Here is a 54,698-nt window from a genome sequence, read left to right as displayed (position 1 = left end):
GGTCATTGGCGTCGAGCCGGATGATTCCAACTGCCTGCAGGCCGCCATGGCCGCAGGTGAGCGTGTGGTGTTGCCGCAGGTTGGGCTGTTTGCCGATGGCGTGGCCGTTGCGCAGATTGGCCAGCACACCTTCGACATCTGCCGGCACTATGTGGATGAGGTGGTAACAGTCAGCACCGATGAAATCTGCGCAGCAATCAAGGATATCTACGACGATACCCGCTCGATCACCGAACCTGCTGGCGCCCTGGGCGTTGCCGGCATCAAGAAGTACGTCGAACTCAAGGGTGTGACCGGCCAGACGCTCGTGGCCATCGACTCGGGTGCCAACGTCAACTTCGACCGCCTGCGCCACGTGGCCGAGCGGGCCGAGCTGGGTGAGAAGCGTGAAGCGATCATCGCCGTGACCATCCCTGAGCGCCCCGGTAGCTTCAAGGCCTTCTGCGAGGCCATCGGCAAGCGCCAGATCACCGAATTCAACTACCGCAAGCACACCTCCGCCGAGGCCCACATCTTCGTCGGCGTGCAGACCCACCCAGAGAACGACCCGCGGGCTGCGCTGGTGCAGCAACTGACCGAGCAGGGGTTCCCTGTCACCGACCTGACCGACAACGAGCTCGCCAAGCTGCACATCCGCCATATGGTCGGCGGCCACTCAGCCGGTGCCAGCGATGAGATCGTGCTGCGCTTCGAATTCCCCGAGCGGCCAGGCGCCTTGTTCAACTTCCTCAACAAGCTGGGTGGGCGCTGGAATATCTCGATGTTCCATTACCGCAACCACGGCGCGGCCGATGGGCGTGTGGTGGCAGGGCTGCAGGTGCCGGAGGACGAGCGGCACCTGGTGCCGGCCGCGTTGGCGAAGATCGGCTACCCGTACTGGGACGAAACCGACAACCCGGCCTATCGGCTGTTCCTGGGCTGAGCGGCTACGCTAGGGTGGATGGCGCTTCGCGGGGTTGCCCGCGAATGAGCCGACGCGAATGGCTTGCTGAAGGACAAGATCGATGGAACATCTGACCACGCTCAAGACCCTGCACATCCTCGCCACCGTGCTGTTGCTGCTAGGCGCGCTGGGTTTGGCGATCTGGACCGTGCGCGCCCGCAGGCAAGGTGACGCCGATGCCTATCGCAAGTTGCTGCGCCGGCCTTTGCTATTCATCTGGCTGGTGATGGGCGTGTGCCTGCTGAGCATGCCGTTTACCGGCTGGTGGCTGGTGCACCTGATTGGCTGGCCGCTGGGGCAGACCTGGGTATTGGCCTCCAGCGTCATCTACACGCTTGGCGCGTTCGCGGTGTGGTGGCTGCTGGTGCGGCTGAACCGTTTGCGCAAGGCCGAGGTGGTGGGCTTGCGCTTTACCTTGGCGCTGGCGGTGTTCAGCGGGGTTTGCTTTCTGTCCATTGCCGGCTTGATGGGCGCCAAGCCGGTCTAGGTGACGTGGGGTGCGCTGCAGCCCAGCACTGCCAAGCCGGCGCCCACAGGGCTGTGCAGCCCTCTGGGTGGCGACTGGCTTGGCGACGCTGGGGCCAAGCGATGTCAATCCCTCAGCGAAATCACCGGCCAACCGCGCCGCTGCGCTTCGGCCTGCAGGTTAGGGTCCGGGTCCACCGCCACCGCGTGCGCAACCCGCTGAAGCAACGGCAGGTCATTCATCGAGTCGCTATAGAAGTAGCTGTCTTGCAGATCGAACCCGTTCTCCAGCATCCACCGCTCCAGCCTCGTCACCTTGCCTTCACGGAAACACGGTATATCGGTACTGCGGCCGGTGTAACGGCCCTCGCGCATTTCGCACTCGGTCGCCAGCAGGGTGCGCACACCCAGGCGGCGGGCAATCGGCGCAGTAACGAAACGGTTGGTGGCGGTGATGATCACCAACTGGTCACCCGCTTCCCGGTGCTGCTGGAGCAAGGCCAGGGCCTTGGGCAGGATCATCGGTTCGATGCAGTCACGCATGAACTCGCGGTGCCACTGGTCGAGCTGTGCAGGCTCGGTGGCTGCGAAGATCTCCATGGAAAAGGCCAGGTAGGCCTGCAGGTCCAAGGTGCCGTTCAGGTAGTCCTGATAGAAGGCATCGTTGCGTTGCTTGTAGGCGACAGGGTCAAGGATGCCCCGCTCGCACAGGTAGTCACCCCAGGCATGGTCGCTGTCGCCACCGAGGAGGGTATTGTCCAGGTCGAATAAAGCCAGGCGCATTGCGGTCACTCGCATCAGCTACAGGGTAGGCCCGCAGAATACGTAGTTTTCAGCTTGCTGCACATAAGCTTGGCAGGCGCGTTGCTGCGCTCGCAGGCTTTGTGGAACAATGCGGTGACATGCGTTTGCGAGGTTGCTGCCGTGATCGACCCGGATGGTTTTCGCCCCAATGTCGGGATCATTCTTACGAATGATGCCGGGCAGGTGCTATGGGCTCGGCGGATCAACCAGGATGCCTGGCAATTCCCGCAGGGTGGTATCAACCCTGACGAGACGCCGGAAGATGCCCTGTACCGCGAGCTGAACGAAGAAGTTGGCCTTGAACGCGACGATGTGGAAATTCTTGCCTGCACCCGCGGCTGGTTGCGTTATCGTTTACCCCAGCGACTGGTACGTACCCACAGCCAACCGCTGTGCATCGGCCAGAAGCAGAAGTGGTTTTTGCTGCGCCTGGTGAGCAATGAACAACGGGTGCGGATGGACCTGACCGGCAAGCCCGAATTCGACGGCTGGCGCTGGGTCAGCTATTGGTACCCGCTGGGCCAGGTGGTGACATTCAAGCGCGAAGTCTACCGCCGCGCCCTGAAAGAGCTAGCACCGCGTCTGCTGACGCGCGACTGACGACGGAGTTCGACCCCGAGCCATGCTCAATACGCTGCGCAAGATCGTCCAGGAAGTGAACTCCGCCAAAGATCTCAAGACGGCGTTGGGGATCATCGTCTTGCGCGTCAAGGAAGCCATGGGCAGCCAGGTCTGCTCGGTCTACCTGCTCGACCCGGAAACCAACCGTTTCGTGCTCATGGCCACCGAAGGCCTGAACAAGCGTTCCATCGGCAAGGTCAGCATGGCCCCCAACGAGGGCCTGGTCGGCCTGGTGGGTACCCGGGAAGAACCGCTCAACCTGGAAAACGCTGCCGATCACCCGCGTTATCGCTATTTCGCCGAAACCGGCGAAGAGAAATTCGCATCATTCCTTGGCGCGCCGATCATCCACCACCGCCGGGTGGTGGGCGTACTGGTCATTCAGCAAAAGGAACGCCGCCAGTTCGACGAGGGAGAAGAAGCCTTCCTGGTGACCATGAGCGCCCAGCTTGCCGGGGTTATCGCCCATGCCGAGGCGACCGGCTCGATCCGGGGCCTGGGCCGCCAGGGCAAAGGTATCCAGGAAGCGCGCTTCGTCGGCGTTCCAGGCTCGCCGGGCGCTGCGGTCGGGCGGGCCGTGGTCATGCTGCCACCGGCCGACCTCGAGGTGGTGCCGGACAAGGCGGTCGATGATATCGACGCCGAACTCAGGTTGTTCCACAACGCCCTCGAAGGTGTGCGCGCCGACATGCGCAAGCTCTCGGCCAAGCTGGCTACCCAGCTGCGCCCGGAAGAGCGCGCGCTGTTCGACGTATACCTGATGATGCTCGAAGACGCGGCCCTGGGCGGCGAGGTGACCGAAGTCATCAAGACCGGGCAGTGGGCTCAGGGCGCCCTGCGCCAGGTGGTTGGCGAGCACGTCAACCGCTTCGAGCTGATGGACGACGATTACCTGCGCGAGCGTGCCTCGGACGTCAAGGACCTGGGCCGGCGTCTGTTGGCCTACCTGCAGCAAGCCCGTTCGCAATCGCTGGTGTACGCCGACAATACGATCCTGGTCAGCGAGGAGCTGACCCCGGCCATGCTCGGCGAGGTGCCGGAAGGCAAGCTAGTGGGGCTGGTCTCGGTGCTGGGTTCGGGCAACTCCCACGTTGCCATCCTGGCCCGCGCCATGGGTATTCCGACGGTGATGGGCCTGGTCGACCTGCCGTATTCCAAGGTCGACGGCATCGAAATGATCGTCGATGGCTATAAGGGCGAGGTGTTCACCAACCCCAGCGAAGTGCTGCGCAAGCAGTACAGCGAGGTGGTGGAAGAGGAACGCCAGCTCGCCCAGGGCCTCGATGCACTGCGCGAACTGCCTTGCGTCACCCCCGATGGCCACCGTATGCCACTGTGGGTCAACACCGGCCTGCTCGCCGATGTGGCCCGTGCCCAGCAGCGTGGCGCCGAAGGTGTTGGCCTGTACCGCACCGAAGTGCCCTTCATGATCAACCAGCGTTTCCCCAGCGAGAAGGAGCAGTTGGCGATCTACCGCGAGCAGTTGGCGGCCTTTCACCCGCTGCCCGTGACCATGCGTACGCTCGACATCGGCGGTGACAAGGCGTTGTCCTACTTCCCGATCAAGGAAGAGAACCCGTTCCTGGGTTGGCGTGGTATCCGCGTGACACTCGACCACCCGGAGATTTTCCTGGTTCAGACCCGCGCCATGCTCAAGGCCAGCGAGGGGCTGAACAACCTGCGTATCCTGTTGCCGATGATTTCTGGCATTCACGAGCTGGAGGAGGCGCTGCACCTGATCCACCGCGCCTGGGGCGAGGTGCGCGACGAAGGCACCGACGTGCCGATGCCGCCGGTTGGCGTGATGGTCGAGATCCCTGCGGCGGTCTACCAAACCAAGGAACTGGCGCGGCAGGTGGACTTCCTGTCGGTCGGCTCCAATGACCTGACCCAGTACCTGCTGGCGGTGGACCGCAACAACCCGCGGGTCGCCGACCTCTACGACTACCTGCATCCGGCGGTGCTGCAGGCCTTGTATACCGTGGTGCGCGACGCCCATGGCGAAGGCAAGCCGGTCAGCATCTGCGGTGAGATGGCCGGCGACCCGGCCGCGGCCATCCTGCTGATGGCGATGGGCTTCGACAGCTTGTCCATGAACGCCACCAACCTGCCCAAGGTGAAATGGATGCTGCGTCAGATCAACATGAGCAAGGCCAAGGATCTGCTGGCCGAGGCCATGACCCATGACAACCCGCAGGTTATCCACAGCTCGTTGCAACTGGCGTTGAAGAACCTCGGCCTGGCGCGGATGATCGGGCCTGGGGCCAACAAGACGCTCTGAGGCCTGCACAGGCCTCTTTGGGGTAACCCCGCCCGGAAGCCCGGCCAGCGACGTCGGCTTTCAGACCACCAGCTCAACTTCCCCCAGATGCCCACCAAACGGCCCGAAGCTGCGCTCGATCAGCCGCCTTGTCCCCTGATCGTCCACAATCAGCACCGTACTGGCCCGGGTCCCGTAGTTCTGGCTGGCAATGAACACGCTCGACAGCAGCTTTTCAGTCGCCAAACCCACGCCGGTTTCGGGCAATTCACTGTCCGGCGCCGGCGCGTCATCTGCCAACAGCGCCAGCAACCGCTGCGGGTCGGCTGAACCCAGCAGGCTCTTCAGGCCATTGCGCGCCTTGACCAGCTTGGGCCACGGCGTGTCCAGGCCGCCATTGGAAAGCCCGTACACTCCGGCCTCAAGCAGGCGCGGTGCTGCATCGCGTGCATGCAGGTAGCCCAACCGTTGGCTGTCACCCACTAGCAGGTTGAACCCCGAATACTGTTCGCTGCGGCTGGCGACCTGGTCCAGGTATGCCTCGACCCCCAACTCACCGTGCAGGTACGCCGCCACCAGTTCACCGCGGCTGCGAGGCCCCAGCGGTTGCCCAGGGTCACGAATGTTGGTCAGTGCGGCGAAGCGCCCTTGCGGCCCCACGCCAAGCCAGGTGCCGCCTGCCTCCAGGTCACGGCCGGCATGTACGCCGGGGGCGTCGTCCCACGCAGCCAGCGGCTGCGTGGGGCGGGCATAGAACTCGTCGCGGTTGGCAGCGACGATCAGCGGCAGGGCATGCCCCGGCCGCCAAGCGAATACGATCAGGCACATAGGTCTGGCCTCTGTGTTTTCCGTCACTCTACCCACTGTGGCGACGGCGATCCATCCTGTCGCAGACTTCACTAGAGCCCTGAGCCCGCCTTCCGTTACCATGCCGGATTGATTTTCTCGGGGACGACGAATGGAGTTCGCACTCTATCTGCTGTTGGGCGCATGCGCCGGCGTGCTGGCCGGGCTGTTCGGCGTGGGCGGCGGCATCATCATCGTGCCCGTGCTGGTGTTCAGCTTCACCTTGCAGGGCTTCGACGCGTCGGTGCTGACCCACCTGGCGGTCGGCACCTCACTGGCTACCATCGTCTTCACCTCGATCAACGCCGTGCTCGAGCACCATCGTAAAGGCGCGGTGCAATGGCCGGTCTTTGCCTGGATGACCCTCGGCATCCTGATTGGCGCAGGTATCGGCGCCAAAACCGCCTCGTTGATCCAGGGACCGCTGCTGCAGAAGATCATCGGCGTGTTCGCCCTGGTCATCGCCGCGCAGATGGCCCTGGACCTCAGGCCCAAGGCCAGCCGGGGCATACCTGGTAAACCCGCGCTGATCGGTGCCGGTGGGGTAATCGGTTGGGCTTCGGCCATCTTCGGCATCGGCGGTGGCTCGCTGACCGTGCCGTTTCTGACCTGGCGCAGCCTGCCGATGCAGCAGGCGGTGGCCACCTCCTCGGCCTGTGGCCTGCCGATCGCACTGGCCAGCGCGCTGAGCTTCATGTGGCTCGGCTGGCACGAAGACCACCTGCCACCCCATAGCGTGGGCTATGTGTACCTGCCAGCGCTGGTCGGCATTGCCGTGACCAGTATGTTTTTTGCCCGCTTCGGCGCACGCCTGGCGCACAAACTATCGCCGCGCCTGCTCAAGCGCCTGTTCGCCGCGCTGCTGTTCTGCGTCGGCTTGAGCTTCCTGATTTGAACCAAGAGGAATATCCATGCTGCCTTACCCGCAGATAGACCCCGTGGCCGTGGCCCTCGGGCCGCTGAAAATCCACTGGTACGGCCTGATGTACCTGATCGGCATCGGCGGCGCCTGGCTGCTTGCCTCACGCCGGCTCAACCGTTTCGACCCTACCTGGTCCCGCGAAAAGCTTTCGGACTTGGTGTTCTGGCTGTCGATGGGGGTCATCGTCGGAGGGCGCCTAGGGTATGTGCTGTTCTACGACCTGCATGCCTACCTGGCCAATCCGACGCTGATCTTCGAGGTGTGGAAGGGCGGCATGTCGTTCCATGGCGGCTTCATCGGGGTGATGCTGGCGGCATTGTGGTTCGGCAAGCGTAACAACAAGTCGTTCTTCGAACTGATGGACTTCGTTGCCCCGCTGGTACCGATCGGCCTGGGTGCCGGGCGTATCGGCAACTTCATCAATGCCGAGCTGTGGGGCAAGCCGACCGACGTGCCGTGGGCGATGGTGTTCCCGCCCTTCAGCGACCCGGCCCAACTGCCGCGCCACCCGTCACAGCTGTACCAGTTCGCCCTGGAAGGCGTGGCGCTGTTCATCATCCTGTGGCTGTTCTCGCGCAAACCACGCCCGACCATGGCGGTATCGGGCATGTTCGCGCTGTTCTACGGCATTTTCCGCTTCATCGTCGAGTTCGTCCGCGTACCAGACGCCCAGTTGGGCTACATTGCCTGGGGCTGGCTGACCATGGGTCAGATACTCTGCGTCCCGATGATTCTGGCCGGCCTCGGATTGATCTGGTGGGCTTATAATCGCAAACCCACGGCGAAACCCGCCATCTGATTCCCGACGGCAGAGGTGATCCCTCTGCCGTTCTTGCTACAGGTAAGCCATGAAACAGTATCTGGACCTGGTCCGCGACGTCATCGAAAACGGCACCCTGCAGGAAAACCGCACCGGCATCCGCACCATCAGCCTGCCCGGTGCCATGCTGCGCTTCGACCTGCAGAAAGGTTTCCCGGCCATCACCACGCGCAGGCTGGCGTTCAAGTCGGCGATCGGCGAGATGGTCGGTTTCCTGCGCGGCGTGAAAAACGCCGGCGAGTTCCGCGAGCTGGGCTGCAAGGTCTGGGACCAGAACGCCAACGAGAACGCCCAGTGGCTGGCCAACCCGTTCCGCCAGGGCCATGACGACCTGGGCGAGATCTACGGCGTGCAGTGGCGCCAGTGGCCGGGCTACAAGCGCATTGCCCTGAGCAACCCGGCGGCCATCGAAATGGCTGAAAAAGCAGGGTTTCGCAAGATCGCCCAGGATGAAGAGGATGGCCAGGCGTTTGTCATCCTGTACAAGGCCATCGACCAGGTGCGTCAGTGCCTGGATACCATTGCCAACGACCCGGGCAGCCGGCGCATCCTGTTCCACGGCTGGAACTGCGCCCAGCTGGATGAAATGGCGCTGCCGCCGTGCCACCTGCTGTACCAGTTCCACCCGAATGTCGAGACCCGGGAAATTTCCTTGACCCTCTACATCCGCTCCAACGACCTGGGCCTGGGGACGCCGTTCAACCTCACCGAAGGCGCGGCGCTGCTGTCGCTGTTCGGCCGCCTGACCGGTTACACCCCGCGCTGGTTCACGTACTTCATTGGCGATGCGCATGTGTACGAAAACCATCTGGACATGCTCAACGAGCAGCTCAAGCGCGAGCCGCTGGAAGCGCCGAAGCTGGTGATCAGCGACCGTGTACCGGCGTTTGCAGAAACCGGCAAGTACGAGCCCGAATGGCTGGAGAAGATCGAACCGGGCGATTTCAGCCTGGAAGGGTATGAGCACCATGCGCCGATGACGGCGCCGATGGCGGTCTGATTCGCGATTGATCGGGGCTGCTTTGCAGCCCATCGCCGGCTTGCCGGCGATGGGGCCACTTCAGAGCGGAATGTTCGGCCCGCGAATGTCATTGGGGGGCGGGATATCCGGCACCCGCGGCAGGTGCGGTGGCGGCACGTCCGGCTTGATGGTCACCGGCGGGAACACCGGCATGATGGTCGCGTCATGGCCGCCAGCGACGAGCTCCAGTTCCTCGCTGCTGAGCGTCCGTGGCGTGTGCAGGTTTGCGCAAGGCATGGTTGTCACTCCTGTGTGGGTCAGAGGTCGCCTGCCGAACCGAACAGTTCGTCAGGCCATTCGGGAAACTGCAACGGTGGGTCGCTGGGGCGATGCTCGCCACCGCCCACCAGGCCGGTTTCGTCTTCTCTGAGTTCGCGAAGCGCCTCGAAGGCAGTATTCATCGGTAGTGCTCCCTGTTGAGAAAAGCCCCCCGATTATCTGCCTAACACCTCCACATGGCCCTAGGGCTGGTGTACTAGCTGCATATTGCCATTAGTGGCCGTGGCTGCGCCCCACGTGCGAAGGCTCAGCCTCAGGGATGGATACCGCCCCGTTCACTTCCAGTTGTTGCAAAATCGCGCACTCCGCCCCCTGGGCATTGCAACGCTGGCGCAGTTCCACCAGTTGCTCCTGCAACGCCACCAGTCCATCGATCCGCGCCTGCACATGCTCGATATGCTCGTCGATCAATGCATTGACGCTGCCGCACGAGCCTTCGGGGCTGTCGCGCAGGCGCAGCAGGCTGCGGATTTCGTCCAGGGTCATGTCCAGGGTGCGGCAGTTGCGGATGAAGGTCAGGCGCTCGACATGGGCCTGGGTATAGAGCCGATAGTTGCCCTCGGTGCGCGCCGGCTCCGGCAGCAATTGCTCGCGCTCGTAATAGCGGATGGTTTCCACGGCGCAATCGGTGGCTTTGGCCAGTTCTCCGATTTTCATCACGAATCTCCCCACGGGTTACTTGACCCTATAGTGGCTACAGGGTGTTCACTTGGCAACAGGCGCACATTAAGGATGACCCCATGAACCAGCCTGTCAGCCACGAACACGACCACGAACATTCCCATGACCACGCGCAGGATGGCCAACGTCAGTGCCACGACGCCCACGCCCACAGCTGTTGCGGCACCGCCGCCGCGCCGGCATTCGTGCAACTGAGCGAAACGGCCAGTGACTCAGCCCGGCTCAGCCGCTTCCGCATCCAGGCCATGGACTGCCCCACCGAACAGACCCTGATCCAGGACAAGCTGGGCAAGCTGGCCGGCATCGAGCAACTGGAGTTCAACCTGATCAACCGTGTGCTCGGCGTGCGCCACACCCTTTCCGGCACCGCCGAGATCGAGCGGGCCATCGACAGCCTGGGCATGAAGGCCGAACCTTTGGCCGAAGAGGATGATGGCGGTGCCATGGCGCCTCAGCCAAGCAAGGCTCATTGGTGGCCCCTGGCGTTGTCGGGCGTTGCTGCGATTGCTGCCGAGATCGTGCATTTCAGCGGGCGAGCGCCTGAATGGGTGGTCGCCGCGCTAGCCCTGGCGGCAATCCTGGGGTGTGGCCTGGGTACCTACAAGAAGGGCTGGATTGCCCTGAAGAACCGCAACCTGAACATCAATGCGCTGATGAGCATCGCCGTGACGGGCGCAGTGCTGATCGGCCAGTGGCCGGAAGCGGCCATGGTGATGGTGCTGTTCACGGTGGCGGAATTGATCGAGGCCCGTTCCCTTGACCGGGCACGCAACGCCATCGGTGGCCTGATGCAGCTCACCCCGGACATGGCCACCGTCCGGCAGGCCGACGGCCAGTGGCATGAGGTCGAGGTGCGGCACGTGGCTATCGGTGCGCAGGTGCGGGTGCGCCCGGGTGAACGCATCGGCCTCGACGGTGAGGTGACCAGTGGGCAATCCAGCGTCGATCAGGCGCCGATCACCGGTGAAAGCCTGCCCGTTGAAAAGGCCGCAGGCGACAAGCTGTTCGCCGGTACCATCAACCAGGCCGGTGCCTTGGAGTACCGTGTGACGGCTGCGGCCGGGCAATCCACCCTGGCGCGCATCATCAAGGCGGTGGAAGAGGCACAGGGCGCTCGTGCCCCCACCCAGCGCTTCGTCGACACGTTCTCGCGCATCTACACCCCGGCGGTATTCGCCTTTGCCCTGGCCGTGGCTGTCATCCCACCGCTGTTCATGGGTGGCGCCTGGTACGACTGGGTGTATCGCGCCTTGGTGCTGCTGGTGGTGGCCTGCCCCTGCGCACTGGTGATTTCTACCCCGGTGACCATCGTCAGCGGCCTGGCAGCCGCCGCGCGCAAAGGCATCCTGATCAAGGGCGGGGTTTACCTCGAAGGGGGCCGCAAGCTGGACTTCCTGGCGTTGGACAAGACCGGCACCATCACTTATGGCAAGCCTGTGCAAACCGATGCCAAGGTGCTCGACCCGCGGTTCGAAGGCCGCGCCCAGGCCTTGGCGGCAAGCTTGGCCCATCGCTCCGACCACCCGGTGTCGGGCGCCGTTGCCCAGTTCGCCAAGGCGCAGAACCTGCCCTTGAGTGAGGTCAGCGAGTTCGCTGCCCTGGCAGGCCGAGGCGTGCGCGGCAACATTGAGGGTGAAACCTACCACCTGGGCAACCATCGTCTGGTCGAAGAACTGGGGCTGTGCTCGCCGCAGCTTGAGGCGCAGCTCGACGTGCTCGAGCGTCAGGGCAAGACCGTGGTGCTGCTGCTCGATCGCTCGGGCCCGTTGGCCCTGTTTGCGGTGGCCGATACGGTGAAGGACACCAGCCGTCAGGCAATCGCCGAGTTGCATGCGCTGGGTATCAAGACCGTCATGCTCACCGGCGACAATCCCCATACCGCGCAGGCCATTGCCGCTGAAGTGGGCATTGACCGCGCTGAAGGCAACCTGCTGCCGGCCGACAAATTGCAGAGCATCGAGCAGCTGTATGCCCAGGGCCACCGAGTCGGCATGGTTGGCGACGGCATCAACGATGCACCGGCACTGGCACGCGCCGAGATCGGTTTTGCCATGGCCGCGGCCGGTACCGACACGGCCATCGAGACCGCCGACGTGGCGCTGATGGATGATGACTTGCGCAAAATCCCGGCGTTCGTCAGGCTGTCGCGCCAAAGTGCGGCGATTCTGACGCAGAACATCGTTCTGGCGTTGGGCATCAAGGCCATTTTCCTGGCGATCACCTTTGCCGGCATGGCGACCATGTGGATGGCAGTGTTCGCCGACATGGGCGTGAGCTTGCTGGTGGTGTTCAACGGGCTGCGTCTGCTACGCAAGTAACAGCTCCAGGCAGCAAGCTGATCGAGGTGGATGTGAGCATCATGAAACGACACAGACCTGTTTTAGCTTGCAGCTTGCGGCCCCGCTACGGAGCCAGGCAATGCTGAGTGCCGAGCTCAAGGCCTTCTACATGGTAGCCCGCCTGGGCAGCATCACCCTGGCGGCAAAGAAGCTTGGGCTCAGCCAGCCCACCGTGACCACGCAGATCCGTAACCTGGAAAGCCAGTACGCCGTGGAGCTGTTCTACCGCGGTGGCCGGCGCCTGGTGCTGAGCGAGGAGGGCGTGCGCCTGCTGCCGATGGTCAAGGCACTGCTGCAGCAGGAGGCCGACATCGAGTTCGAACTGCGCAACAGTGGTCAGGCCCAGGGTAGCCTGCGTATCGCCGCTACCGCCCCGTATTACATCCTCGACCTGGTGAAGATCTTTCGCGAGCGCTTGCCGCAGGTGGGGGTGGCGGTGGAGATCGGCAACTCCCAACAGGTGCTGGAGATGCTTGAGGACTACCGCGTCGATATCGCCGCCTCGTCGCAGTTGGTCGAGGATGCTCGCCTGGTCCGACGCGTGCTGGGCACTGACCCGCTGGTGGTCGCAGTGCATCGCAACCACCCACTGGCCAACCGGCAGGCGATAGCCATCGATGTGGTAGCCGGGCATTGCCTGCTGATGCGCGAAAAGGGCTCGACCACCCGCAAACTCACTGAGCAGATGATGCAGGATGCCGGCGTGAAGGCCGGCGCACTGCTGGAGATCGGCAGCCGTGAGTCGATTCGCGAGGCGGTGCTGCGCAACATCGGCATCAGCGTGATCGCCCGGCACGAGGTGCCGCACAACCCTGAACTGCGGGTGTTGCAGCTGGAGGATGCGCCAGTGATGCATGAGTACCTGTATTGCCTGAAGGAGCGGCGCCAGGCCAGGTTGCCGGCGGCCTTCCTCGGGGTGGCGCAGGAAGTGGTGGGGTCGCAATTCTAGGTCGGCGGCGAACGCTTTGCGGGTGACCCCGAGAAGAAGCCAGCAAGGTCAGTACAAAATCTGCCTATACCACTATCACCTGCTTTTGCCTTAACGCCACAGAACCTTCGCATTGCCTTCCTAGCATGGCCCCATCTGTTCGATGAGGCCTAGCCATGAACCACGCCGCCCCAGGCGCACACATGAAAGTGCGCGGTATTCACAAGCGTTTCGGTGCCTTCACGGCGTTGAACAATGTTTCCCTGGACATTGCCGCTGGCGAACTGGTCTGCCTGCTTGGCCCTTCCGGCTGCGGCAAGACCACCCTGTTGCGCTGCATCGCCGGCCTGGAGCGCCAGGACCGTGGTGAGCTGTACATCGGCGAGCTAAACATCTCCGAGCTGCCACCCCAGGCCCGGGACTACGGCATCCTGTTCCAGTCCTATGCGCTGTTCCCCAACCTCACGGTCGAAGCCAACATTGCCTACGGGCTGGCCGGCAGCGGCCGTGATGCAAGCCGTCAGCGCGTGGCCGAGATGCTCGAGCTGGTGGGCCTGGCCGGGAGCGAAAGGAAATTCCCCGGCCAGCTGTCCGGCGGCCAGCAGCAGCGTGTGGCGCTGGCCCGCGCGTTGGCGCCATCGCCTTCACTGTTATTGCTCGACGAACCCATGTCGGCCCTGGATGCGCGGGTACGGGAGCACCTGTGCACCGAGCTGCGCCAATTGCAGCGCCAGTTGGGCATCACCACCTTGATGGTTACCCACAACCAGGACGAAGCCATGCTCATGGCCGACCGAATCGCGGTGATGAACAACGGCCAGGTCGAGCAGTACGCCACACCTCAGGACATTTACGACCAACCCGCCACGCCGTTCGTTGCCGAGTTCGTCGGGCAAGGCAACTGGCTGCCGTTCCAGCGCAGCGGTGACAGCCATGCCCAGGTGGGTGCCATGAGCATGCGCCTGGCCGCAGGCGCGCCTCGGGCCAGCAGCGGCCGGCTGTTCTGCCGCCCAGAGGCGATTACCGTCAACCCTGTGGTGCACGAGGAAAACCTGTTCCCGGCCAAGGTTCGCGAAATCACCTTCCTCGGCAACCGTTGCCGCATGAGTTTCGAGCTCAAGGCCCTGCCAGGCCACGCGCTGCTCGCTGAGCTGGCGCCTGAAGCGATGCCCCGCCTGGGCTCGCAGGATATCTGGGTGGCCCTGCCGCCGCAGAGCCTGCAGGTGTTTGCCTGAGATGGCCGCGCCCATGTCCCTGCCGCTCCGCCAGGCCAACAGCAGCACGCGCAGCGGCGTCGCCCTCGGCGATCGCCTGTTCGTGGTTGGCGGCAAGAGCCTGCTACTGATCCTTCTGCTGTTGGCGGTGCTGATGCCATTGCTGGCGATCTTCTGGCGCGGTTTCAGCGGTGAAGCCGCCCAGGGTGGCGGCCTGGTGGCGGCCCGTGAGCTGTTTGCCAGTGCCAACTTCCACTGGTTGCTGGGCAACAGCCTGTCGGTAGCCTTTACGGTCGCGGCGATCGTGGTGCCGCTGGCCTATCTGTTCGCCTATGCCCTGCAACGTACGCTGATCCCGGCCAAGGGGGTATGGCGGGGCATCTCGCTGCTGCCGCTGCTGGCGCCGTCGATGTTGCCGGCCACCGCCCTGGTCTACCTGTTCGGCAATCAGGGCCTGCTGCGCAGCCTGTTGAACGACAATATCTATGGCTTCTGGGGCATTGTCCTGGGTGAGGCCATCTACACCTTTCCCCATGCGTTGATGATCTTACTGTCAGCCCTGTCGCTGGCCGATGCGCGGTTGTTCGACGCGGCCTCGAGCATGGGCGCCGGGCCCTGGCGAGCGTTTCGCAGCATTACCTGGCCGGCAACGCGCCAGGCGGTGTTCGCGGCGTTCTGCCTGGTGTTTACCCTGACCATCACTGATTTCGGCGTGCCGGTGGTTGTCGGTGGCGACTACCAGGTGCTGGCGCTGGAAGCCTACAAAGCGGTCGTAGGGCAGCAGCAGTTTGGCCGCGGTGCGTTGATCGGCATGGTACTGCTGGTACCGGCGCTGCTCAGCTTTGCCGTCGACGCCTGGCTGCGCCGTCGTCAGGGCGAGGCCATGAGTGGTCGCGCCCAGGTGTTCGAGCCGAAGCCCTCCCGCGCCCGGGATGCCAGCTTCCTGGCCATCGTGCTGCTGGTTTGCGCAGTGCTGCTGGTGGTGATCGGCATGGCGGTGTACTCGTCGCTGGTCACGTTCTGGCCCTACAACATGACCTTGTCGTTCAAGCACTACATGTTCGAGGACACCGCCGGTGGTGGCTGGCTGGCCTACCGCAACAGCGTGACCATGGCCATCGGCACAGCGCTGGTCGGCAGCAGCCTGATCTTCACCGGGGCCTACCTGATGGAGAAGACCCAGGGCCAACGCCTGCTCAATCAGGCCCTGCGGCTGCTCAGCTTCATTCCCATGGCGGTGCCGGGGCTGGTGCTGGGGCTGGGCTATGTCTTCTTCTTCAACCTCAGTGGCAACCCGCTGCACGTGTTCTATGGCGGCATGGGCCTGCTGGTGACGTGCACCATTGCCCACTACCTGACCACCGCGCAGATGACCGCAACCACTGCACTGCGCCAGCTCGATGGGGAGTTCGAAGCTGCGGCGTTGTCGCTCAAGGCTCCGCTGTACAAGCACTTTGTGCGGGTCACCGTGCCGATCTGCCTGCCCGCGCTGCTGGACATCATCCGCTACCTGTTCGTCTCGGCGATGACCACCGTCTCGGCGGCGATCTTCCTGTACAGCCCAGACACCCTCCTTGCTGCCGTCGCCGTGCTGAACATGGATGACGCCGGCAACGTCGGCGGTGCCGCCGCGATGTCGACCTTGATCCTGCTGACCAGCGCTGTTGCTTCGCTGCTGCTGGCCGGTGCTTCCCGCGGCCTGTTGCGCCGCTCCCAGGCATGGCGCCAGCGTGCGCCCGGCCAATGACCGACTGCCCACACTGATAGGAAACGCATCATGTTCAAGCCACTCGCACTTGCCGCTGCCGTATCCGCCGTATTCAGCCTGCAGGCCTCGGCCGCCGGTACGCAACTGACTGTCTACACTGCCCTGGAGGCCGAGCAGCTCAAGAGCTACAAGCAGGCGTTCGAAAAGGCCAACCCGGACATCGAGATCAAATGGGTGCGTGATTCCACCGGCATCATCACGGCCAAGCTGCTGGCCGAGAAGGACCGCCCGCAGGCGGACGCAGTGTGGGGCCTGGCCGCTTCCAGCCTGGCCATCCTCGACCAGAACGGCATGCTCCAAGCCTACGCACCAAAGGACCTGGGCAAGATCTCCGGCAACTACCGCGATGCCGCCAACCCGCCGGCGTGGGTGGGCATGGATGTGTGGGCTGCAACCATCTGCTTCAATACCATCGAGGCCGAGAAGCAGGGCCTGAGCAAGCCGGTCAGCTGGCAGGACCTGACCAAGCCTGAGTACAAAGGCAAGATTGTCATGCCTAACCCGGCGTCGTCCGGCACAGGCTTCCTGGATGTCAGTGCCTGGTTGCAGACCTTTGGCGAGCCACAGGGGTGGGCTTACATGGACGCCCTGCACCAGAACATCGGGCAGTACGTGCACTCTGGGTCCAAACCTTGCAAGCTGGCGGCCGCGGGGGAGTTCCCGATCGGTATTTCCTTCGAGTACCCGGCCGTGCAACTCAAGCGCCAGGGTGCGCCGCTGGACATCGTGCTGCCCAAAGAAGGCCTGGGCTGGGAGATCGAGGCAACTGCGGTGATCAAGGGCTCGCCAAACGCTGAGGCCGCCAAGCGCCTGGCTGATTTCTCGGCCAGCCCGGCAGCCATGGAACTTTACAAGGACAACTTCGCAGTACTGGCTGCGCCAGGTATTGCCAAGCCCCAGACCGAGCTGCCAGCTGACTACGAACAGCGCCTGATCAAGAACGACTTCGCCTGGGCCTCGAAGCATCGTGACGACATCCTCTCCGAGTGGCGCAAGCGTTATGACGGCAAATCGGAGAACGTGGTGCAGCAGTAAACCCTGCCAGGCGACCGAGTGCCCTCACACCCCGCACGGAGAAGAAACCGATGCTTGCCCCCGACCAGATCGTCGAGCACACCTTCGCTCTCTACCAACACCATGGCAGTGACGATTACATCGGCGAAGCCATCACCCAGCTCGAGCACATGTCCCAAGCCGCGCAGTTGGCCATGGCCGAAGGCTTCGACGACGAAGTGGTGCTGGCGGCGTTCTTTCACGATATCGGCCACCTGTGTGGAGGGGAAGGCAACATGGGTGGGTACGGTGTTGCCAGCCATGAGCGCATTGGTGCCGAGTACTTGCGCCGTTGTGGTTTCAGCGAGCGAATGGCACTGCTGGTGCAGTACCACGTGGAGGCCAAGCGCTACCTGACGTTGCGCCAACCGGGGTATTACGCCCGGTTGAGCGAGGCCAGCCGGCGCACGCTGGAGTATCAGGGAGGCGTGATGACCGAGGCGCAAGCGGACGCGTTCGAACTGGACCCGCTGTTCAGCGTGAGCCTGCGCATGCGGGAATGGGATGAACGGGCCAAGGAGGTTGGGGTACCGGTGATTGAACTGGCGGTGTTGAAGGCTAAGGCGTTGGCCCTGCTCTGAGTTGTCGGTGTTGCCGGCATCCTCAAATCTGCAGAACCAACGCCTCCAGTTGCTCCTGCCTTTGGGCCTGATCCACTCTGGCTCCAGGGTTGAGCGTCGACCACTGCGGGTGCGCACGCGCCTTGCTCAAGGCCTCGGGCAGCTTGCCCTCGCGCCAGGCCTTTTCCTCAAGCTGGCCCAGGCGAATGCTGTCCTGGGCTGCGTGCCCGCGGCTGTCCAGCGCCGCCATCAACTGTTGCTGACGCAAGGCCAGCAACCGCAACACGGTATCGTCCACGGTCAACTCACGCTGGCCTTTGAGCTTACCCATCAGCCGTGAGCCATAGTTGCGTGCTGTCTGCAATGCGCCTCCGGCAATGGCCCCTGCCAAGGCCGCTGCGCCGAGGGTAAGGCCGCCGACCAGCAGGTCGACCCCGGCGCCCGCCGCCGCACCGGCTGCCACACCACTGCCCAGGCGCACGCCGAGCAATTTCAGCGTCTCGGGGTTGAACAGGTCGTCCCCCCAGCGCCCATTCAGCAGCGGCAGATCTCCGGCATTGGCGTCCTCGCGGCGAAAGGCATAGAGCTTGAGCAGTGCCTCGACACAACGCTGCTCGCGCTGGCGCACCTCCTGGCGCAGGGCCTCGATGGCCCTGGCCTCGGCGGCAGGCTCGGCTTCGACGCTACGGCGGCAGGCGGCGCAGTCGAGCAGCAACTCGGCGATCAGGCGCTTGCCGCTGTGCTGGCGGGCCAAGCGTTGCGCCTGTTGATCATCGATCAGCCGTTGCAGGGCCGGGCGAGCCTCTTCCAGCAGCAGCGCCAGGCTTTCGTAAAGCCGCCGTTCGCCGTCTTCCGGCGGGGCCACGCTGTCGAAGCGTACGAGTGCATGCAAACCCAGGCGTGCCAGGGCTTCGCGCCATTGCGGCTCGCGGTGCTGGTGGCTGGCGACGAAATTGAGCACCGGCAGCAGCGGTTTGCCGCAACTGGCCAGCACTTCCAACTCATCGCGGTACTTGGCCAGCACCGGCTCGCGCGCATCGATGACATACAGGCCAGCATCGCTGGCCAGCAATTGGCGCAGCACCTTGGCCTCCTGTTCGAACCGCTGGCGTGCTTCGCTGCCCTGCAGAAAGCGCTCCAGCCTTGCCGGGCCATCCAGGCGCTCACCCGGGCGCTCCAGGCGTTCCAGGTAGTCGAGCAGGGCAATGGCATCTTCCAGGCCGGGGGTGTCGTAGAGCTCAAGCAAAGGCTCGCCATCCACCGACAGGCGCGCACCTTCCACGTGGCGGGTGGTGCTTGGACGGTGGGACACTTCGCCGAAGCCGACATCGCGGGTCAGGGTCCGCAGCAGCGAAGTCTTGCCCACGTTGGTGTGGCCGACCACGGCCAGTTTCAGCGGTTCAGTCATGGCCATGCTCCAGCCAGGTCAGGGGCGAGGTGTCGGCGTAGGGCAGGCCCAGGCGGTCCAGTGCGTCGTGCCAGTCGCCCAGGCGCTCGGCATCCACCGCGTGGCCCGGCGCGGCCTGCAGCAGCCAGATGCGCGTGGCACCGGCATTGCGTGCCAGTTCAGCCAGCAGGGCAAGGCTGCCGCGGTCGGGCGAGCGGCGGGGGTCACAGGCGATAGCCAGGCGCGCCGGGGGGAAGCGGCTCAGTTGTTCCAGCAGCCGGTTACGCGACTCACGGCTGTCGAGCACGCCGGCATCGGTCACGCCCTTGGCCAGGGCCGGTGGCCAGGGGCGCTGGTCGTCTAGCTCCAGCCCCACCAGCAAGGCGCCGCTGCTACCGGTCTCCAGTTGGCCCGCCTGAAACTGCGGCAGCGTGTCGGGGGCGGCTTCCTGCACGCCGATGCGCTCGCTGCGGGGCATCAGTGCGTCACGCAGTTGCGCATAGCCGGGCAGGCTGAGATCCAGGGCCAGGCGTTGACGGCCCTGGCGCCAGCGCCACAGGCACAGGCCGGCCAACAGCAGACGCGGGAGCAGGCCATAGACCAGCACCACGCCGAGCAGCCAGCTGGCCCACGCCTGGCGGGTGATATCCAAGGCTGGCAGGGTGTCGCCACTGGTGCGGATCATGGTTTCGTCCGGCACGGCAAAGCCCAGCAGCGAAGGCAGGGCGCCAAGCGCTTGGGTAAGGTGGACGAATGGCTCGGCGGCGAGCAGGGTGGTTTCCCACACGAAGCCATAGCGCCGGGTGGTCAGCAATGCCACAAGCATCGCCAGCGCTGCGAGCATCGCCAGCAACCACAGGCTGTGTATCAGCAAGCCCAGCAACCAGCGGTTCAGGCGCTGGCGCTGCAACAGTACCAGCAGCGCCGGCGCCAGGTGGGCGGCCTTGGCATCGCGGGCAAAGCGTTCACTCAACCATAACCACAGACGCCCCAGGCTGGCGCCATGTTCGCCGCTCAAGGCCAGGCCTGCGGCCCAGCCCAAGAGCATCAGCAGGTTCAGCCCGAGCAGGCTGCCCAGGGCCCAGAACACGTTCACAGGGCGCTGCCCGTCGCCCAGCGCGGCGAACGCCAGGCCGGCGCCGCTGAGCACGGCCATCAACAGCAGCACCAGCAGTGCCAGGCGTGCGCCCTGTTTCCAGTGGTGCAGGGCGGTGTCCATGCCGTCGCGTTCGGCCAGCAGTAGGGCACGGGCTTCTATGCGCGCGGCCAGGTCGCCGCCCTGCTGGCGGGCATGGCGGTTGGCTTCCTGGTCTTCCAGGGGGCCGGCGTGTTCCTCGCGCAGGCGTACAGCTTCGGTGAGCCAGCGCTTGTCCAGTGGAGTCGGTCCAGTCACAAGGTCTTCCATTGCACGGTTCAGGGCAGAAGCATAACCCACACGCCGGGTGCTATCCTCGCCAGCATGAATACATCACTCCCGCTCAGCCTGATCGCGGCGCATGCCGAAAACCGCGTGATTGGCATCGACAATTCCATGCCCTGGCATTTGCCGGGCGATTTCAAGTACTTCAAGGCTGCTACCCTGGGCAAGCCGATCATCATGGGCCGCAAGACCTGGGACTCACTGGGGCGGCCGTTGCCGGGGCGCTTGAACATCGTCGTCAGTCGTCAACCGGAGCTGCAACTGGCAGGTGCCGAAGTGTTCGCTTCGTTGGAAGCGGCGCTGGTGCGCGCCGAGCAGTGGGCACGTGAGCAGGGCGTCGATGAGCTGATGCTGATTGGCGGGGCGCAGTTGTATGCGCAGGCGCTGGAGAAGGGCTTGGTTAGCCGTATGTACCTGACCCGTGTGGAGCTGTCGCCGCAGGGAGATGCGTGGTTCCCCGCGTTCGACAAGGGGCAGTGGCGGCTGGTCGCGAGTGAGGCGCAGGCGGAGGCGGACAAGCCTGCGTATCACTTCGAGGTGTGGGACAAGGTTTGAGGGCGTTGGGGCCGCATCGCGGCCCCTGCGGTATCAGGAGTGGCTCAGCTCGGCATGTTCATCGCCGGCCAGCACTTCTTTGTCAGTCTCTTTCAGGAGTTGGCTGGTCACCACACCTGCGGTCATCGAGCCGTTCACGTTCAATGCCGTTCGCCCCATGTCGATCAGCGGCTCGACCGAAATCAGCAACGCCACCAGCTCGACCGGCAAACCCATTGCCGGCAGCACGATCAACGCCGCGAATGTCGCGCCACCACCCACGCCGGCAACCCCTGCCGAACTCAGGGTGACGATGGCCACCAGGGTGGCAATCCACAGCGGGTCGAAGGTATTGATGCCCACCGCTGGTGCCACCATCACCGCCAACATCGCCGGGTACAGGCCGGCGCAGCCGTTCTGGCCGATCGTGGTACCGAACGAGGCGCTGAAGCTGGCGATAGACTGGGGCACACCCAGGCGGCGGGTTTGCGCCTCGATGTTCAGGGGGATGCTGGCTGCACTGGAACGGCTGGTAAAGGCAAACGTCAGTACTGGCCATACCTTGCGGAAGAAGCGCAGCGGGCTGACGCCGGTCGCGGCAAGGATGATGCCGTGAACCACGAACATCAGTGCCAGGCCAATGTACGACACCACCACGAAGCTGCCCAGCTTGAGGATGTCCTCCATGTTGGAGCTGGCCACCACTTTGGTCATCAGCGCCAGCACGCCATAGGGGGTGAGTTTCATCACCACCCGCACCAGGCGCATCACCCAGGCTTGCAGGGTGTCGATGGCCGACAGGGCGCGTTGACCTTTTTCGGCATCGTCTTTGATCAGTTGCAAAGCGGCCAGGCCAACGAACACGGCGAAAATCACCACGCTGATGATCGAGGTCGGCTTGGCGCGGGCCAGGTCGCCCACCGGGTTGCTTGGGATGAACGACAGCAGCAGTTGCGGGATGTTGAGGTCGGCGACCTTGCCCGCGTAATCGCTGTGGATGACTTGCATACGCGCGCTTTCCTGAGCCCCGGCGACCAGGCCCTCGGCGCTCAGGCCGAACAGGTTGGTCAGCACGATGCCGATCAGCGCAGCGATAGCGGTGGTCAGCAACAGGGTGCCGATACTCAGCACGCTGATGCGTCCGAGCGAGGATGCATTATGCAGGCGGGCCACAGCGCTGAGGATCGACGCGAAGATCAGCGGCATGACGATCATCTGCAGCAGGCCGACATAGCCGTTGCCGACCAGGTCGAGCCAACTGATCGTGGCTTGCAGCACGGGGTGGCCGGCACCGTAAACAGTGTGCAACGCCAGGCCGAACACTACGCCCAGCACCAGGCCGGCCAGCACCTTCTTGGCCAGGCTCCAGTTGGTGCGGCGGGTTTGTGCCAGGCCCAGCAGTAATGCCAGGAACACCAGCAGGTTAAGAGACAGCGGCAGGTTCATTGAAGCTCCAGGAAAAAGCAGTAGAGGCATCGCCTCTGTGAGCGATTGCGAACGGAAATGCTAACAGCCTGAAAACAAACGAATTTATACCCAAGCGTTATTTGCTTAGTCGTTTATGGAATAACAGATTGTCGTAAATGGCAATGAACACGGCGTATACACGTGCATAAAGGTCGCTGTGGAGGCCTTGTAGGCCGCATTGATGGTCTAGGTTTTTCCAAGTCATTTCAGGAGATTGGTGCATGACGTTCGCTCCGAAAACCCTCGCCCTCGGTTTGTGCCTGCTGTTGAGTGTCGAAACCTGGGCCACCGAGCTCAAGCACTGGCCAGCGGACGCGGCCAGGCAGCTCGACACGATGATCGCCGCCAACGCCAACAAGGGTAACTACGCGGTGTTCGATATGGATAACACCAGCTATCGCTACGACCTTGAAGAGGCGTTGCTGCCGTTCATGGAGAACAAGGGGCTGCTGACGCGTGACACGCTCGACCCCTCGCTCAAGCTGATCCCATTCAAGGATACCGCCGAGCACAAAGAGAGCTTGTTCAGTTACTACTACCGCCTGTGCGAAATCGACGACATGGTCTGCTACCCATGGGTAGCCCAGGTGTTTTCGGGGTTCACCCTCAAGGAGCTCAAAGTGCAGGTCGATGAGCTGATGGCCTCCGCCAAGCCCATTCCAAGTACCTATTACGAAGGGGACCAGCTCAAATCCATCGAGGTCCAGCCACCCAAGGTCTTCACCGGCCAGGCCGAGCTGTACAACAAACTGATGGAGAACGGCATCGAGGTGTACGTTATTTCCGCCGCCTCGGAAGAGCTGGTGCGGATGGTCGCCTCGGACCCCAGGTACGGTTACAACGTGAAGCCGGAGAATGTGATCGGGGTGAGCTTGCTGCTCAAAGATCGCGCCAGTGGCCGGTTGACCACGGCACGCAAGCAGATCACCGAAGGCAAGTACGACGCGAAGGCCAACGAAGGCCTGGAGCTCACTCCATACCTGTGGACCCCGGCGACCTGGATGGCGGGCAAGCAAGCAGCGATTCTTACCTATATCGACGAGTGGAAGAAGCCAGTACTGGTGGGCGGCGATACCCCGACCAGCGATGGCTACATGCAGTTCCACGGCGTGGATGTGGACAAGGGCGGCATCCACCTGTGGATAAACCGCAAGGCCAAGTACATGGACCAGTTGAACGGCATGATTGCCAAGAATGCGGCGGCCCAGGCCAAGGAAGGGTTGCCGGTGACGGCGGACAAGAACTGGGTGATCGTGACGCCGGAGCAGATTCAGTAGACGTTGTGGTGCCCGTGCAGGCATAAAAAAACCGGCGCTGGGGAGCGCCGGTTTTCATTCACACCTTCAGCGCCTCACAGCCCTTCCAGCATCGCCTTGTTGCGTACAGCACCCTTGTCGGCACTGGTCGCCAGTAAGGCATAGGCCTTCAGCGCAGTGGTCACCTTGCGTGGGCGTACTTCAGCCGGCTTCCAGCCCTTCTTGTCCTGCTCCACACGGCGCGCTGCCAGCTCTTCATCGCTGACCTGCAGGTTGATCGAACGGTTGGGGATGTCGATCAGTACCTTGTCGCCGTCGCGCACCAGGCCGATGGCGCCGCCCGCAGCAGCCTCCGGCGAGGCGTGGCCGATCGACAGGCCCGAGGTGCCACCCGAGAAGCGGCCGTCGGTGAGCAGGGCGCAGGCTTTGCCCAGGCCCTTGGATTTCAGGTACGACGTCGGGTAGAGCATTTCTTGCATGCCCGGGCCGCCTTTCGGGCCTTCGTAGCGGATGATGACGATGTCGCCGGCCTTCACTTCATCGGCGAGGATGCCGCGCACGGCGCTGTCCTGGCTTTCGAAAATCTTCGCGGTGCCTTCGAACACGTGGATCGACTCGTCGACACCGGCGGTCTTCACCACGCAACCGTCAAGGGCGATGTTGCCGTACAACACGGCCAGGCCGCCTTCTTGCGAATAGGCATGCTCGACGCTGCGAATGCAGCCGTTTTCACGGTCGTCATCGAGGGTTTCCCAACGGGTTGACTGACTGAATGCGGTCTGGGTCGGGATGCCTGCCGGGCCGGCCTTGAAGAAGGTGTGCACGGCTTCGTCATCGGTCTGGGTGATGTCCCACTTGGCGATGGCTTCTTCCATGCTGCGGCTGTGCACGGTCGGTAGGTCGGTGTGGAGCAGGCCACCACGGGCCAGCGAACCGAGGATGCTGAAGATACCACCGGCGCGGTGCACGTCTTCCATGTGGTACTTCTGAATGTTCGGCGCCACCTTGCACAGCTGCGGCACCTTACGCGAGAGGCGGTCGATGTCACGCAGGTCGAACGCCACCTCGCCTTCCTGGGCAGCGGCCAGCAGGTGCAGGATGGTGTTGGTCGAGCCGCCCATGGCGATGTCGAGCATCATCGCGTTTTCGAACGCCTTGAAGTTGGCGATGCTGCGTGGCAGTACCGATTCGTCGTTCTCGCCATAGTAGCGCTTGCACAGCTCGACGATGGTGCGGCCAGCGGTGAGGAACAGCTGCTCGCGGTCGGCATGGGTGGCCAGGGTCGAACCGTTGCCCGGCAGGGCCAGGCCCAGGGCTTCGGTGAGGCAGTTCATCGAGTTGGCAGTGAACATGCCAGAGCATGAGCCGCAGGTTGGGCAGGCGCTGCGCTCGTACTCGGCGACTTTTTCGTCGGAGGCCGAGGAGTCGGCGGCGATCACCATGGCGTCAACCAGGTCCAGGCCATGGCTGGCCAGCTTGGTCTTGCCGGCTTCCATCGGGCCGCCCGACACGAAGATCACCGGGATGTTCAGGCGCAAAGCAGCCATCAGCATGCCGGGGGTGATCTTGTCGCAGTTGGAAATGCACACGATGGCGTCGGCGCAGTGGGCGTTGACCATGTATTCAACGGCGTCGGCGATGATCTCGCGGCTGGGCAGGGAGTAGAGCATGCCGTCATGGCCCATGGCGATGCCGTCATCGACAGCAATGGTGTTGAACTCTTTGGCCACGCCACCGGCGCGCTCGATCTCGCGGGCAACCAGCTGGCCCAGGTCCTTCAGGTGCACGTGCCCCGGGACGAACTGGGTGAACGAGTTGGCAATGGCGATGATCGGTTTCTTGAAGTCTTCGTCCTTCATCCCGGTGGCGCGCCACAGGGCACGGGCGCCGGCCATGTTGCGCCCTTGGGTGGAAGTCTTGGAACGGTAATCAGGCATGAAGCACTCCTGGCGGCTATATCAGGTCACAAAAAGGGGAGTGAGCTTCTCTTGTCCTATGCGCCTTAGGCCGGTTGCCACTGGCACGGATGGGGCCGAATACACCACGGGATCGCCGCGTGCTCGACCAGAGCTCATAAACCCGCCGGGGGATGACTGGCGATGAATAGCTCGATTCTACACCGCTGGCGCGGCGAGGGAATGGCGATGTGTCCGGGCGGTGGCTCGGGTGGCTCGCCCGGCGCGCCGCATGAGGTGCGGATGGGGCCGCCAAGCGGCCCCAGGCCGACTTAGCTATTAGGCAGCAACCGGCAGGTGATGCTCTTGATGTAGCGGGTTTCGGCAATTGCCGGGTGCACCGGATGGTCCGGGCCCTGGCCGCCGCGTTCGAGCAGTTGCAGGTTGCGGTCCAGGTGACGGGCGCTGGTCAGCAGAATGTTGTGCAGGTCGTCCTCGGGCAGGTGCATCGAGCACGAGGCGCTGACCAGAATGCCGTCCTTGGTCAGCATGCGCATGGCTTGTTCGTTGAGGCGGCGGTAGGCCGCTTCACCGTTTTTCAGATCCTTCTTGCGCTTGATGAACGCGGGTGGGTCAGCAATGATCACGTCAAAGCGCTCTTCAGCGGCCTTCAGTTCGCGCAGTGCTTCGAACACATCGCCTTCGATGCAGGTCAGCTTTTCACTGATGCCGTTCAGTGCAGCGTTACGCTCGACGCCGTCCAGGGCAAAGCCCGATGCATCCACACAGAACACTTCGCTGGCGCCAAATGCGCCGGCCTGCACGCCCCAGCCACCGATGTAGCTGAACAGGTCGAGCACGCGCTTGCCTTTGACATAGGGTGCCAGGCGCGCGCGGTTCATGCGGTGGTCATAGAACCAGCCGGTCTTCTGGCCTTCGCGTACCGGGGCTTCGAATTTCACGCCGTTTTCTTCCAGAGGAACCCAGTCTGGCACTTCGCCGTAGACGGTTTCGACGTAGCGCTGCAGGCCTTCGGCATCACGGGCTGCGGAGTCGTTCTTGAACAGGATACCGCTTGGCTTGAGCACCTGGACGAGGGCAGCGATGACGTCGTCCTTGTGCAGTTCCATGGTGGCCGAGGCCAGTTGCACCACGAGAATGTCGAAGAAGCGGTCGACCACCAGGCCCGGCAGCAGGTCGGAGTCGCCATAGACCAGGCGGTAGCACGGCTGGTCGAACAGGCGCTGGCGCAGTGACAGGGCGACATTCAGGCGGTGCACCAGCAGCGACTTGTCCAGGGGCAACTTGGCGTCGCGCGACAGCAGGCGTGCGCAGATCAGGTTGTTCGGGCTTAGCGCCACGATACCCAGCGGCTTGCCGTTGGCGGCCTCCAGAATGGCCTGTTGGCCGGCCTGAAAGCCCTGCAGCGGAGTCGCGGTAACGTCGACTTCATTGCTGTAGACCCACAGGTGGCCGGCGCGCAGGCGGCGGTCGGCATTGGCTTTGAGGCGAAGGCTGGGCAGGGACATGACGTCGCTCCGGGAAAAAAGAGCGGGAGTATAACTGGTTGGCCCCTGAATCGGTGCAGGGCACGACAAAGTGCCGGCCCCTTCGCGCGGGGCCAGCAAGCCGCTTACCGAGCCAATGCCTTGATCAACTGCTCATTGAACGCGGGGATGTCATCCGGTTGGCGGCTGGTGATCAGGTTGCCATCGACCACCACCTGTTCGTCCACCCAGGTGCCACCGGCATTGCGAATGTCATCCTGCAGCGTCTTGTAGCTGGTCATGCGTTTGCCCTTGACCAGCCCACAAGACACCAGTAGCCAGCCTCCATGGCAGATCACTGCCAGGGGCTTGCCGGCCGCCTCATGGCTTTTCACCAGTTTCTGCGCGCCGGGGATCAGGCGAATCGTGTCAGAGTTTTGCACGCCGCCGGGTAGCACCAACGCATCGTAAAGGTTCAGGTGGGCGCCATCGAAGGTGGCGTCGACCTTGAAACCGTTGGCGGGTTTGTCGTGGTTCCAGCCTCGTACTTCACCCTCTTTGTCGCTCAGGATCTCCACCACTGCACCGCGCTGCTCCAAGGCTTCGCGAGGGCCGGTCAGCTCCACCTGCTCGAAACCGTCGGTGACCAGGAAGGCTACGCGCTTGCCATTCAATTCTGCACTCATGGGTTTTCTCCTTTTTCAGATTGGCGTGAAACAGGAGGCTGGCATGGCTCAAGTAAAGTTCCTGCGGAACGATCCAGTGGTTAGTACCTTAGCGAATGACAAGGTTAGAATCGCCCGTCCTCTACGAGTGTGCCCGCATGTCCCAAGAACTCAGCGCCGAACAGATCCAGCAAGCCTTGCAAGGCATTACCATTCCGCCGCAGCCGCAGATCATGGTCGACCTGCAGTTCGAGCAGTACATGCCCGACCCGGACCTGGAAACCATCGCCAAGCTGATTTCCCAGGACCCGGGGTTGTCGGGCGCCTTGCTCAAGCTGGTCAATTCGCCGCATTTCGGCCTGGCCAACAAGATCGGCTCGATCCAGCGGGCGGTGAACCTGCTGGGTAGCCGTTCGATCATCAACCTGATCAACGCCCAGTCGATCAAGGGCGAGATGAGCGATGAAACCATCGTTACCCTCAACCGTTTCTGGGATACCGCCCAGGATGTCGCCATGACCTGCCTGACGTTGGCCAAGCGCACCGGCATCCAGGCGGCGGACGAGGCCTACACGCTCGGGCTGTTCCATGATTGCGGCGTGCCGCTGATGCTCAAGCGCTTCCCCAGCTACATGGATGTGCTTGAAGAAGCCTACGCCAAGGCCGATGCCCACACCCGGGTCGTCGACACCGAGAACCGTGCCTTCAACACCAACCACTCAGTGGTCGGCTACTTCACCGCCAAATCGTGGCGCCTGCCTGAGCACATCAGCGCGGCGATCGCCAACCATCACAACGCCCTGTCCGTGTTCCGTGAGGACTCCTCGCGCAATACCCAGAGCCAACTGAAAAACCTGCTGGCGGTGCTGAAGATGGCTGAGCACATCTGCGCGTCGTACCGGGTCTTGGGCAACCAGGGCGTCGACCACGAATGGCATGCGGTCGGCCCGCTGGTACTGGACTACATCGGTTTGTCGGAGTACGACTTCGAGAACCTCAAGCAGACCATTCGCGAACTGGGTGGGCACTGACCAATGCCAGAATTACCTGAAGTCGAGACCACACGGCGCGGTATCGCACCCCATCTGGAAGGCCAGCGCGTCAGCCGCGTGGTGGTGCGTGACCGGCGCCTGCGCTGGCCAATCCCCGAAGACCTCGACGTGCGCCTTTCCGGCCAGCGCATCGTCAGCGTCGAGCGGCGCGCCAAGTACCTGTTGATCAATGCCGAGGTCGGTACCTTGATCAGTCACCTGGGCATGTCGGGCAACCTGCGCCTGGTGGAGCTGGGGCTGCCGGCGGCCAAGCATGAGCACGTTGACATCGAACTGGAGTCGGGTTTGATGCTGCGCTACACCGACCCACGCCGGTTCGGAGCCATGCTCTGGAGCCACGACCCGCTGAACCATGAACTGTTGCTGCGCCTCGGGCCAGAGCCGCTGACCGACCTGTTCGACGGCGAGCGCCTGTTCCAGTTGTCCCGCGGGCGGACGATGGCGGTCAAGCCGTTCATCATGGATAACGCCGTGGTGGTAGGGGTGGGTAACATCTATGCGACGGAGGCGCTGTTTGCCGCTGGCATCGACCCGCGCCGGGAAGCAGGTGGGATTTCACGCGCCCGGTACCTGAAGTTGGCGATCGAGATCAAGCGTGTACTGGCGGCCGCCATCGAGCAGGGCGGAACCACGCTGCGCGATTTCATAGGCGGCGACGGGCAGCCGGGGTATTTCCAGCAGGAATTGTTCGTGTATGGCCGGGGCGGGATGCCGTGCAAGCTGTGCGGCACAACCTTGCGTGAGGTCAAGCTGGGGCAGCGGGCCAGTGTTTATTGCCCGCGCTGTCAGCGCTGAACCATTGGGCCCTTTCGCCGGCAAACCGGCGCAGGGGCATCACTGGGCAGTGATCAGGCCTTGCCAGTGATCCGGCGGTATTTGGCCATCAGCTGTTCTTCGGTTTCCGGGTGCGCTTCATCCAGCGGGATGCAGTCGACCGGGCAGACCTGCTGGCACTGCGGCTCGTCGTAGTGGCCCACGCACTGGGTGCACAGGTTAGGGTCGATCACGTAGATCTCTTCGCCTTGGGAGATGGCCTCGTTCGGGCACTCGGGTTCGCAGACGTCGCAGTTGATGCAATCGTCGGTGATGATCAGGGACATGGGGACTCCGGCCGGGGCTCACCGCCCGGGCATGTTCAACGCAATGGGCACAATTGTGCCGCATTCGCGCCCGCAGTGCACGCGGGCGCGTTAATCAGGTGGTCAGGCTTACTTCTTGAAGCGTTCGGTAAGCGCCTCGGCCACCACCGGGTGGACGAACTTGGTGATGTCGCCTCCCAACGCAGCGATTTCCCGGACCAAGGTCGAAGAAATGAACGAGTAACGCTCCGAAGGCGTCAGGAACAGGCTTTCGACGTCGGGCGCCAATTGCCGGTTCATGTTCGCCAGCTGGAACTCGTACTCGAAGTCGGACACCGCGCGCAGGCCGCGCAGGAAGACGTTGGCGCCCTGTTCCTTGGCGAAGTGTGCCAACAGGGTGGAGAAGCCGATGACTTCGACATTGGGCAGGTGCTTGGTGACCTCACGCGCCAGCGCCACCCGCTGTTCCAGCGGGAACAGGGGGTTTTTCTTCGGGCTGGCCGCCACCGCGATGATCACGTGGTCGAAAAGCCGCGAGGCGCGTTCGACCAGGTCGCCATGGCCTTTTGTAATGGGGTCGAAAGTACCCGGGTACAACACTCGGTTCATCGCGTCATCCTGGCTGGAGTGCGTTGGGGAGTCGGATGGTAGCGCAGCGATTGCGCCCGGCCAAGTCATGCGGCCAGCTGATGGCACTATAGACAGCACGGGCATTTGTTGTCATGCACTGCCTCAAAGCAGCCGATCGCGGCGCTGCCTCAACGGATGAACAGCTTGTACACCAGGCGCTGCAAGGCCTTGCCATACGGGGGGTAGATCAGGCGCGCAGCATTGAAGCGCTGCTTGGCCAACACTGCCTTGGCCTTGCTGAAGGTCAGGAAGCCTTCATGGCCATGGTAATGGCCCATGCCCGACGGGCCGATGCCCCCGAACGGCAGGTCGTCCTGGGCCACCTGCAGCAGGGTGTCGTTGAGGCAGACGCCGCCGGAATGGCTGTGCTGGAGCACATACTCCTGCTCGTCACGGTCGTAGCCGAAGTAATACAGCGCGAGCGGGCGCGGGCGCTGGTTGATGTAGGCCAAGGCGTTCGCGAGGTTGTCATAGGGCACCAGTGGCAACAGCGGGCCGAAGATTTCGTCCTGCATCACCTGCATGTCGTCGTTCACCTCCAGCAGCAGATGCGGCGGCAGGCGCCGACCCTGACGGGTTTCGGCGGGGTACAGGTCGATGACGTGTGCGCCCTTGCGCCTGGCGTCGTCCAGCAAGTGCTGCAGGCGCTGAAGTTGCCTAGGGTTGATGATGGCGCTGTAGTCGCGGTTTTCGGCGATGCGTGGATAAAGCCGACGGACGGCGTCTTCATAGGCCTTGCTGAAGGCCGCCAGGCGTTCGCGGGGCACCAGTACGTAGTCGGGGGCGACGCAGGTCTGGCCCGCGTTGAGCGTTTTACCAAAGGCAATACGCTCGGCGGCCGTGGCGAGCGGCACGCTGGCCGAGACGATGGCCGGCGACTTGCCCCCCAACTCGAGGGTCACTGGGGTGAGGTTGTGTGCGGCGGCCAACATCACCTGGCGGCCGACGCTGGTGGCGCCGGTGAACAGCAGGTGATCGAAGGGTAGCCTGGCGAACGCCTGGCCGACCTCCTTCTCGCCCAGCACCACACTGACCAGGTCGTCGGGGAATACTCGCCCGAGCATTGTCTTCAGCGCCAAGGCACTGGCGGGCGCGGCCTCACTGAGCTTGAGCATGACCCGGTTGCCAGCGGCCAGTGCGCCGGTCAGGGGCCCGATGGCAAGAAACAGCGGGTAGTTCCAAGGCACGATGATGCCCACCACGCCCAGAGGCTGATACAACACTCGGGCACTGGCTGGCTGGAAAGCCAGCCCGACGGAGCGCTTGGCGGCGCGCATCCATTGCTGTAGGTGGCGCTCGGCATGGCGTATGCCCTGCACCGATGGCAACAGCTCGGCCAGCAAGGATTCGTCGGCGCTGCGGCCGCCGAAATCCAGGTCGATCGCCTCGATCAACCGTTGTTTATCAGCCAGCAGGGCCTCACGCAGGCTTTTGAGCCACTGGCGCCGTTGCGCCGCCGGTGGCATAGGGTTGCCCGCAAAGGCCTGGCGCTGGGCAGCGAACGTGGCGGCCAGGGCGGTGTCGCAATACGTAGCAGGCAACGTGAGGGGCGAGGCCACGGTGGCGTCTCTACTGAACGGAGAATCACTAGAGCCTATACGCTAAGGCGTTCGAGGAGGCGACTTTTTACACGCCGCCCAACGGTGCATCATGGCGGCGTTACACCGTAAGATGGGCCATTATCGACAGCCTGTAGATTCGGAGCTCAGCATGGCCCCGCGGATGAAAACCCGAGAGCGCATCGTGCAGAGCAGCCTTGAGCTGTTCAACCAGCAGGGCGAGCGCAGCGTCAGTACCAACCACATCGCCGCGTACATGGAAATTTCGCCGGGCAACCTGTACTACCACTTCCCCAACAAGCAGGCGATCATCGCGCTACTGTTCAGCCAGTACGAAGAGCTGGTGGACAGCTTCCTGCGCCCGCCGAGGGGGCGGCCAGCCACGGTCGAGGACAAACGCTTTTACCTCAAGGCGCTGCTCGCGGCGATGTGGAACTACCGCTTTCTGCACCGCGACCTGGAGCACCTGCTCGACAGCGACCCCGAGCTGGCCGCTCGTTACCGGCGGTTCTCCGAACGTTGTCTGCGCCAGGGGCAGGCTATCTACCGTGGCTTCGTAGAGGCCGGGATTCTGCTTATGAACCCCGCGCAGATTGAATCGCTCACGATCAACGCCTGGATTGTTCTTACCTCATGGGTACGGTTTCTCAGTACCACTCGGGAACATTCCGCCCACCTGGGTGAAGAAGCCTTCAAACGCGGCGTCTATCAGGTATTGGTGCTTGAGCTGGGTTTTGTCACCGGCAATGCCCGCAACGCCGTGGATGCCCTGTGTCAGGAGTTTCACGTTCCGTTCAACCAGGCCCTGGAACAGTAGGCCAGGGCCTTCGTGCCATCGATCAGGAGATTGTCATGCCCCTTGCGCAATTGATCACCCCGCAGCAGCTGGCCGAGCGTCTGGACTCGCCTGGGTTGGTGATTCTCGATTGTCGTTTTGCTCTGGAGGATGTGGATTATGGCCAACGCAGCTACGCCGAAGGGCATATTGCCGGGGCGCATTTTGCCGACCTCGAGCGTGATCTGAGTGGGCCGGTAATCAAGGGCAGGACCGGGCGCCACCCCTTGCCCGATCCGCATCGGCTGGTCGAGCGCCTGCGTGAATGGGGGGTGGACAATGACAGCGAGGTGGTGCTTTACGACGATGGCCCCGGCGCCTTTGCCGCCCGCGCCTGGTGGTTGCTGGCCTGGCTGGGCAAGCGCAGTGGTGTGGCTATCCTCGATGGCGGCCTCAAAGCCTGGCACGCTGCGCATCTTCCCCTTAGCCTGGACCCCCCGGCCCGGCGTGACGGCTCGTTCAGCGGCGAGCCGGATGCGAAGCTGCTGATCGACGCCCAACACCTGGTCAAGCACCTGGGCAAGCCAGAGCTAACCCTGCTCGATGCACGGGCTTTGCCGCGCTTTCGCGCAGAGGTGGAGCCGATCGATCCGGTGGCTGGGCATATTCCTGGGGCGCAGTGCGCCGCTTTTACCGATAACCTGGGGGCCGACGGGCGTTTTCTTGCGCCGGAGCAGCTCAAGCAGCGCTTCGCAGAAAAGCTCGCGGGGCGTCCCCCGGAACAACTGGTGGCGTATTGCGGCTCCGGTGTGACGGCCTGCCATAACCTGTTTGCCCTGGTATTGGCGGGCTATCCGCTGGGCCGGTTGTATGCCGGCTCATGGAGCGAGTGGATCAACGACCCTCGGCATCAGGTCGCTACCGGCGACTGACCCGGCAGGTCAGCGCCTCTCTACCAGCCACTGCGGAATCCGCCGCTCCAGGTAATACCCCGGATTTCGCAGGCTGCCCTCTACGAACCCCACGTGGCCACCTCGGTGGTGCAGTTCGAATTGCGTCTGCGGCCCCAGCTCGCTGGCATCCGGCAGGCTATGGCCGGATACGAACGGGTCATCAGTGGAATGGATGATCAGTGTTCGGGTGCGGTTTTCGCCCAAGTAGTAGTGGCTCGACGAACGACGGTAGTAGTCGTGTGCATCGCTGAAGCCATTGAGGGGCGCGGTCACTTTGCCGTCGAAATCCCAGAAAGTACGCAGGTTGCGCAACGGCCCAAGGCGGTCGAGAGCAGCCAGGCCTTCATGGTGGCCCTGGTCGCGAAAGTGCCGCTGCTTGAGCTGTACATAGGCCATCATCTCGCGCATGAAATGCGCCTGATAGACCTTGGAGAAGCCTTGGCCGATGCGGTCAGCACAGTGGTCCAGGCGAAACGGCACGGACACCGCCACGGCCGCCTCCAGCCCGCTGGCGGAGCCGCTTTCACCCAGGTACTTGAGCAGCACATTGCCACCCAGTGAGTAGCCAACCGCATACAGCGGTGCCGATGGCCGCTGGGCGCGCAGGTGGGCGACAACCTCGGCCAGGTCCTCACTGGCGCCGGAATGGTAACTGCGTGGCAGCAGGTTTGGCTCGCCCGAGCAGCCACGCCAGTTCACCGCGACGCTGGCCCAGCCGCGGGCCTGTAGCGCTTGCTGCAGGCCTTTGACGTAGGGGGAGTGAGATGAACCCGTGAGGCCGTGCAGGACCAGCACCAGAGGCGAATCGGGCTGATGCGGCCCATGCCAGTCGAGGTCAAGGAAGTCGCCATCGGCCAGCCATAGGCGTTCGCGGCTGCGCTGCAGTATCGGCAGCTTGCGCCACAACGGGCCCCACAAGGTTTGCAGGTGAGGGTTGGACAGGCCGGTAGCGGGGCGGAACGTGGCGATGGTCATGCTTGGCGACTCGTGATGTGCCTGCCTAGAGTGCCATGAAACACCGCCACTGTACCTGCGCTATTGGTCGGTAAGCGCGGGTGCCGGCAGCCCCTGCTGGTCAACCATCGGCCCGACGCTCACCAACAATCTGCGCAAGGGCGCCAGGCGCAATGTGAGTGCAACGCGGGCCATTTCTGGCGTTACCGCTGACAGGCGCTCGATGTAGGTCGCCAGGGCATCACTGGGCAGTCCTTGATGGCTGTGGCTGGCGATGAGTGTTGCCAGTGAACCGTTGGTGGCCACGGTCCGCCGCAGCTCGCCGAGCAAGGCCCGTCTGGCCAATGCGAGCTCGGCTTCGCTCGGCCCCTCTGCCACATAGGTGTGCAGCACGTCGGTTACCAACTGGGTCGAGGCGTCGAGAAATTCGCCAGCGACCTCCCATTCGATGTAGAGCAGGTTGTCTGCCGGTGCAAGGCCAGCGTTGACCGCATAGGTAAGCCCGTGGGTCTGGCGCAATGCTTTGAACAGCCGTGATTCGCTGCCCCCGCCCAGCACGTCGCAGGCCAGCACCAAGGCTGGGTAGTCCGGGTCAGCCGGGCGTGCGCTCATCGGCAGCAGCATCAGCACCGCATCGGAGGTGCCGGCCTGTTCCAGGTTCAGGGTCGCGGCCTCGAACATCGGCAAGGCAGGTGGCGCGGTTGCGGCCCAGTGTTGCGGCAGTGCTGCGCTGACCCTGCGGACAATCGCCTCGGCCTGTTCGCGCGACAGATCGCCCACCAGGGAAATGTTCAGGTTGTTGGCCGAGTACGCTTGCCGGTGGAATTCCCTGAGGTCCTCGGTGCTGATTGCCGCTATGCCTGTGGGCGTGCCGCGCACCGGCGTTGCGAAGGGGTGGCTGCCGAACGCTTGGGAGAAAGCAGCCTCACGGGCACGCAGCACGGCGAAAGATTGCCGTAGTTTGCTCGATTCCAGCAGTTGCGTCTTCAGAGGGGTGAGCTCAGCCGCGTTCAGGGAAGGCCGGGCCACCATGTCGATGATCAGGCGGACAGCTTCATCGAGCACATCGCCGGTCAGGCAGCGCACGGTGATCACGGCCTGATGACGGGTGATGTCCTTGCTGTACACCACGCCCAGCCGTTCGATCTGTTCGGCGAACTGCACAGTGTCCAGGCTGAGCGTGCCTTCGTCCAGCATGAACAGGGTCAGCGCAGCAAGCCCAGGTTTGTCGCCATCCAGCCTGCTGCCCGCGTTGAAACTCAGCACCAGGTCGACCATTGGCAGCTCATGTGCTTCGACCAACCTCGCGCGTGTACCTTCCGGGGTCTGCCAGGCCTGCACAAGCGGTGGCGTGATGTCGGTTTCGTTCAGGTCCAGGGCTTGCAGCGAGCTCAGGTTAGGGTTTTGCTCGGCGTTGCTGCTGGGTGTCGGCGCCACCGCAGAGGGTGGCGGCGCTGCTTGCATGTAGGTGATCGTCAGGCGCTCGTGGGTGAGGTATTCGTGCGCGGTGGCGCGTACGTCTTCGGGGGTGATGCTTTCTATGCTTTGCCGTTCCTGATCGAGCAGGTTCGGGTCCAGCCCGCTGACTGCGTGCTTGCCAATGGCGTTGGCCTGCACCGCAATGTTGTCACGATCAAAGACCAGGCTGGCCAGCAAGCGGGTTTTTGCACGGTTGAGCTCGTCCACCGTGGGCGCGGTTTGGCGCAGCAATTCTATCTCCTGCATCACCGCATCGGTGGCCACCTGCGCCGTGGCATTGGCCGGGTTGGCATACAGCTCGACGGTCAGCAGGCTGTCGCCTCGCTGCAGGTGCTGATAGCGTGCCTGAGCCCGCAGCAGCACGGCTTCGCCACGTACCTTGCGCAATGACAGGCGCGAGCTGCTGCCATTGGCCAGTAATTGCGGAATGAGGCGCAGGGCCTGTGCTTGTATCGGGTTGGTCGCGGTGGCAAGGCTGGGCGTATTGAAGGCCATTATTGCCCCGGGCAGCAGGCCCGCCAGGGCAATGGTCTGGCAGCGGTGCTTGAAGCGCCGGTTCGGTGCAGGTATCCAGCGTTCGGGCAGACGGCCCGCCGGGATGGTGGCGAAATGGCGCTCGACCAGGGGGCGTAGGGTCTGCATGTCGATATCACCAACCACCACCAGGGAGGCGTTGTTCGGGTGATACCAGTCTTGATACCAGCGGCGTACGTCGGTCTGGTGCAGGTGCTGCAAATCAGCCAGATGGCCAGCGGTGGGTGTGGCGTAGGGGGTATGGCTGTTGGCGAGAATCCAGGCGCGCTCATGAGCCTGGGCCAGGGGCATGTTGTCTATGTTTTCGCGGCGCTCCGCCTTGACCACTTCCAGCTCTCGGGCGAACACCGGGGGGCCTAGTGTGGCACTGGCCATCGAGTCTGCCAGGATTTCCAGCGCCGCTTCCAGGCGGCTGGGTGCAAGGGTGACGGGAAAACAGGTGGCATCGGGGGTGGTAATGGCATTGGGGTCACCGCCGAGTTGGGCCATGACCTTGTCATACTGCCCGGAGGCAAGCTTGCTGCTGCCCTCGAACATCAAGTGCTCGACCAGATGGCAAAGCCCGGATTGCCCGGTTGGCTCCTGGCTGGCGCCGACGTGGTACCACAGTTGGGCCGCAACCAACGGCGCACGGTGATCCTCACGCAGGTAGATCACCAGGCCGTTGTCGAGTGTGAATCGTTGCAGAGCCGTTGAACGGGCTGTGGACATGATCGATGTGCTCCTGTTGGCAATGTGCCGGAGCAGCTTCGGTCAAGCGTGGGCGCTACCTGCGTTACATAAGTCTAGGGCAGGGGGGCCCCCGATCAGCCCCGTTGCCAGAGCGCGTAATGCACCTGGCCGGTCTTCTTCTCACGGTGCAGGCGCCAGTTGCCAGGCATCTGCAGGGTCGAGGGGGCCGCTTCGCTCTCGGTGTAGACCCAGGCTTGTTCACGCAACCACTGGTTCTGCTCCAGCAGATTGCAGGTGTCGGCCAGCAGGTCCTGGTGGAAAGGGGGGTCGAGGAACACCACGTCGAACTGCAGCTTGGCCGGGCCTTGCAGGTAGCGCAGGGCGTCGGTCTGCAGGATCTGCCCGCGTGGGCAGCGCAGGATCTCCAGGTTGTTCTTCAAGTTGCTGATCGCTGCCGGGTTGCTGTCCAGCGCCACGGCGTCCTCGGCACCGCGGGACAGCGCTTCGAGCACCAGGGCGCCGCTGCCGGTGAAGGCATCCAGCACCCGAGCACCCTCGATGTAGGGGGCCAGCCAGTTGAACAGGGTTTCGCGCACACGATCCGGGGTAGGGCGCAGGCCCTCGCCCTCAGGGACCGCCAGGCGGCGGCTACGCCATTGGCCAGCGATGATGCGCAGGTGGCCCTGGCCCTTGCTCTGGCCCTGTGGTGCACGGGCGTTAGGGGTGGCTCTAGGCATTAGTGCTCCGGTACCCCGAGCGGTTGCTCGGCGGGTTTGTTTGTAGGGGCTGGCAGCGGCTTTTGCGGCACGCTCGGGCCGGCGGTGACAATCACCAGTTTATCGGCTGCCAGGTGCTTGTTCATCGCTGCCTTGACGTGTTCCACCGTCAGCGCCTGGGACTGCTGCATGAAGTCTTCAAGCCAGGTCAATGGCAGGTTATAGAAGCCGATGGCACCCAGTTGGCCGACGATGCTCGCGTTACTGGCGTTGGCCAGCGGGAAGCTGCCAGCCAGTTCGCGCTTGGCATCGTCCAGCTCTTGCTGGGTCGGGCCGTTTTTCAGGTAGTCGGCGAGGATGTCCTGGACCAGCTTGAGGGTGCCCTCGCTGAGTTCGGCGCGGGTCTGCAGGTTGATCATGAACGGGCCGCGCACCTGCATGGGGCTGAAGACCGAGTAGACGCCGTAGGTAAGGCCGCGTTTTTCTCGCACTTCGCTCATCAGGCGGGTGCCAAAGGCGCCGCCTCCGAGAATCTGGTTACCCAGCGACAACGCCGGCCAGTCTGGGTCCTGGCGGTCGATGCCGAGCTCGGCCAGCATCAGGTGGGTCTGCTTGGATGGGAAGTCAATGTGCGTGCTGCCTGGCTTGGGCTCCGCCGGTTGGGCGGGCGTGGCCAAGGCCGGGCCCTTGGGCAGGGCGGCGGAGACCTGGGCTGCGACGGCCTCGGCTTCGGAGCGGCTCAGGTCACCAACCAGGGCGATCACCGCGTTGCCGGCGGCATAGGCCTTGGCGTGGAAGGTGCGTAGCTGGTCCAAGGTGATACCCGGGATGCTTTCGGCAGTACCATCACTTGGGTGGCCGTAGGGGTGCTCACCATAGAGCTTGGCGAACAGCGCCTTGCCAGCGATCTTCCCGGGGTTCTGCTTCTCGTATTCGAAACCGGCCAGCAGCTGGTTCTTGATGCGTTTGAGCGCATCCTCCGGGAAGGTTGGCTTGCCGGCGACCTCGGCGAACAGCTTCAGTGCTGGCTCGCGTTTGTCTTTCGCGCTCAGGCTGCGCAGCGAGGCCACGGCCATGTCACGGTAGGACCCATTGCCAAAGTCAGCGCCCAGCCCTTCGAAGCCTTCAGCGATGGCCGTCACGTCCTTGCCGGCCACGCCTTCATTGAGCATGGCATTGGTCAGGGTGGCCAGGCCTGGCGTGTTGCCGTCCTGGCTGCTGCCGGCAGCGAAGGTCACGCGCAGGTCGAACATCGGCAGCTCGCGTGCTTCGACGAACAGGACCCGTGCGCCTTCAGCGGTGGTCCAGTTCTGGATGTTCAACTGGCGGCGGCTGGGTGCCTTGCTGTCCAGCTCGGCCAGCGACTGCAGGGTGTTGGACGGGCGGGCGGTGCTGTTGGTCGCTTCGGCGTGAGCCGGGCGCGCCAGCACGGCGGCCACTGCCACCACCAGCACGATCAGGCCCGTACCGATCGAGGTGTAACGTGGGGCGCTGCGATCACTCATGAGCGGACTCCTCAGGCAGTACGTGGGCAACGCTCAGGCGTTCGCGGGTGAAATAGGTGCGGGCGGCGTTCTGGATGTCCTCGGGGGTGACTTGCTTGAGCTCGTCCAGCTCGCTGTCGATCAGCTTCCAGGACAGGCCGACCGTTTCCAGCTGGCCGATGGTGGTGGCCTGGCTGCTGATGGAGTCGCGATCGTAGACCAGCCCGGCGATCACCTGAGCGCGCACGCGCTCCAGCTCTTCGGCGCTGGGCGGGGTGGTCTTGAGCTCGTCGAGCAGTTGCCAGACGCCTTGCTCGACGTCGGCCAGGGTCTTTTTCTTCTGCACATTGGGTGTGGCTGAGATGAGGAACAGGCTGTCGCCGCGGGTGAACGCGTTGTAGCTGGACGAGGCGCCGGCTACCAGCTCCTGGCCGCGCTCCAGGCGTGCGGGAAGGCGCGCGCTGTAACCCCCATCAAGCAGGGCCGAGATCAATCGCAGTGCATGTACGGTGCGTGGCTCCTTGGCGGTGGCCAGGCCGGGTACGTTGAAGCCGTAGATCAGGCTGGGCAACTGCGTGCGTACGTGCAGGGTGAGCTGGCGCTGGCCCGGTTCGGCGAGCTCCAGTGGCAGCTTTGCCGGTGGCACGGCGCGTTTGGGGATGCTGCCGAAATACTTCTGCGCCAGGCCTTTGACCTCGTCGGCGGAGACATCGCCAACTACCACCAGCGTGGCGTTGTTCGGCGCATACCAGGACTCGTACCAGTGACGCAGTTCCTCGACCTTCATGCGTTCGAGGTCGGCCATCCAACCGATGGTCGGTGTATGGTAGCCGCTGGCCGGGAAGGCCATGGCGCGGAACAGCTCGAAGGCTTTCGAGCTAGGCTGATCGTCGGTACGCAGGCGGCGCTCTTCCTTGATCACCTCGATCTCGCGGCTGAACTCGTCGGCCGGCAGGCGCAGGCTGGCCAGGCGGTCGGCTTCCAGCTCGAAGGCGACCGGCAGGCGGTCGCGGGCAAGCACCTGGTAATACGCGGTGTAGTCGTCGCTGGTGAAGGCGTTTTCTTCTGCACCGAGATCGCGCAGGATGCGGGAAGCCTCGCCGGGGCCGACTTTGGCGCTGCCCTTGAACATCATGTGTTCCAGGGCGTGAGACAGGCCGGTCTGGCCCGGTGTCTCGTAGCTGGAGCCGACCTTGTACCAGATCTGCGAAACAACCACGGGCGCGCGGTGGTCCTCGCGCACGACCACTTTGAGGCCGTTGTCGAGGATGAACTCGTGGGTGGGTTGCACATCGGCAGCAAAGGCTGCGAGCGGCAGGCAGAGCGTGCTGAGCAACAGGCCAGCGGCGCGGCGGGCTAGAGCATTCATACGGTGATTAACCTGTTCGGCGGCCCGCTGGGTTTAGCGTCGGCGGGCCAGGAGGTGCTAGGATACTGATCCGGTTGCCTGGCGACCATGCCTGTCGCCGTTCTGGCCCGCAGGCCCATTAAGACAAAACATTGCGCATGAACCAGCCGGATTCAAAATAGTCTGTTCTGCGTTTAGAGAATTCCCGATGTGCCGCTGGTGGCTCATCGCTACCCTGAGATAGCCGTCTTCCATGTTTGGTTCCAACGACGACAAAAAAGCGCCGGCCGAGGCTGGCGAGAAAAAAGGCCTGTTCAGCTGGTTTCGCAAGAAGCCGCAGCAACCTGTCGCCGAACAGCCACAAGCCCCTGATGCTCAGCCTGCAGAGCCGCTAGCGTCGCAGCCCGCCGTCGAGCAGCCTGACGCGGCTCCGGTCGAGCCGGTGGTCGCCGAAGCTCCCGCAGCGGTCGCTGAGCCGGTGCTTGCTCCTGAGCCTGCACCTGTCGAACCTGCACCTGTCCACGAGACTTCGCCGGCGCCAGAGCCAGTACGGGCTCTTGAACCTGCGCCGGTCCCAGCGCCAGAGCCAGAGCCAGAGCCAGAGCCGGCACCGGCCCTTGAACCTGCCGTCGCGCGGGTCGAAAGCCCTGCTGCAGTTGCTGCCGTCGAGCCGCCTGTCAGCAACCTGGTGCTGCCCGTTGCGGAGGAGCCTGTGGCCCTGGTCCCAGACCTCGAGCCCAAAGCCCCGCCGGCGATTCCGGAGCGCCCGGCGGCCGAGCCCGAGCATGAGCCCGAGCATGAGCCGGCGCCTGTCGCTGTCGCCCCAACCGTCTCCGAACAGGCTAAACCTGGTTTCTTTGCTCGCCTCAAGCAGGGGCTGTCGAAGACCAGTGCCAGTATCGGCGAAGGCATGGCCAGCCTGTTCCTGGGCAAAAAGGCCATCGATGACGACCTGCTCGACGAAATCGAAACCCGCCTGCTGACCGCCGACGTCGGCGTGGAAGCCACATCGACCATCGTCCAGAACCTGACCCAGAAGGTTGCACGCAAACAGCTGGCTGACGCCGACGCGCTGTACAAGTCGCTGCAAGACGAGCTGGCCGCCCTGCTGCGTCCGGTCGAGCAGCCGCTGAAAGTCGAATCGCAGAACAAACCGTACGTGATCCTTGTGGTGGGCGTGAACGGTGCTGGCAAGACCACCACCATCGGCAAGCTGGCCAAGAAACTGCAGCTGGAAGGCAAGAAGGTCATGCTGGCGGCCGGCGACACCTTCCGTGCCGCCGCCGTCGAGCAGTTGCAGGTCTGGGGCGAGCGCAACCAGATCCCGGTGATTGCCCAGCACACGGGGGCCGACTCCGCTTCGGTGATCTTCGACGCCGTGCAGGCCGCCAAGGCCCGTGGCGCCGATGTGCTGATTGCCGACACCGCCGGCCGCCTGCATACCAAGGACAACCTGATGGAGGAGCTGAAAAAGGTCCGTCGGGTCATGGGCAAGCTCGACGCCGAGGCACCCCACGAGGTGCTGCTGGTACTCGATGCCGGCACCGGTCAGAACGCCATCAGCCAGGCCAAGTATTTCAACCAGAGCGTCGAACTGACGGGCCTTGCGCTGACCAAGCTGGACGGCACCGCCAAGGGCGGGGTGATCTTTGCCCTGGCCAAGCAGTTCAACATCCCGATCCGCTTCATCGGCGTCGGTGAAGGCATCGATGATCTGCGCACCTTTGAAGCCGAGCCGTTCGTCAAGGCCCTGTTCGCCGAGCGAGACCACCCATGATCCGATTCGAACAGGTTGCCAAGCGCTATCCCAATGGCCATGTCGGCTTGCATGAGCTGAGTTTCCGGGCGCGCCGGGGCGAATTCCTGTTCGTCACCGGCCACTCGGGCGCCGGCAAGAGCACCCTGCTGCGCCTGCTACTGGCTATGGAGCGCCCGACCAGCGGCAAACTGATGCTGGCCGGGCAGGACCTGGGCCAGATCAGCAATGCGCAGATCCCGTTCCTGCGTCGGCAGATTGGTGTGGTGTTCCAGAACCACCAGTTGCTGTTCGACCGTACGGTGTTCAATAACATCGCGTTGCCTTTGCAGATTCTCGGCCTGTCCAAGGCCGAGATCACCAAGCGCGTGGATTCGGCGCTGGAGCGCGTGTCACTGGTAGACAAGGGCGAGCTGTTTCCGGCCGACCTGTCCACCGGCCAGCAGCAGCGGGTAGGTATTGCCCGCGCCATCGTCCATCAGCCGGCCTTGCTGCTGGCGGACGAACCTACCGGTAACCTCGACCCGCGCCTGGCAGCGGAGATCATGGGCGTGTTCGAGGACATCAACCGCCTGGGCACCACGGTGTTGATCGCCAGCCACGACCTGGCACTGATTGCGCGCATGCGCCACCGCATGCTGACCCTGCAGCGTGGCCGTCTGATCGGCGATGGGGAGGCCGGGCAATGAGCACTACACGTACACCGAAAGTTTCCGAACGGGTCGCCCCGAAAGCCGCCGACCCGTCGCCTGCGAAGAAAAAGCGCGGCGACCATGACGATGATGGCCCGGATTTTCGCACGCTCCTGCACGCGTGGCTGGAAAGCCACCGGGCGAGCTTGGCCGACAGCCTGCGCCGTCTAGGCAAGCAGCCGATTGGCAGTTTTTTCACCTGCCTGGTCATGGCAGTGGCCTTGAGCATGCCCATGGGCTTGTCCCTGCTGTTGAAGAACGTCGAGAAACTCGGCGGCTCCTGGCAGCGCGCGGCACAGATCTCGCTGTACCTCAAGCTCGATGCGGGCAGCAAGGCAGGCGAAGCCCTGCGCGACGAAATCAAGGGCATGCCGGGCGTGGCCGACGCCCAGTACATAAGCCGTGAGCAGGCCCTGGAGGAATTCCAGCAGCAGTCGGGGTTGGGTGAAGCCCTGCGTGAGTTGCCCGATAACCCGTTGCCTGGCGTGGTGGTGGTAACCCCCAACGAAGTGGATAAACCGGCCCTGGAGGCCTTGCGTCAGCGCCTGTCCGAGCTGCCACGGGTGGAAAACGCACAGCTCGACCTGGTGTGGGTGGAGCGGCTTGCAGCAATCCTCAAGCTGGGCGACCGGTTCGTCTTTGGCCTGGCGGTCATGCTGATTTCTGCCCTGCTGTTAGTAATCGGTAACACAATTCGTCTACACATTGAAAACCGCCGTATCGAGATCGAAGTGATCAAGCTGGTTGGCGGCACCGACAGCTATGTGCGCAGGCCTTTCCTGTACATGGGCGCCTTGTACGGCCTGGGCGCAGGCCTGTTGGCCTGGGCGATCCTGGCCTTTGGCCTGAACTGGCTGAACGAGGCCGTGGTAGGGCTGTCCGGGTTGTATGGCAGTGACTTCGCCCTGGGGGGGGTGCCGGCGTCCGATGGTCTGTCGCTCTTGATCGGAGCGGTGCTGTTGGGGTATATCGGTGCATGGATCGCAGTCGCCCGCCACTTGAACGAGCTGGCGCCTCGATAGTTTTTCTGTGCCAGCATTGACAATTTTTCATCTTTGGAACTTGTACCTTGGTTCCAGGTCTATGTTGGCAGTGCCCACAAGGCGCGAGTCTGGTAAGTCGGAGGTTCTTGAATGACCACATCGTTGCAACCTGCCTATGCCCTGGTACCCGGTGCAAACCTGGAAGCCTACGTGCACACGGTCAACAGCATCCCGCTGCTGTCTGTCGAGCAGGAGCGTGATCTGGCCGAGCGTCTCTATTATGAGCAGGATCTTGAGGCCGCTCGGCAAATGGTGATGGCCCACCTGCGTTTCGTCGTACATATCGCCCGTAGCTACGCAGGCTACGGGTTGGCCCAGGCCGACCTGATCCAGGAAGGCAACGTCGGCCTGATGAAGGCAGTCAAGCGCTTCAACCCTGAAATGGGCGTGCGCCTGGTGTCCTTCGCCGTGCACTGGATCAAGGCGGAAATTCACGAATTCATCCTGCGCAACTGGCGCATCGTCAAGGTCGCCACCACCAAGGCTCAGCGCAAGCTGTTCTTCAACCTGCGCAGCCAGAAGAAGCGCCTGGCGTGGCTGAACAACGATGAAGTGCACCGGGTAGCCGAAAGCCTCGGCGTAGAGCCGCGTGAAGTGCGCGAAATGGAAAGCCGTCTGAGTGGCCAGGACATGGCCTTCGACCCAGCTGCAGAAGCTGACGATGACAGCGCCTTTCAGTCGCCTGCGCATTACCTGGAAGACCATCGCTACGATCCGGCTGTGCAGCTTGAAGATGCGGACTGGAGCGACAACTCCACCAGTAACCTGCATGAAGCACTGCAGGGCCTGGACGAGCGTAGCCGTGACATCCTCTACCAACGTTGGCTCGCCGAAGAGAAAGCGACCTTGCACGAGCTGGCGGACAAGTACAGCGTTTCGGCGGAGCGTATTCGCCAGCTGGAAAAAAACGCGATGAACAAGGTGAAGGCGCTGATTGCAGCCTGATCTACTTCTGGCTCCACAAGAAAGCCGCTGGCCCAAGAGGGACGGCGGCTTTTCATTTTCGGCGTTTCAATTTCTATCGGCTTACCGGCGATAACGCCACGGCAGCGAGCGTTGGCTCACAGCCTGGGCGTAGTCTTCAGTTGCATGAGGTAGGCAGGGCCCCCCAGCTGGCTCATCTGCCGGCGAATCCAGCTTGCCCTGCTGGCCACGTAAGCACTGGGCTGGCTGGCATTCCACTTGATCGGGCTGGGCAGCACCGCGGCCAATTGCGCTGCTTGCTGGCGGCTCAGCTGGCGGGCATCAATACCAAAGTGATAGCGCGCCGCCGCCTGGGCGCCAAACACCCCTTTGCCCCATTCGGCACTGTTCAGGTAGACCTCAAGGATGCGCTCTTTCGACCAGAAGAGCTCGATCAGTGCTGTGAACCAGGCCTCGAGACCCTTGCGGAACCAGCTGCGGCCGGACCAAAGGAACAAATTCTTGGCCACTTGCTGGGTCAGCGTGCTGGCACCCCGAATGCTACCGCCCCGCTCATTGGACGCGAGCGCTGCCTGGATGGCCGGGATATCGAAACCCCAGTGATAGGCGAACTTCTGGTCTTCTCCGGCAATCACCGCAACCTTGAGCTCGTCGGAGATGTTCTCCCACGGTTCCCAGTCGCGCTGCAGCTCGATCGGCTCGCCACTGATCCATGACTGCACCTTACGCTCGGCCATCAACGCAGTCCCGGGTGGTGGCACCCAGCGAAACACCAGTACCAGCACGATGCTCCCGGCAGCGAACCAGAGCAGGGCGCGGGCGAGTCGACGGATAAGGGATGACAGCATGGCGATGGCTTGGCCGGACCGTTGGAACGGGCCATTATACAGACCCGATACAAGGAGTCCTCCCATGCTTCGCAGCTTCCTGATGCTCGCCGCCTTTTTCGGCTTCACCGGTGTCGCCCTGGGTGCATTTGCCGCACATGGGTTGAAGAACCGCCTGACAGCCGACTACCTGGCAATCTTTCATACCGGTGTGACCTACCAGTTGGTCCACGCCCTGGCACTGTTCGGCGTTGCCTTGCTTGCGGCGCACTTGCCGGGGCGTCTGGTCGGCTGGGCCGGCGGTCTGTTCGCACTGGGTATCGTCCTGTTCTCCGGTAGCCTGTACCTGCTGACCCTGAGCGGGCTGGGCAAGCTGGGCATCATCACGCCCATCGGTGGCCTGTGCCTGCTTGCCGGTTGGCTGTGCCTGGGCATGGCAGCCTGGCGGCTGGGCTGACCAAGTGGTCCACAATCACGACTAATGGCCTCCATCGCCCTTGGGTTGAAGTGCTGATCGGCGCTAGAATGCGGGCCCCCAAAGCACAACGGTGGCCGTGCGCATGCGCATTCAACTGAACGGTGAACCCTACGAATTGCCCGCTGGCGAAAGCGTCGCAGCCCTGCTGAGCCGCCTGGAGCTGACCGGGCGCCGGGTGGCAGTGGAGCTCAACCTGGATATCGTGCCACGCAGCCAGCACGACAGCACACTGCTGAATGACGGCGACCAGGTCGAAGTGGTCCACGCCATCGGTGGCGGCTGATTCCGGCCCGGCGATTCACCTGCAAGTCCAGCAACCTTTTCCAGAGGAACCACGATGAGCAACGTTCGTAGCGACAAGCCTTTTACCCTGGCCGGACGCACTTTCCAGTCGCGCCTGCTGGTCGGCACCGGCAAGTACCGTGACATGGAAGAAACCCGCCTGGCCATCGAGGCCTCGGGTGCCGAAATCGTCACCGTTGCCGTGCGCCGCACCAACATCGGCCAGAACCCGGGCGAGCCGAACCTGCTCGACGTGCTGCCGCCGGACCGTTACACCATTCTGCCGAACACCGCCGGTTGCTACGACGCGGTCGAAGCCGTGCGTACCTGCCGCCTGGCCCGTGAGCTGCTCGATGGCCATAACCTGGTCAAGCTGGAAGTGCTGGCTGACCAGAAAACCTTGTTCCCCAACGTGATCGAAACGCTCAAGGCCGCCGAAGTGCTGGTCAAGGACGGTTTCGACGTGATGGTCTACACCAGCGACGATCCGATCATCGCCCGCCAGCTGGCCGAAGCCGGCTGCATCGCGGTCATGCCCCTGGCTGGCCTGATCGGTACCGGCCTGGGCATCTGCAACCCCTATAACCTGCAGATCATCCTGGAAGAATCCAAGGTGCCGGTGCTGGTCGATGCCGGTGTGGGCACTGCTTCCGACGCCACCATCGCCATGGAAATGGGCTGTGAAGCCGTGCTGATGAACTCGGCCATCGCCCATGCCCAGCAGCCGGTGCTGATGGCCGAAGCCATGAAGCACGCTATTGTCGCCGGGCGCATGGCCTACCTCGCCGGGCGCATGCCGAAGAAACTCTATGCCAGCGCCTCTTCGCCGCTGGATGGTCTGATCAAGTAAGAGCTCCTGATGACTGAATCGCAAGATACGCCGATCACCCCTGACGGCGAAGCGCGCCCACACCGTCGCATCAAAAGTTTCGTGATGCGCGCCGGGCGCATGACCGAAGGCCAGCAGCGCGGCCTGGACCAGGGCGGCCCGTTGTACATCCTGCCACTGGCTGACGCCCCGGTGGATTACGACCAGGTATTCGGCCGTTCGGCGCCCCTCACCCTGGAGATCGGTTTTGGCATGGGCCATTCCCTGCTGGAAATGGCCGCTGCCGCGCCTGAGCAGGACTTCATCGGTGTCGAAGTGCACCGTCCGGGGGTAGGCGCGTTGCTCAACGGCGTGCTGACCCAGGGCCTGAAGAACCTGCGGGTGTACGATTGCGACGCCATCGAAGTGCTCAATCGCTGCGTGGCTGATAACAGCCTCGACCGTTTGATGCTGTTCTTCCCCGACCCGTGGCACAAGGCACGCCACCACAAGCGCCGTATCGTCCAGCTGGAGTTTGCCGAGCTGGTACGCCGCAAGCTCAAGCCGGGCGGCGTGTTCCATATGGCGACCGACTGGGAGCCGTATGCCGAGTACATGCTGGAAGTGATGAGCGCTGCGCCGGGTTACCGTAACCAGGCGGCGGATGGCGCCTATGTGCCGCGCCCGCCAGAGCGGCCGATCACCAAGTTCGAGCGCCGTGGTGAGCGCTTGGGGCATGGGGTGTGGGATTTGAAGTTCGAGAAGGTGGTCTGATTGGCTGCATGAGCCTTTCGCGCCGCACTTGCACAAAAGCAGACGAAAAAACCGCCTTGAGAGAGGCGGTTTTTTTGCACCGCAGCGGCACGCTGAAAGCGGATAAACCCGCCCTCACAGGCTAAGCCCGATGCTGAAGCGGTAGTTATCCTCGGCGATCAGCCACCACGCCAATCAACACCAGCACCACCAACAGCACCGGCGCCAACGCATAGTTGTTGAACTGGCTCAGCCCCTTCACCACCCACGGCGTGGCATAGATCAGCGCCGCACCACTGCCGATCATCACCAGCGCCGCCATGAACGGAACGCGCAGGGCACCCGCCAGGCCGCCCAGGCGTTGCTCGACCCAGGCTTTGATATCGGTGCCGAACAACACCAGCAGGCAGCCTACAAGGGCCAGGGAAATCTCAGACAGGTTGCTACGGCTCCAGCGGGAAACCGTCGCCAGCAGATCAAGTACCAGATCCATGGGTCATCCTTAGGTCAAGAAATACTGCAGCAGGTCATTGAGGAACAACTGGCCGCGTGGCGTTGCCACCAATCGATCCGGTTCGACCTGCAAAAGGCCCTTTTGTTCGGCTGCCCGGCGCGCCTCGGCCAGTTGCGCCAGCGGCAGTCCCGTGCGTTGGCTGAACAGCTCGGCTTCCACGCCATCGGTCAGGCGCAGCGCATTCATCAGGAATTCGAACGGCAACTCGTCTACCGGCAGCAGCTTCTCGCCCGCCTTGAACGGTTTGGCCAGGTTAAGGTAGTCCTTGGGCAGGCGGGTTTTCCACGTGCGCAAGATGCGGCCGTCGGCAAAGGTCAGCTTGCCATGGGCGCCGGCACCGATGCCGATGAAGTCGCCGAAGCGCCAATAGTTCAGGTTGTGCCTGGCGGCGCGGCCCGGCTGGGCATAGGCCGAAACCTCGTACTGCTTGAAGCCGTTCGTGGCCATCAGGGCCTGGCCGGCTTCCTGGATGTCCCAGAGAATATCGTCCTCGGGCAGCTCCGGTGGCTGGTTCCAGAACACCGTGTTGGGTTCCACGGTCAACTGGTACCAGGACAGGTGGGTCGGCCCCAGGTCGATGGCCTGACGCAGGTCGCCCAGTGCGTCGTCCAGCGACTGGTCGGGCAGGCCGTGCATCAGGTCCATGTTGAAGTTGTCGAAGCCTGCCGCGCGCGCCATGCTGGCGGCGCGGATCGCCTCATCGCCGTTGTGGATGCGGCCCAGCGCTTCGAGTTTGGCCGGCTGGAAACTTTGCACGCCGATGGACAGGCGGTTGATTCCCGTCTGCCGGTAGGCCTTGAACTTCTCTTGCTCGAAGGTCCCTGGGTTGGCCTCCAGGGTAATTTCGATGTCCGGCGCGAATGGGATGCGTTGTTCCACACCGCGCAGCAAGCGTCCTAGGGCATTGGCGCTGAACAGGCTTGGGGTACCGCCGCCAAAGAAGATCGAGGAAATCGGCCGACCTTGCACGGCAGCCAGTTCCTGATCCAGGTCCGTCAGCAGGGCATCGACATAGGCCTCTTCGGGCAGCTCGGGGCCAGCGGCGTGAGAATTGAAGTCGCAGTAAGGGCACTTGCGCACGCACCACGGGATGTGGATGTACAAGGCCAAGGGTGGCAGCGTGGCGAAACCCGCCACGCCAGGCTGGCGCGGCTGGGTGGACAGCGTCTCGATCATGCCAGGCCCAGACGTTGGCGCAGCAGGGCCATGGCGCGGGCGCGGTGGCTGAGCTGGTTCTTGTCGGCCGGGGCGAGGTCTGCGCTGGAGCAATTGCGCTCGGGCACCCAGAACAGCGGATCGTAGCCGAAACCATGCTCGCCACTGGCGGTAAACATGATGCGCCCGTGCCAGAGCCCTTCACAGAGGATCGGCAGCGGGTCATCGGCATGGCGCACCAGTGCCAGGACACAGACGAACTGAGCGCCGCGCTGCTCCTGCGGCACATCCTTGAGCGCTTCGAGCAACTTGGCGTTGTTCGCTGCATCGCCCTTGCCATCGGCATAGCGCGCTGAGTAGATGCCCGGCGCACCACCGAGGAAATCCACCGCCAGGCCCGAATCGTCGGCCAGGGCCGGCAGGCCAGAGATGCGTGCCGCATTACGCGCCTTGAGGATGGCATTTTCGACGAACGACAGGCCGGTCTCTTCCGGCTCTACCTGGCTGAACTCACCGATCGAGCGCAGTTGCACCGCCTGGCCGAGCATGGCCTGGAGTTCCTTGAGTTTGCCGGCGTTGTGGCTGGCCAATACGAGTTGCTGGAAATTCATCATTCGCCTGGGAACACTTCCTGATTGAAGCTGAGTTTATGGCTGACCCCGCCGGTTTCGACATTCAGGTCGAACGTCAGGGTCTCGGGCTGTTCGATTTTGAACTGGGCGATGTAGTACACCGCGCCCTGATCGGTAATCTGTTTGAACGACAGCGGGTTGCTGCGCCCGGTCAGGTCCTGCACCGTACCGCTGACCACCGCCGGGGCCGGCTTGCCTGCCTTGATCACGGCAATGTTGAGCACGCCCTGGTTCTTGCTGCGGGTGAGCCCGGTGGCCGCTGCGACATCCGGCTGCAACATGCTTGAGGTGAAGGCGCTGTAATGCACCGTCACGTCGCCGAAGACTTCCTTGCGCTCGGGTTTGGCGGCATCGGCAGCCAGTACCGGCAAGGCCAGGCACAGGCTGATCAGGAACAGGGCTAGGCGACGCATGGTGCGATTCCTCCGGTGGGCCTCAGACCGCGAGCTGGTGCTCCTGCAGGCCAGGGCTGCTGACGCGATAAATGCCGATTTCACCTAGAAGATTAGGCCATAGCCGCCCGCCCCACCCGTTACGGTGCAGGTGGTCGACCGCCAGACGGTCCAGGACCTTGGCATGGCGCTCGTGGCACAGCTCTTCGAAGTCAGCGAAGGTGCAGAAGTGGATGTTCGGCGTGTTGTACCAGGTATATGGCATGAAGTCCGATACCGGCATGCGGCCTTTGGTCGCCAGGTACCAGCGGCAACGCCAGTGGCCGAAGTTGGGGAAGGTGATGATGCACTGGCGACCCACCCGCAGCATCTCATCGAGGATGCGGTCGGGATACTCCACGGCCTGCAGGGCCTGGGTCATGATCACTACGTCGAAACTGTTGCTGGCAAAGTTGCCCAGGCCCTTGTCGAGGTCCTGCTCGATGACGTTGACGCCTTTGGCCACGCAGGCGGCGATGTTGTCGGCGTCGATCTCCAGGCCATAGCCGGTGACCTGCTTGCGATCGCGCAGCGACGCAAGCAGCTCGCCGCTGCCGCAGCCCAGGTCGAGTACCCGGCTACCGGCGGGAATCCAGTCGTGGATGATTTCCAGGTCGGCTCTCATGCTGTCCTCAGATGGCGATGCGGTTCATGTAGTTCGAGAAACCCTGCATGTAGCGAGGCGTGGGGATCAGGAAGGCATCGTGCCCGTAGGGCGAGTCGATCTCCAGGTAGCAGACGTTCTTGCGTGCTGCCATCAGGGCATCGACGATCTCGCGTGAGCGCGCCGGCGAGAATCGCCAGTCGGTGGTGAACGACATGATGCAATAGTCCGCCGTGACATGGGCCAGGGTCGCGGCAAGGTCACCGTCATTGGCCGCCGCCGGGTCGAAGTAGTCCAGCGCCTTGGTCATCAGCAGGTAGGTATTGGCGTCGAAACGGCCAGAAAACTCCTCGCCCTGATAGCGCAGGTAACTCTCGACCTGGAATTCGACGCTGTGAAAGTCGTAGTTGAGCTTGTCGCTCTTGAGCTCGCGGCCGAATTTTTCACCCATGGAGTCATCCGACAGGTAGGTGATGTGCCCGACCATGCGCGCCAGCATCAGGCCGCGCTTGGGGATCACGCCCTGGTCCTGGAACGAGCCGCCGTGGAATTCGGGGTCGGTGAGGATGGCCTGGCGCGCCACTTCGTTGAAGGCGATGTTTTGCGCCGACAGCTTGGGTGCAGAGGCGATATCGACGCAATGGCGCACGCGGTCGGGGTAGGTGATGGTCCACTGCAGCGCCTGCATGCCGCCCAGGCTGCCGCCGACGACTGCAGCCCACTGCTGGATGCCGAGGCGATCGGCCAGACGCACCTGGCTATGTACCCAGTCTTCCACGGTCAGCACCGGGAAGTCGGCGCCATAGGGCTTGCCAGTTACCGGGTTGACGCTGCTTGGGCCGGTACTGCCGTTGCAGCCGCCGAGGTTGTTCAGGCTGACCACGAAGAAGCGGTTGGTGTCGATGGGTTTACCAGGACCGATGCAGCTGTCCCACCAGCCCGGCTTGCGGTCAGTGGCGGCATGGTAACCAGCGGCGTGGTGATGGCCAGACAGTGCATGGCAGATCAGCACGGCATTGCTCGCGCTGGCATTCAGGGTGCCATAGGTTTCGTAAACCAGCTCGTAGCTGGCCAGGGAGCGGCCACAGGCCAGCGCCAGCGGTTCATCGAACCGGGCTATTTGCGGTGTAACCAGACCGACGGAATCTTCGGGAAGGACAGTGGACATCGACCCTGCTCACGCTTGACGGAGGCGTAAGTCTAAAGAGCGCTACCCCCAGCGGCAAGCGAAGGCTTACCGCCAGGGGCAACCGGGTCAGATCATCCGCCACAGTTCCTGTGGCATGCCAGCGTAGGCGGCCAGCGGGGGCATGACGAACGACTGGATAACCTGAATGGCCAGGAAGGCAAAGATCGGCGAGATGTCCATGCCGCCCAGGTTAGGCACGATGCGGCGGAACGGTGCCAGCACCGGCTCGCTGATCTGGTAGGCCAGCTCGGCAGCCGGGTTGTGGCTGTTGGGCGCGACCCAGGACACGATCACCATGACGATCATCGCGACCCAGAAGATCTTGAGGAACAGCGAGGTGATACCGATGATCGCCCACATCAGCAGGTGCAGGACATCACCGAAGGTGCCGTAGGTAACCATCAGCACGAAGCCCATCAGCAACGCCTGGATGACCACCGACAGCAGCAACGACGAGGTATCCAGGCCGCCAACGCTGGGGATGATGCGACGGATGGGCTTGAGCAGTGGTTGGGTGGCGCGTACCGCGAACTGGCACAGCGGGTTGTAGAAGTTGGCCTTGACCAGCTGCAACACGAAGCGCAGCAGGACGATCACCAGGTACAGGCTGACCAGGGTTTGCACCACGAAGATCGCGGCGCCGGACAGTGCATTCATCAATGACTCCTTATTTGCCCAATTGCTCGGCCAGCTCGGCGGAACGCTTTGACGCAGCCTCCAGCGCCTGCTCGACGATGGCCTCGAAACCGTTGCTCTGGAACGATTTGATCGCCGCTTCCGTGGTGCCCGCCGGAGAGGTGACGCGGCGGCGCAGTTCGGCGGCGTCGACGTCACTGGCCACGGCCATGCGTGCGGCGCCCAGAGCAGTCTGCAAAGTCAGCTGGGAGGCGGTTTCACGCGGCAGGCCAAGTTTTTCCCCCGCCGCGGTCATGGCTTCGATCAGCAGGAAGAAATAGGCCGGGCCGCTGCCAGACACGGCAGTGACGGCATCGAGTTGTTGTTCCTGCTCCAGCCACAGGGCGGTGCCCACGGCCGACAGCAGCTGCTCGGCCTGCTGGCGTTGCTCGGCAGACACTTCTGCTGTGGCGTACAAGCCACTGACACCCTGGCGCAGCAGCGCCGGAGTATTGGGCATGCAGCGCACCACCGGGCGGGCGCCGACCCAGGCCTGCAGGCTGGCGCAGGTGATGCCGGCGGCGATGGAGATGATCAGTTGGCCCTTCTGCAGGGTGGGCTGCAGGGTCTGGCACACGGTCTTCATCACCTGCGGCTTGACCGCCAGGACGATGACGTCGGCATCGGCGATGGCCTGGGCGTTGTCATCGAAAACCTCGATGCCGTGCTCGGCCTGGACGCGGGCGCGGGTCTCGGCGCCCGGGTCGCTGGCGCGGATCTGTGCGGCGTCCAGGCCCTGGGCGCGCAGGCCGCCGATCAGGCTGGCGGCCATGTTGCCGGCGCCGATGAAAGCAATACGTGTCTTGCTCATGTCAGGTCCTTGAGGGAAAGAGTGAGTAAAGCATGGAATCAGACAGGCCCGTAATTGCGCACGCCGAACAGGGCGGTGCCGATACGCACCCAGGTCGCGCCTTGTGCGATTGCGGCTTCAAGGTCATGGCTCATGCCCATGGACAGCGTGTCCAGGCCAAGCCCCAGGCCTTCCTGCAACTGACGCAGGCTGGCGAAGGCAGCCTCTTGGGTAGCACGGTCTTCGCTGGGTTCGGGGATCGCCATCAGCCCGCG

The 54,698-nt window shown here is 63.4% G+C and carries 56 protein-coding genes (2 of these 56 cut by a window edge); 27 read left to right on the top strand and 29 right to left on the bottom strand.

Features of this window, described 5'->3' with window-relative positions; all coding sequences use genetic code 11:
* Together ilvA and APH34_RS15530 are read left to right on the top strand one after the other, a co-directional pair.
* Positions 1-922: the 3' portion of a threonine ammonia-lyase, biosynthetic gene (gene ilvA / locus APH34_RS15535; protein WP_054901917.1), read on the top strand. The gene continues 593 nt to the left of window position 1, outside the view; only the last 922 of its 1,515 coding nucleotides appear in the window; the start codon falls outside the window, past its left edge; its stop codon occupies positions 920-922.
* Between the two features lie 82 nt (positions 923-1,004).
* A complete protein-coding gene (locus APH34_RS15530) occupies positions 1,005-1,430 on the top strand; it encodes a DUF2269 domain-containing protein (RefSeq protein ID WP_054901916.1) in 426 nt (141 codons plus the stop codon).
* Positions 1,431-1,534: 104 nt separating this feature from the next.
* Here the strand turns inward: APH34_RS15530 and APH34_RS15525 are convergent, their stop codons facing one another.
* The gene (locus APH34_RS15525; RefSeq protein WP_054901915.1) at positions 1,535-2,191 is read right to left on the bottom strand and encodes an HAD family phosphatase; all 657 of its coding nucleotides are present in this window, start codon (positions 2,189-2,191) and stop codon (positions 1,535-1,537) included.
* 141 nt (positions 2,192-2,332) lie between these two features.
* On the opposite strand from APH34_RS15525, the gene APH34_RS15520 reads away from it, so the two are divergent.
* Positions 2,333-2,812 (top strand): RNA pyrophosphohydrolase, encoded by a 480-nt coding sequence (locus APH34_RS15520; protein WP_003249017.1) that lies wholly within the window; start codon positions 2,333-2,335, stop codon positions 2,810-2,812.
* Between the two features lie 22 nt (positions 2,813-2,834).
* Positions 2,835-5,114: a phosphoenolpyruvate--protein phosphotransferase gene (ptsP, locus tag APH34_RS15515; RefSeq protein ID WP_054901914.1), complete on the top strand. Its 2,280-nt coding sequence runs from the start codon at positions 2,835-2,837 to the stop codon at positions 5,112-5,114.
* A gap of 60 nt (positions 5,115-5,174) precedes the next feature.
* On the opposite strand, the gene APH34_RS15510 is transcribed toward ptsP, so the two are convergent.
* Positions 5,175-5,921, bottom strand: coding sequence for an NRDE family protein (locus APH34_RS15510; RefSeq protein WP_054901913.1), 747 nt, complete (start codon positions 5,919-5,921; stop codon positions 5,175-5,177).
* Positions 5,922-6,051: 130 nt separating this feature from the next.
* On the opposite strand from APH34_RS15510, the gene APH34_RS15505 reads away from it, so the two are divergent.
* Genes APH34_RS15505 through APH34_RS15495 form a run of 3 tightly spaced genes read left to right on the top strand, consistent with a single transcriptional unit; the run spans position 6,052 to position 8,681 of the window.
* On the top strand, positions 6,052-6,834 hold the full coding sequence (locus APH34_RS15505) for a sulfite exporter TauE/SafE family protein (protein ID WP_054901912.1): 783 nt from the start codon (positions 6,052-6,054) through the stop codon (positions 6,832-6,834).
* A 16-nt stretch (positions 6,835-6,850) separates the two neighbouring features.
* Positions 6,851-7,660, top strand: coding sequence for a prolipoprotein diacylglyceryl transferase (gene lgt, locus APH34_RS15500; RefSeq protein ID WP_054901911.1), 810 nt, complete (start codon positions 6,851-6,853; stop codon positions 7,658-7,660).
* A gap of 49 nt (positions 7,661-7,709) precedes the next feature.
* Complete coding sequence (locus APH34_RS15495; protein WP_054901910.1) at positions 7,710-8,681, top strand: thymidylate synthase; 972 nt, start codon at positions 7,710-7,712, stop codon at positions 8,679-8,681.
* 60 nt (positions 8,682-8,741) lie between these two features.
* Here APH34_RS15495 and APH34_RS15490 read toward each other — a convergent pair whose 3' ends face one another.
* The 3 genes from APH34_RS15490 to cadR all read right to left on the bottom strand — a co-directional run bounded on the left by APH34_RS15490 (position 8,742) and on the right by cadR (position 9,638).
* Entirely contained in the window at positions 8,742-8,939 is a 198-nt protein-coding gene (locus APH34_RS15490; RefSeq protein ID WP_054901909.1) for a hypothetical protein, read from the bottom strand.
* A gap of 20 nt (positions 8,940-8,959) precedes the next feature.
* Complete coding sequence (locus tag APH34_RS29240; RefSeq protein WP_156358088.1) at positions 8,960-9,103, bottom strand: hypothetical protein; 144 nt, start codon at positions 9,101-9,103, stop codon at positions 8,960-8,962.
* 91 nt (positions 9,104-9,194) lie between these two features.
* Positions 9,195-9,638 (bottom strand): cadmium resistance transcriptional regulator CadR, encoded by a 444-nt coding sequence (gene cadR / locus APH34_RS15485; protein ID WP_054901908.1) that lies wholly within the window; start codon positions 9,636-9,638, stop codon positions 9,195-9,197.
* Between the two features lie 83 nt (positions 9,639-9,721).
* On the opposite strand from cadR, the gene APH34_RS15480 reads away from it, so the two are divergent.
* The 6 genes from APH34_RS15480 to APH34_RS15455 all read left to right on the top strand — a co-directional run bounded on the left by APH34_RS15480 (position 9,722) and on the right by APH34_RS15455 (position 17,545).
* Positions 9,722-11,980 (top strand): heavy metal translocating P-type ATPase, encoded by a 2,259-nt coding sequence (locus APH34_RS15480; protein ID WP_054901907.1) that lies wholly within the window; start codon positions 9,722-9,724, stop codon positions 11,978-11,980.
* 100 nt (positions 11,981-12,080) lie between these two features.
* Entirely contained in the window at positions 12,081-12,950 is an 870-nt protein-coding gene (locus APH34_RS15475) for a LysR family transcriptional regulator (RefSeq protein ID WP_054901906.1), read from the top strand.
* Between the two features lie 155 nt (positions 12,951-13,105).
* Positions 13,106-14,164 carry a putative 2-aminoethylphosphonate ABC transporter ATP-binding protein gene (locus APH34_RS15470; protein WP_054901905.1) on the top strand — a complete coding sequence of 353 codons (1,059 nt, stop codon included), beginning with the start codon at positions 13,106-13,108 and terminating at the stop codon, positions 14,162-14,164.
* Between the two features lies 1 nt (position 14,165).
* Positions 14,166-15,890: a putative 2-aminoethylphosphonate ABC transporter permease subunit gene (locus tag APH34_RS15465; RefSeq protein WP_054901904.1), complete on the top strand. Its 1,725-nt coding sequence runs from the start codon at positions 14,166-14,168 to the stop codon at positions 15,888-15,890.
* A 30-nt stretch (positions 15,891-15,920) separates the two neighbouring features.
* The gene (locus tag APH34_RS15460; protein WP_054901903.1) at positions 15,921-16,946 is read left to right on the top strand and encodes a putative 2-aminoethylphosphonate ABC transporter substrate-binding protein; all 1,026 of its coding nucleotides are present in this window, start codon (positions 15,921-15,923) and stop codon (positions 16,944-16,946) included.
* 50 nt (positions 16,947-16,996) lie between these two features.
* Entirely contained in the window at positions 16,997-17,545 is a 549-nt protein-coding gene (locus tag APH34_RS15455; protein ID WP_054901902.1) for a phosphonate degradation HD-domain oxygenase, read from the top strand.
* Positions 17,546-17,567: 22 nt separating this feature from the next.
* Here the strand turns inward: APH34_RS15455 and APH34_RS15450 are convergent, their stop codons facing one another.
* Positions 17,568-18,932 carry a GTPase/DUF3482 domain-containing protein gene (locus APH34_RS15450; protein ID WP_054901901.1) on the bottom strand — a complete coding sequence of 455 codons (1,365 nt, stop codon included), beginning with the start codon at positions 18,930-18,932 and terminating at the stop codon, positions 17,568-17,570.
* Complete coding sequence (locus tag APH34_RS15445; protein ID WP_054901900.1) at positions 18,925-20,316, bottom strand: DUF2868 domain-containing protein; 1,392 nt, start codon at positions 20,314-20,316, stop codon at positions 18,925-18,927. Before APH34_RS15445 ends, APH34_RS15450 begins: the two co-directional genes overlap by 8 nt.
* 54 nt (positions 20,317-20,370) lie before the next feature.
* Here APH34_RS15445 and APH34_RS15440 point away from each other — a divergent pair, with 54 nt between their 5' ends.
* Positions 20,371-20,886: a dihydrofolate reductase gene (locus APH34_RS15440; RefSeq protein WP_054901899.1), complete on the top strand. Its 516-nt coding sequence runs from the start codon at positions 20,371-20,373 to the stop codon at positions 20,884-20,886.
* A gap of 33 nt (positions 20,887-20,919) precedes the next feature.
* Here APH34_RS15440 and APH34_RS15435 read toward each other — a convergent pair whose 3' ends face one another.
* A complete protein-coding gene (locus APH34_RS15435) occupies positions 20,920-22,311 on the bottom strand; it encodes an L-cystine transporter (protein ID WP_054901898.1) in 1,392 nt (463 codons plus the stop codon).
* Between the two features lie 242 nt (positions 22,312-22,553).
* Here APH34_RS15435 and APH34_RS15430 point away from each other — a divergent pair, with 242 nt between their 5' ends.
* Positions 22,554-23,609: a phosphorylcholine phosphatase gene (locus tag APH34_RS15430; RefSeq protein ID WP_054901897.1), complete on the top strand. Its 1,056-nt coding sequence runs from the start codon at positions 22,554-22,556 to the stop codon at positions 23,607-23,609.
* A gap of 74 nt (positions 23,610-23,683) precedes the next feature.
* Here the strand turns inward: APH34_RS15430 and ilvD are convergent, their stop codons facing one another.
* From ilvD to APH34_RS15415, 3 genes are all read right to left on the bottom strand, one after another.
* Entirely contained in the window at positions 23,684-25,525 is a 1,842-nt protein-coding gene (gene ilvD / locus APH34_RS15425) for a dihydroxy-acid dehydratase (protein ID WP_054901896.1), read from the bottom strand.
* Between the two features lie 290 nt (positions 25,526-25,815).
* On the bottom strand, positions 25,816-27,012 hold the full coding sequence (locus tag APH34_RS15420; protein WP_054901895.1) for a class I SAM-dependent rRNA methyltransferase: 1,197 nt from the start codon (positions 27,010-27,012) through the stop codon (positions 25,816-25,818).
* A gap of 104 nt (positions 27,013-27,116) precedes the next feature.
* Positions 27,117-27,656 (bottom strand): type 1 glutamine amidotransferase domain-containing protein, encoded by a 540-nt coding sequence (locus APH34_RS15415; protein WP_054901894.1) that lies wholly within the window; start codon positions 27,654-27,656, stop codon positions 27,117-27,119.
* A gap of 191 nt (positions 27,657-27,847) precedes the next feature.
* Between APH34_RS15415 and APH34_RS15410 the strand changes: the two genes are divergently transcribed.
* Together APH34_RS15410 and mutM are read left to right on the top strand one after the other, a co-directional pair.
* Complete coding sequence (locus tag APH34_RS15410; protein WP_176514986.1) at positions 27,848-28,666, top strand: HDOD domain-containing protein; 819 nt, start codon at positions 27,848-27,850, stop codon at positions 28,664-28,666.
* A gap of 3 nt (positions 28,667-28,669) precedes the next feature.
* Complete coding sequence (mutM, locus tag APH34_RS15405; RefSeq protein ID WP_054901892.1) at positions 28,670-29,482, top strand: bifunctional DNA-formamidopyrimidine glycosylase/DNA-(apurinic or apyrimidinic site) lyase; 813 nt, start codon at positions 28,670-28,672, stop codon at positions 29,480-29,482.
* 53 nt (positions 29,483-29,535) lie between these two features.
* On the opposite strand, the gene APH34_RS15400 is transcribed toward mutM, so the two are convergent.
* From APH34_RS15400 to APH34_RS15390, 3 genes are all read right to left on the bottom strand, one after another.
* On the bottom strand, positions 29,536-29,787 hold the full coding sequence (locus APH34_RS15400; protein WP_009683359.1) for a YfhL family 4Fe-4S dicluster ferredoxin: 252 nt from the start codon (positions 29,785-29,787) through the stop codon (positions 29,536-29,538).
* Between the two features lie 108 nt (positions 29,788-29,895).
* The gene (coaD, locus tag APH34_RS15395; RefSeq protein WP_054901891.1) at positions 29,896-30,375 is read right to left on the bottom strand and encodes a pantetheine-phosphate adenylyltransferase; all 480 of its coding nucleotides are present in this window, start codon (positions 30,373-30,375) and stop codon (positions 29,896-29,898) included.
* 149 nt (positions 30,376-30,524) lie between these two features.
* Complete coding sequence (locus tag APH34_RS15390; RefSeq protein ID WP_054901890.1) at positions 30,525-31,955, bottom strand: coniferyl aldehyde dehydrogenase; 1,431 nt, start codon at positions 31,953-31,955, stop codon at positions 30,525-30,527.
* Positions 31,956-32,106: 151 nt separating this feature from the next.
* Here APH34_RS15390 and APH34_RS15385 point away from each other — a divergent pair, with 151 nt between their 5' ends.
* Positions 32,107-32,772 (top strand): TetR/AcrR family transcriptional regulator, encoded by a 666-nt coding sequence (locus APH34_RS15385; protein ID WP_054901889.1) that lies wholly within the window; start codon positions 32,107-32,109, stop codon positions 32,770-32,772.
* 35 nt (positions 32,773-32,807) lie between these two features.
* Positions 32,808-33,662: a sulfurtransferase gene (locus APH34_RS15380; protein ID WP_054901888.1), complete on the top strand. Its 855-nt coding sequence runs from the start codon at positions 32,808-32,810 to the stop codon at positions 33,660-33,662.
* A 9-nt stretch (positions 33,663-33,671) separates the two neighbouring features.
* Here the strand turns inward: APH34_RS15380 and APH34_RS15375 are convergent, their stop codons facing one another.
* The 5 genes from APH34_RS15375 to APH34_RS15355 all read right to left on the bottom strand — a co-directional run bounded on the left by APH34_RS15375 (position 33,672) and on the right by APH34_RS15355 (position 40,891).
* Entirely contained in the window at positions 33,672-34,658 is a 987-nt protein-coding gene (locus tag APH34_RS15375; RefSeq protein WP_054901887.1) for a hydrolase, read from the bottom strand.
* Between the two features lie 60 nt (positions 34,659-34,718).
* On the bottom strand, positions 34,719-37,361 hold the full coding sequence (locus APH34_RS30365) for a pitrilysin family protein (protein ID WP_082422824.1): 2,643 nt from the start codon (positions 37,359-37,361) through the stop codon (positions 34,719-34,721).
* 95 nt (positions 37,362-37,456) lie between these two features.
* Entirely contained in the window at positions 37,457-38,059 is a 603-nt protein-coding gene (gene rsmD, locus APH34_RS15365) for a 16S rRNA (guanine(966)-N(2))-methyltransferase RsmD (RefSeq protein WP_054901886.1), read from the bottom strand.
* On the bottom strand, positions 38,059-39,543 hold the full coding sequence (locus tag APH34_RS15360) for a pitrilysin family protein (RefSeq protein ID WP_054901885.1): 1,485 nt from the start codon (positions 39,541-39,543) through the stop codon (positions 38,059-38,061). Before APH34_RS15360 ends, rsmD begins: the two co-directional genes overlap by 1 nt.
* Positions 39,536-40,891 (bottom strand): pitrilysin family protein, encoded by a 1,356-nt coding sequence (locus tag APH34_RS15355; protein ID WP_054901884.1) that lies wholly within the window; start codon positions 40,889-40,891, stop codon positions 39,536-39,538. The genes APH34_RS15360 and APH34_RS15355 overlap by 8 nt, the downstream gene beginning before the upstream one ends.
* 232 nt (positions 40,892-41,123) lie before the next feature.
* On the opposite strand from APH34_RS15355, the gene ftsY reads away from it, so the two are divergent.
* The 4 genes from ftsY to rpoH all read left to right on the top strand — a co-directional run bounded on the left by ftsY (position 41,124) and on the right by rpoH (position 45,306).
* Positions 41,124-42,647: a signal recognition particle-docking protein FtsY gene (gene ftsY, locus APH34_RS15350; protein ID WP_054901883.1), complete on the top strand. Its 1,524-nt coding sequence runs from the start codon at positions 41,124-41,126 to the stop codon at positions 42,645-42,647.
* On the top strand, positions 42,644-43,315 hold the full coding sequence (gene ftsE / locus APH34_RS15345; protein WP_012312300.1) for a cell division ATP-binding protein FtsE: 672 nt from the start codon (positions 42,644-42,646) through the stop codon (positions 43,313-43,315). Before ftsY ends, ftsE begins: the two co-directional genes overlap by 4 nt.
* Positions 43,312-44,340 carry a permease-like cell division protein FtsX gene (gene ftsX, locus APH34_RS15340; RefSeq protein WP_054901882.1) on the top strand — a complete coding sequence of 343 codons (1,029 nt, stop codon included), beginning with the start codon at positions 43,312-43,314 and terminating at the stop codon, positions 44,338-44,340. The genes ftsE and ftsX overlap by 4 nt, the downstream gene beginning before the upstream one ends.
* A gap of 111 nt (positions 44,341-44,451) precedes the next feature.
* The gene (rpoH, locus tag APH34_RS15335; protein ID WP_054901881.1) at positions 44,452-45,306 is read left to right on the top strand and encodes an RNA polymerase sigma factor RpoH; all 855 of its coding nucleotides are present in this window, start codon (positions 44,452-44,454) and stop codon (positions 45,304-45,306) included.
* A gap of 116 nt (positions 45,307-45,422) precedes the next feature.
* Here rpoH and mtgA read toward each other — a convergent pair whose 3' ends face one another.
* The gene (gene mtgA, locus APH34_RS15330; protein ID WP_054901944.1) at positions 45,423-46,133 is read right to left on the bottom strand and encodes a monofunctional biosynthetic peptidoglycan transglycosylase; all 711 of its coding nucleotides are present in this window, start codon (positions 46,131-46,133) and stop codon (positions 45,423-45,425) included.
* A gap of 64 nt (positions 46,134-46,197) precedes the next feature.
* Between mtgA and APH34_RS15325 the strand changes: the two genes are divergently transcribed.
* The 4 genes from APH34_RS15325 to trmB all read left to right on the top strand — a co-directional run bounded on the left by APH34_RS15325 (position 46,198) and on the right by trmB (position 48,454).
* Positions 46,198-46,569, top strand: coding sequence for a DUF423 domain-containing protein (locus tag APH34_RS15325; RefSeq protein WP_054901880.1), 372 nt, complete (start codon positions 46,198-46,200; stop codon positions 46,567-46,569).
* A 103-nt stretch (positions 46,570-46,672) separates the two neighbouring features.
* Positions 46,673-46,873 carry a sulfur carrier protein ThiS gene (thiS, locus tag APH34_RS15320; protein WP_054901943.1) on the top strand — a complete coding sequence of 67 codons (201 nt, stop codon included), beginning with the start codon at positions 46,673-46,675 and terminating at the stop codon, positions 46,871-46,873.
* Positions 46,874-46,927: 54 nt separating this feature from the next.
* On the top strand, positions 46,928-47,722 hold the full coding sequence (locus APH34_RS15315; RefSeq protein WP_013974625.1) for a thiazole synthase: 795 nt from the start codon (positions 46,928-46,930) through the stop codon (positions 47,720-47,722).
* A gap of 9 nt (positions 47,723-47,731) precedes the next feature.
* Positions 47,732-48,454 (top strand): tRNA (guanosine(46)-N7)-methyltransferase TrmB, encoded by a 723-nt coding sequence (gene trmB / locus APH34_RS15310; RefSeq protein ID WP_054901879.1) that lies wholly within the window; start codon positions 47,732-47,734, stop codon positions 48,452-48,454.
* A gap of 145 nt (positions 48,455-48,599) precedes the next feature.
* On the opposite strand, the gene APH34_RS15305 is transcribed toward trmB, so the two are convergent.
* The 9 genes from APH34_RS15305 to APH34_RS15265 all read right to left on the bottom strand — a co-directional run.
* On the bottom strand, positions 48,600-48,926 hold the full coding sequence (locus APH34_RS15305) for a DUF3392 family protein (RefSeq protein WP_054901878.1): 327 nt from the start codon (positions 48,924-48,926) through the stop codon (positions 48,600-48,602).
* A gap of 9 nt (positions 48,927-48,935) precedes the next feature.
* Positions 48,936-50,123, bottom strand: a complete 1,188-nt coding sequence (gene hemW / locus APH34_RS15300; RefSeq protein WP_054901877.1) for a radical SAM family heme chaperone HemW — start codon at positions 50,121-50,123, stop codon at positions 48,936-48,938.
* On the bottom strand, positions 50,120-50,716 hold the full coding sequence (gene rdgB, locus APH34_RS15295) for an RdgB/HAM1 family non-canonical purine NTP pyrophosphatase (protein WP_054901876.1): 597 nt from the start codon (positions 50,714-50,716) through the stop codon (positions 50,120-50,122). The genes hemW and rdgB overlap by 4 nt, the downstream gene beginning before the upstream one ends.
* The gene (locus APH34_RS15290) at positions 50,713-51,147 is read right to left on the bottom strand and encodes a DUF4426 domain-containing protein (RefSeq protein WP_054901875.1); all 435 of its coding nucleotides are present in this window, start codon (positions 51,145-51,147) and stop codon (positions 50,713-50,715) included. The genes rdgB and APH34_RS15290 overlap by 4 nt, the downstream gene beginning before the upstream one ends.
* A 22-nt stretch (positions 51,148-51,169) precedes the next feature.
* Positions 51,170-51,790: a methionine biosynthesis protein MetW gene (gene metW, locus APH34_RS15285; protein ID WP_008092977.1), complete on the bottom strand. Its 621-nt coding sequence runs from the start codon at positions 51,788-51,790 to the stop codon at positions 51,170-51,172.
* A 7-nt stretch (positions 51,791-51,797) separates the two neighbouring features.
* Positions 51,798-52,937: a homoserine O-acetyltransferase gene (locus APH34_RS15280; protein WP_054901874.1), complete on the bottom strand. Its 1,140-nt coding sequence runs from the start codon at positions 52,935-52,937 to the stop codon at positions 51,798-51,800.
* An 87-nt stretch (positions 52,938-53,024) separates the two neighbouring features.
* The gene (locus tag APH34_RS15275; RefSeq protein WP_054901873.1) at positions 53,025-53,615 is read right to left on the bottom strand and encodes a YggT family protein; all 591 of its coding nucleotides are present in this window, start codon (positions 53,613-53,615) and stop codon (positions 53,025-53,027) included.
* A 10-nt stretch (positions 53,616-53,625) separates the two neighbouring features.
* Positions 53,626-54,444 carry a pyrroline-5-carboxylate reductase gene (gene proC, locus APH34_RS15270; RefSeq protein WP_054901872.1) on the bottom strand — a complete coding sequence of 273 codons (819 nt, stop codon included), beginning with the start codon at positions 54,442-54,444 and terminating at the stop codon, positions 53,626-53,628.
* 38 nt (positions 54,445-54,482) lie between these two features.
* Positions 54,483-54,698, bottom strand: the end of a protein-coding gene (locus APH34_RS15265) for a YggS family pyridoxal phosphate-dependent enzyme (protein WP_054901871.1). Its footprint extends 471 nt past the window's final position; the window shows 216 of its 687 coding nt (coding positions 472-687); its start codon lies off the right edge, out of view — the gene reads right to left on this strand; it ends in the stop codon at positions 54,483-54,485.

Source organism: Pseudomonas sp. NBRC 111131, from assembly GCF_001320525.1.
In the GTDB taxonomy this organism is placed as follows: Bacteria; Pseudomonadota; Gammaproteobacteria; order Pseudomonadales; family Pseudomonadaceae; genus Aquipseudomonas; species Aquipseudomonas ceruminis.
The sequence above is the reverse complement of the archived record's forward strand: the minus strand, read 5'-3'. Positions and strand labels throughout refer to the sequence as shown.

Coding starts and splice junctions, on each gene's coding strand:
- APH34_RS15455 (WP_054901902.1), top strand. CDS start 16,997: ATGCTTGCCCCCGACCAGATCGTCGAGCACACCTTCGCTCTCTACCAA.
- ftsY (WP_054901883.1), top strand. CDS start 41,124: ATGTTTGGTTCCAACGACGACAAAAAAGCGCCGGCCGAGGCTGGCGAG.
- metW (WP_008092977.1), bottom strand. CDS start 51,790: ATGAGAGCCGACCTGGAAATCATCCACGACTGGATTCCCGCCGGTAGC.
- hemW (WP_054901877.1), bottom strand. CDS start 50,123: ATGATCGAGACGCTGTCCACCCAGCCGCGCCAGCCTGGCGTGGCGGGT.
- lgt (WP_054901911.1), top strand. CDS start 6,851: ATGCTGCCTTACCCGCAGATAGACCCCGTGGCCGTGGCCCTCGGGCCG.
- APH34_RS15490 (WP_054901909.1), bottom strand. CDS start 8,939: ATGCCTTGCGCAAACCTGCACACGCCACGGACGCTCAGCAGCGAGGAA.
- APH34_RS15415 (WP_054901894.1), bottom strand. CDS start 27,656: ATGAGTGCAGAATTGAATGGCAAGCGCGTAGCCTTCCTGGTCACCGAC.
- APH34_RS15475 (WP_054901906.1), top strand. CDS start 12,081: ATGCTGAGTGCCGAGCTCAAGGCCTTCTACATGGTAGCCCGCCTGGGC.
- APH34_RS15465 (WP_054901904.1), top strand. CDS start 14,166: ATGGCCGCGCCCATGTCCCTGCCGCTCCGCCAGGCCAACAGCAGCACG.
- APH34_RS15275 (WP_054901873.1), bottom strand. CDS start 53,615: ATGAATGCACTGTCCGGCGCCGCGATCTTCGTGGTGCAAACCCTGGTC.
- APH34_RS30365 (WP_082422824.1), bottom strand. CDS start 37,361: ATGTCCACAGCCCGTTCAACGGCTCTGCAACGATTCACACTCGACAAC.
- mutM (WP_054901892.1), top strand. CDS start 28,670: ATGCCAGAATTACCTGAAGTCGAGACCACACGGCGCGGTATCGCACCC.
- ftsX (WP_054901882.1), top strand. CDS start 43,312: ATGAGCACTACACGTACACCGAAAGTTTCCGAACGGGTCGCCCCGAAA.
- APH34_RS15505 (WP_054901912.1), top strand. CDS start 6,052: ATGGAGTTCGCACTCTATCTGCTGTTGGGCGCATGCGCCGGCGTGCTG.
- APH34_RS15355 (WP_054901884.1), bottom strand. CDS start 40,891: ATGAATGCTCTAGCCCGCCGCGCCGCTGGCCTGTTGCTCAGCACGCTC.
- rdgB (WP_054901876.1), bottom strand. CDS start 50,716: ATGATGAATTTCCAGCAACTCGTATTGGCCAGCCACAACGCCGGCAAA.
- mtgA (WP_054901944.1), bottom strand. CDS start 46,133: ATGCTGTCATCCCTTATCCGTCGACTCGCCCGCGCCCTGCTCTGGTTC.
- APH34_RS15525 (WP_054901915.1), bottom strand. CDS start 2,191: ATGCGCCTGGCTTTATTCGACCTGGACAATACCCTCCTCGGTGGCGAC.
- proC (WP_054901872.1), bottom strand. CDS start 54,444: ATGAGCAAGACACGTATTGCTTTCATCGGCGCCGGCAACATGGCCGCC.
- APH34_RS15510 (WP_054901913.1), bottom strand. CDS start 5,921: ATGTGCCTGATCGTATTCGCTTGGCGGCCGGGGCATGCCCTGCCGCTG.
- APH34_RS15460 (WP_054901903.1), top strand. CDS start 15,921: ATGTTCAAGCCACTCGCACTTGCCGCTGCCGTATCCGCCGTATTCAGC.
- rpoH (WP_054901881.1), top strand. CDS start 44,452: ATGACCACATCGTTGCAACCTGCCTATGCCCTGGTACCCGGTGCAAAC.
- APH34_RS15450 (WP_054901901.1), bottom strand. CDS start 18,932: ATGACTGAACCGCTGAAACTGGCCGTGGTCGGCCACACCAACGTGGGC.
- APH34_RS15385 (WP_054901889.1), top strand. CDS start 32,107: ATGGCCCCGCGGATGAAAACCCGAGAGCGCATCGTGCAGAGCAGCCTT.
- cadR (WP_054901908.1), bottom strand. CDS start 9,638: ATGAAAATCGGAGAACTGGCCAAAGCCACCGATTGCGCCGTGGAAACC.
- APH34_RS15290 (WP_054901875.1), bottom strand. CDS start 51,147: ATGCGTCGCCTAGCCCTGTTCCTGATCAGCCTGTGCCTGGCCTTGCCG.
- APH34_RS15280 (WP_054901874.1), bottom strand. CDS start 52,937: ATGTCCACTGTCCTTCCCGAAGATTCCGTCGGTCTGGTTACACCGCAA.
- ilvD (WP_054901896.1), bottom strand. CDS start 25,525: ATGCCTGATTACCGTTCCAAGACTTCCACCCAAGGGCGCAACATGGCC.
- APH34_RS15530 (WP_054901916.1), top strand. CDS start 1,005: ATGGAACATCTGACCACGCTCAAGACCCTGCACATCCTCGCCACCGTG.
- thiS (WP_054901943.1), top strand. CDS start 46,673: ATGCGCATTCAACTGAACGGTGAACCCTACGAATTGCCCGCTGGCGAA.
- APH34_RS15315 (WP_013974625.1), top strand. CDS start 46,928: ATGAGCAACGTTCGTAGCGACAAGCCTTTTACCCTGGCCGGACGCACT.
- APH34_RS15380 (WP_054901888.1), top strand. CDS start 32,808: ATGCCCCTTGCGCAATTGATCACCCCGCAGCAGCTGGCCGAGCGTCTG.
- ptsP (WP_054901914.1), top strand. CDS start 2,835: ATGCTCAATACGCTGCGCAAGATCGTCCAGGAAGTGAACTCCGCCAAA.
- APH34_RS15400 (WP_009683359.1), bottom strand. CDS start 29,787: ATGTCCCTGATCATCACCGACGATTGCATCAACTGCGACGTCTGCGAA.
- APH34_RS15445 (WP_054901900.1), bottom strand. CDS start 20,316: ATGGAAGACCTTGTGACTGGACCGACTCCACTGGACAAGCGCTGGCTC.
- APH34_RS15435 (WP_054901898.1), bottom strand. CDS start 22,311: ATGAACCTGCCGCTGTCTCTTAACCTGCTGGTGTTCCTGGCATTACTG.
- rsmD (WP_054901886.1), bottom strand. CDS start 38,059: ATGCCTAGAGCCACCCCTAACGCCCGTGCACCACAGGGCCAGAGCAAG.
- APH34_RS15480 (WP_054901907.1), top strand. CDS start 9,722: ATGAACCAGCCTGTCAGCCACGAACACGACCACGAACATTCCCATGAC.
- trmB (WP_054901879.1), top strand. CDS start 47,732: ATGACTGAATCGCAAGATACGCCGATCACCCCTGACGGCGAAGCGCGC.
- APH34_RS15430 (WP_054901897.1), top strand. CDS start 22,554: ATGACGTTCGCTCCGAAAACCCTCGCCCTCGGTTTGTGCCTGCTGTTG.
- APH34_RS15440 (WP_054901899.1), top strand. CDS start 20,371: ATGAATACATCACTCCCGCTCAGCCTGATCGCGGCGCATGCCGAAAAC.
- APH34_RS15325 (WP_054901880.1), top strand. CDS start 46,198: ATGCTTCGCAGCTTCCTGATGCTCGCCGCCTTTTTCGGCTTCACCGGT.
- ftsE (WP_012312300.1), top strand. CDS start 42,644: ATGATCCGATTCGAACAGGTTGCCAAGCGCTATCCCAATGGCCATGTC.
- coaD (WP_054901891.1), bottom strand. CDS start 30,375: ATGAACCGAGTGTTGTACCCGGGTACTTTCGACCCCATTACAAAAGGC.
- APH34_RS29240 (WP_156358088.1), bottom strand. CDS start 9,103: ATGAATACTGCCTTCGAGGCGCTTCGCGAACTCAGAGAAGACGAAACC.
- APH34_RS15470 (WP_054901905.1), top strand. CDS start 13,106: ATGAACCACGCCGCCCCAGGCGCACACATGAAAGTGCGCGGTATTCAC.
- APH34_RS15375 (WP_054901887.1), bottom strand. CDS start 34,658: ATGACCATCGCCACGTTCCGCCCCGCTACCGGCCTGTCCAACCCTCAC.
- APH34_RS15305 (WP_054901878.1), bottom strand. CDS start 48,926: ATGGATCTGGTACTTGATCTGCTGGCGACGGTTTCCCGCTGGAGCCGT.
- APH34_RS15495 (WP_054901910.1), top strand. CDS start 7,710: ATGAAACAGTATCTGGACCTGGTCCGCGACGTCATCGAAAACGGCACC.
- APH34_RS15360 (WP_054901885.1), bottom strand. CDS start 39,543: ATGAGTGATCGCAGCGCCCCACGTTACACCTCGATCGGTACGGGCCTG.
- APH34_RS15420 (WP_054901895.1), bottom strand. CDS start 27,012: ATGTCCCTGCCCAGCCTTCGCCTCAAAGCCAATGCCGACCGCCGCCTG.